The following is a 54,796-nucleotide window of genomic DNA, read 5'->3' on the forward strand; positions in this document are numbered from 1 at the left end:
AAATCCCATGCAACGCCCATGAAATCCCATCCGAATCACCCCCTTTTGAGCCCATTTTGATTCGCGGCGCAAGTTATCCACAGCCCAAACGGCGAAAAGCCGCGTGAAGTCGCCCTCACACGGCTTTTCAACCCTCAACGACTTAGTCGCTAACTTTGGAGCACCAGATGCGGCACCCCGTCAGAGCGCTTACCCACGCTCACCCCGTGACTATCCACCGTGGCATTGATGCGCTGGCGGTAAGACGAGAAGCTTTGGAACGTCACGACGTCCACGGCCTCGTCCAGATGCAGGGACATACGGAACCGCCCACCCGCAATCGCGGTCAGCGACAAGATGCGCCCAGAGCAAGGCTGGTCCAGATAGCGCCCCCGCACAAAGTCCCCCACTGCCCAAGGCGGGCGGTGATTGGACATGGCCGAGGCGTGGGCCTGTAGAGTGTTCCAGTCACGCAGCCCCATTTGCTGGGCCAAAAGCTCTAGCGACTGAGAATGAGAGACGGGCGTGTTCATAACGGCAAGCTGCGATCGCAATCGCTTGGCTTGAGCCTTCAGGTCGTCAACCGAAGGCATTGGGTCGGGAAGTGTCATTTGATCATCCATTACAAGATGACGCGAAGTCGGTTTGATGGGGCCCGCATTGCCATCACCCTGCGCGTCAGTTGCAGATGTGATCGTGGTCGATGCAGAATTTCACCAATGACAAAGCCAAGCGGGCGGCGGGCATTCTGCAGCCCTACCGCCTGTTAAGCCACCTAGAGGGCTTGGGTCAAGCCATGCCGCCTTTGACCAACCCCTCAGCCAGCTTGGCATAGGCTTGCGCCACGGGGCCATCACCGGCCGCGATAGGTGTGCCGCTGTCGCCCGCAAGGCGCACATCTATATCAAGTGGTATTTCGCCAAGGAATGGCAGGCCCAACTTCGCCGCATCTTCCTTCACGCCGCCATGTCCAAAGATATGCGCCTCATGTCCGCATTTGGGGCAGACATACATAGACATGTTCTCCACCAAACCCAGCACGGGGGTCTTCAGCGTGTTGAACATATCAATTGCCTTGCGCGCATCCAGCAGCGCCACGTCTTGTGGGGTGGACACCACGATGGCCCCTGACAGTTCGGACTTCGTGCAAAGAGTGAGCTGCACGTCACCCGTGCCCGGCGGCAGGTCAACAATCAGCACGTCCAGCTCGCCCCACTCCACCTGCCCCAGCATTTGTTGCAACGCCCCCATTAACATAGGGCCACGCCAAACGACGGCCTTGTCGGGGTCCATCATCAGGCCAATCGACATCATCGTTACCCCATGCGCCTTGAGCGGGATGATGGTTTTGCCGTCCGGTGACGCAGGGCGTTTGTTAACCCCCATCATACGTGGCTGGGAGGGGCCGTATATATCGGCGTCCAGCAGCCCCACACGGCGGCCCTGCTTAGCCAGCGCTACAGCCAGGTTCGACGATAGGGTCGACTTGCCCACACCCCCTTTACCGGAGGCCACCGCCAGAATACGGGCCACGCCTATGGGCTTGGTTGGGCCGGCTTGGGGTTCGGGGTGCTTACCTACCTTTAACGATGGGGGCTTTTTGTCGGAATGCGCCGTCAACAGTACGGAGGCGCTTTGAACGCCGTCCATGCGCTCTACTATTTGTTGCGCGGCGGCGCGCAGCGGCTCGAGGTGTTTTGCAATCTCCGGAGCGGCCTCGATCACGAAGCGCACATTGCCCCCGTCCACCGCCATGGCGCGCACCATATCCTTTGCGACGACATCTTCGCCGTCCGGCAACTTCAGTACACGAAGGGCTTCAAGTATTGCGTCGCGTGTCACAGTCATCAGAGCGTCCTAATATAGATGTGTTGTCGTTAGTCACTAAGTGAGCGTCCGCGACTGTAAGAGCAACCCCCAAGCTTTCAACAGATGAATTGTTTTAAGGCCTCAAACCGCCCCCAGAACGGCCAACCGTTACCTCGATCGAAGAAAGCTCACGAATCCGTGAGGAATTCACTGGCCTAAAGCAAACAAAACAAGAGGTTAAGCCATGCATTTTCTGCATGGCGGCATTGTTAACGTGTCTCTTGTTGCAGCGCAGCATTTAGCTAAATTGAAATCAACAGAGGCGAACAAGTCAAATAGATGACAGCACGCTCTCACAGTAACGAAGGAAAATGGACATGGCTTTTACTACTAGCATCCGCACCGCGCCGACATTCCTTGAAGGCCTGGTGGCATACAAAAACGAATTGGCTGAGCGCCGCGCAAAGAACCGCGTATTCCGCGAAACTTTGAACGAGCTGCAAGCCCTGAGCGGTCGTGAATTGGCTGACCTTGGCATGAGCCGCGGCAGCATCAAAGCAGTCGCATATGAGGCAGCTTACGGCAAATAAGTTTACGTTCTCAGCTTTCCTCCTCCCTTAAGCTGAGTTCGTTCTAGTGGCGGCACCTTCCTCCTCCCTTAGGTGCCGCCGCTGACCAGATCGGTACAGCTTCACCTCCTCCCGAGGCTGGCCCGTTACCCGGCAATGACCTACCTCCTCCCAGGTCGGCGCCACACATAAAAACGGTGATGCACCTCCTCCCGCGTCACCGTTTTTTTGTGCCTGAATGTCAGTTGAAGTTTAGGCGCGATCGTCCTTGGGGGACCCCATCACCACATATGACGTGATCGAGCTCACCGCATCTAGCGCCCCAAGAACATCCGTGTGGAACACCTTATAGGCCGCAAGGTCAGCGCATTCGACGCGCAGCAGGTATTCAATGGTGCCAGTTATGTTGTGGCATTCCACCACCTGCGGGCTTCGCGAGATCGAGCGCTCAAACGCCTCCTGCGACGCCTTGGAATGATCCGACAATCCCACCCCCACGTAAGCCGCGAAACCCGTCCCAAGCTGGGTGCGATCCAACACCGCGCGATACCCTTGGATAACACCGCGACGCTCAAGGTCTTGGACACGGCGCAAGCATGCGGAGGGCGACAAACCCACGCGGTCCGCCAAATCCAGATTACTGATCCGGCCGTCGCGGCTCAACTCGCGCAATATCTTTTCGTTTATCTGATCCATAACGCTCATTAATTGTGAATTAATCCAGCATGCAACTCAAAACGCAACTTAAATTCGCTATACAGAGACTAAATTCACCAGCATGACATATGATTTACTGACCGCCCTGATCCTATTTGCCTTTGTATCCTCCGCCACGCCGGGGCCAAACAACCTGATGCTGATGGCCTCCGGCGCCAATTTCGGCTTTCGCCGCAGCGTCCCCCACATGTTGGGCATTTCCATCGGCTTTTGCTTAATGATCTTCTTGGTCGGCATCGGGTTGATCCAAGTTTTTGACCTATACCCTGTGAGCCACCTCATCTTGAAGGTCGCCTCGATCAGCTACATGTCATGGCTTGCGTGGAAGATCGCAAATGCCGCCGCCCCGAAAGATGGCAAGGCAGACGGAACCCCGATGACGTTCACACAAGCCGCAGCTTTTCAATGGGTAAACCCAAAGGCTTGGGCTATGGCTTTAACGGCAATCACACTTTACGCACCGGACCGATCCATGTTCGCGGTTGCCATGGTCGCGTTGGTTTTCGGCCTTGTGAATGCGCCGTCGGTCTCGATCTGGACAGTGTTAGGGCAGCAATTGCGCCGGTTGTTGACCAACAACTCCCGCCTTCGCATCTTTAACTTTACGATGGCAGCCTTGCTGATTGCTTCCCTCTACCCCCTCGTCGTACAGGCCTAGAACGGCACGTCGCCAGCACTATCGGCCGAGACCAAGAATTTACCGACAACCTTCTTGTCGCCCGACTTGTCAAACGACACGTCTAGCTTGTCCCCCTCCGCGGCCATGATCTCGCCGTAGCCAAACTTTTGGTGGAACACGCGGTCACCCACGGTAAAGGACGACACCGCTTGCGCGTCAATGGTCACGCCGCCCGACGCGCCTGCGCGTGGTGTACTGCGGTTGGACTGGCGTTCCTGCAAGCGACGCCATCCCGGTGAGTTGTAAACATTAGCTTTGGCCGCCGCCTCGTGCAGATCACTGCCACCGAGCGCATCAAGCATATCGCCAGCTGACCCCGCCTGATGGCCGTAAATACCCGGAGGCGTCAGCACGTCGACGTGGCGCTCCGGCAGCTCGTCGATGAACCGCGACGGCAATGCGTTTTGCCACTGGCCATAGACACGGCGGTTGCCCGCAAAAGAGATCGTGCAAAGCTTTTCCGCCCGCGTGATGCCGACATAGGCAAGGCGGCGCTCTTCCTCCAAGCCTTTGACACCAGATTCGTCCATGGAGCGTTGCGACGGGAACAAGCCATCCTCCCACCCCGGCAAGAACACAGCGGGGAATTCCAACCCTTTGGCCCCGTGCAAAGTCATGATGGAGACCTTTTCGGTGGAATCCTCAGAATCATTATCCATGACAAGGGCGATGTGCTCCAAGAACCCTTGCAGATTCTCGAATTGCTCCAACGCTTTGACCAGTTCTTTGAGGTTATCAAGACGACCGGGTGCCTCGGGAGTTTTGTCGTTTTGCCACATGTCGGTGTAGCCGGATTCCTCCAGCGCCATTTCGGCCACCTCAATATGAGACATATCGCCGATACGCGCGGCATCCCCCCAACGGTCCAACCCTTCGACCAATTTGGCCAGCTCTTTGGCGCCTTTTCCGCCCAAGCCCTTCGCCTCGAGCAACAGCTTCGCGCCGTCAAGCAAGGACACGCCATTGCTGCGGGCCATAATTTGGATTTTCTGCACGGCTTTATCACCAAGCCCGCGTTTGGGCGTGTTCACGATTCTCTCAAAAGCAAGATCATCGCTGGGGCTGGTGATCAGGCGGAAGTAGGCCATGGCATCGCGGATTTCCAAGCGCTCGTAGAAGCGCGGACCGCCGATGACGCGGTATGGCAGCCCGATGCTTAGGAAGCGGTCCTCAAAGCTGCGCATTTGGTGGGATGCGCGCACGAGGATAGCCATTTGGTTGAGGCCGATGGGGTCCATCCCGCGTGTGCCGCTTTGCATGGATTCGATTTCATCACCGATCCAGCGCGCCTCTTCCTCACCGTCCCAATGGCCGATCAAACGCACCTTCTCGCCGCCCTTAGCCTCGGTAAACAAGGTCTTACCCAAGCGGCCCTTGTTGCCCGCGATCACGCCGGAGGCGGCCCCCAGGATATGTTCGGTTGAGCGGTAGTTTTGTTCCAATCGTACAGTTTTTGCGCCCTCGAAGTCCTTCTCAAAGCGCAAAATGTTGCCGACCTCAGCCCCGCGCCACCCGTAGATTGATTGGTCATCGTCCCCGACGCAGCAGATATTCTTATGAGACGCCGCAAGCAGACGCAGCCACATATATTGCGCGACGTTGGTATCTTGGTATTCGTCCACCAAAATATAGCGGAACCAGCGTTGGTATTGTTCCAGCACATCGGGGTGGTTTTGGAAGATGGTGACCATATGCAACAGCAAGTCGCCAAAGTCGCAGGCGTTCAGCGTGCGCAGGCGTTCTTGGTACTGGGCATAGAGCTTTGGCCCTTTGTTGTCATAGGCCCCAGCCTCCGAGGTGGGTACGGCATCGGGCGTCCATGCGCGGTTCTTCCAGCTATCAATAACGCCGGCCAGCAGACGTGCGGGCCAGCGCTTGTCGTCTACCCCTTCCGCCACGATCAACTGCTTGAGAAGGCGAATTTGATCGTCTGTGTCGAGGATAGTGAAATTCGATTTAAGCCCAACCAATTCGGCATGGCGACGCAGCTGCTTCACACAAATAGAGTGGAAGGTTCCTAGCCAAGGCACGCCCTCGACCGCCTCGCCAAGCAGCCCTGCCACGCGGTTTTTCATCTCGCGAGCGGCCTTATTTGTAAAGGTCACGGCCAGAATTTCATTGGGGCGCGCGCTGCCGGTGGTCAACAGGTGCGCAATGCGCGACGTCAGCGCCTTGGTCTTGCCAGTGCCAGCCCCCGCCAACATCAAAACGGGACCATCTAAGGTCTCCACGGCCTCGCGTTGCGCGGGGTTTAGTCCATCTAAATAGGGGGCGGCCCGTGCTCCCATTGCAGCGCCCATGGCGCGTTGGGACAAGGGAAGGCTTGCGGCCTCGAAGGCGTCTTCGTCGTTAAAACTACTCATGCCAACTAGGATAGCGTGTAGCAGCGCGCAGGGAAAGAGGTGTTCTCACTTCGTTCTGCGCGTTGCCACTTATTCGTATGCGCCTTAGGCGACTTCTGGTTTAAAGTCCAAAGCAGCGCCGTTGATGCAGTGCTTCATCCCACCAGCAACGATCACAAGGTGACCCGCGTGGCTGCCGCAGCGACGGCAGTGCAGCTCGATCAAAGCGGCATCTTCGGCCATCGCACCGTATTGCGGAACTTGACCGTCAATCGCAGTCAAAAGCGTGTCAGGCTCGGAGTGATAAAAGAACACCCAACCCTTGTCCAAAACCACCTTCTGGGTGCCTTCATAGAGCTTCAGGTCACACCCTTTACAGTGGTAGCTGCCTTTGCCAGTTTCTTCCCATAAAGGGCTGGACTTCGGTGCCTCTGTGAAACCCTCGCGCATGATGGCGTAGCTTTGCTCGCCCAACAGCTCGTACCATTCGTCTGTCGTGCGCGTAACTTCGTAAACGAAATCCGAAGCGCTGCCTGCTTCGACACTTGCGGCAGCAGGTGCCGCGATCGTTGTCAGAGCAGCAGCGCTAGTGCTTGCAAAAAAGCCACGGCGGGTGAGGCTGATATTTGTTGTATTGGACATAGGAGAGCCTTTCGTTGGGGAAAACCTAGCACCTGTGACTAACAGGGTATTAGAGGAAAAACGGGCGGGCACCGTCTCCGAAGCCCGCCCGAAAAATCTTCGTGTAAGGCGGCTTAGTTGCCTGCAGCAGCCCGTACAGTTTCGGACGCCATTTCGGCAGCGGAGTTGCTGTCGCCGAACAATTTAGCGTTCTTCAGGATGCGTTGACGACCGATGGTGTCAGCTTCGAAGAAGGTTTTACGCTCAGCAGCGCTCATGTTGCCAAGAGCCAAACGTACACGGGCAGTCGTAACATCGCCCATGGAAGTTTCGCGGATGATTGTTTCAGCAGCAGATGCGTTGCTCATTGCGAACAGTTCAGCAGCAGATGTGTCTGCGAAAGAAGGTGCGGCAAAAGCCAATGTAGCTGCGGTAGCGGCAAGGATAGTTTTCATGATCATCGTCTCCAGTTTAATCAAGTATTCGGCCCAGATCGATCTAAGCTAGAATTTTTATGTCACGCTTCGCTTGATATGTCACGTGCCCCATGAGCACTCCGATCACAAGCGTTGTCCAGAAGACATTATCGGAACAATCGCCAATATGACAATGACGGTTGTTCACCTTTCCGTGCAGGCTAATCCCCCTACGTTCAAAAGCCTGTAAGCACTTGAACCCCCAGCCTGAATCTGGCGCAAAAACGATTCATTCACAAAAACGTGAGATTGCCAGTTTGCTAAACCTACACGCGCGCTGCGGTATCCTTCGGCAAAAAGCGCAGTGCCTGTGAAACATATGTCGTTGCTGCAACCTCAATCGATCCAAGCCTACCCCGTCAGATCACAAACCAAGCGCTGCGGGCGCATCCACACAATGCCCCCCTTAACGTTGCTGAGAGCGCCAATCAGGGTGGAACCACGGCTTCGCGGTATCTTTGGCCAAGGGATCAAGCCCAAGAATATGATCCGCCGCCTTTTCCCCCACCATGATAGACGGCGCATTCAGGTTGCCGTTGGTAATGCGCGGGAAGATCGAGCTGTCCGCAAGGCGCAGGCCGTCCACTCCGATCACGCGGCACTCAGGATCCACCACGGCCATCGCATCGTTCCGGCGCCCCATGCGCGCCGTGCCGCAAGGGTGGTAGGCACTTTCTGCATGCTCCGCGATGAAGGCGTCGATCTGCTCGTCGCTGTCCACCGTATTGCCGGGTTGAATTTCGTGGCGCGAAAACTCTGCAAAGGCCTCTTGCCCAAAAATTTCACGGGTGAGGCGCACACATTTGCGGAATTCCTCCCAATCGTCGGGATGGGACATATAGTTAAATTCGATCTTGGGCGCGTCCGCAGGATCACTTGAGCGCAACGTCACCTGCCCTCGCGACTTGGAGCGCATTGGGCCGACGTGGGCTTGATACCCGTGCCCCTCTGCCGCCGCCTGCCCGTCGTAGCGAACCGCAATGGGGAGGAAGTGGAACTGGATGTCTGGGTAGCGCACCCCTGCTGCTGATCGAATGAAGCCGCCGGATTCGAACTGGTTCGACGCCCCAAGCCCCAGCTTTGCCAGCAGCCATTGCGTCCCGACCCAACCTTTGCCCGGAATGTTCCAATAGCGGTACAGGCTGACCGGCTTGGACGCGGCCATTTGCAGGTAGATTTCCAAGTGATCTTGCAAGTTCTGCCCCACGCCCGGGCGGTCCGCCACAACGTCGATCCCGTGGTCACGCAAATGCTGCGCAGGGCCAATGCCAGATAACATCAAAAGCTTGGGGCTGTTGATGGAGGACGCCGCGAGGATGACCTCCTTGCCTGCCTCAATCACCTCCGTCTTGCCTGCGCGCAGGACTTCAACCCCCGTGGCGCGACCATCCTTTATGACCACTTTTTGCGCCAAGGCCTGAACCAATGTGCAATTTTCGCGCTTCAATGCGGGGCGCAGGTAGGCGTTCGCCGCCGACCAACGTCGCCCGTTTTTGATTGTCGCATCGAAAGGCCCCACGCCCTCTTGCTGCTCGCCGTTGTAATCCGGTGTGACGTGGTAGCCCGCCTGCTGCCCTGCTTTGATAAAAGCTTTGGTGAGCGGATTTTTTCCAGGCCCACGGGTGACCGCCAATGGACCTTTGCGACCCCGCCATGAGGCATCCCCGCCGCGCCCACCAGAGCGCCAGTTTTCCATACGTTTGTAGTAGGGAAGCACATCAGCATAGGACCAACCATCCGCCCCCTGCTCCGCCCAATGGTCAAAGTCGCCAGCGTGGCCGCGCACATAGACCATGCCGTTGATCGACGACGATCCGCCCACGACCTTGCCACGCGGGGTGACCAGCTCGCGGTTTTGCAAATTCGGCTCCGGCTCGGACTTATAGCCCCAGTCGTAGCGCGACATGTTCATCGGGTAGCTCAGCGCGCCGGGCATTTGAATGAACGGCCCCCAATCGGTGCCCCCGTGCTCGATCACCAACACGGACTTCCCAGCCTCGGCCAATCGGTAGGCCATAGCGCAGCCCGCAGAGCCCGCACCAACGATGACGTAATCCGCTTTCATTTAGAACTGCGCCTCTACTGGTGTCATCGCCACATAGACGGTCTTCACTTCCGAGTAGTGGTTGATCGCTTCTTTGGAGTTCTCACGCCCAACGCCGGATGCCTTGGACCCACCGAAGGGTGCCTCTACTGGGGCAAGGTTGTAGGTATTGATGTAGCACGTTCCCGCCTCAAACCCCGCAACCACACGGTGCGCACGGGTTATGTCACTGGTGAACACGCCTGCCGCCAGACCAAATTCGGTGTCATTGGCCCGCGCCATGACCTCTTCTTCCGTCTCAAAGTCGAAGACCGCCATGACGGGGCCGAAGATTTCTTCGCGCGCGATGGTCATGTCGTCCGTGACATCCGAGAACACCGTGGGCTCAAGGAAGTATCCGTCGCGCGCCGCCTTGTTGCCACCTGCAAACAGCGTCGCGCCCTCGGTCTTGCCCTTTTCGATATAGCCCAAGACGATGTTCATCTGATCGGCGGACACCATAGGCCCGTAGTTCGTCGCCTCATCCATCGGGTCGCCCATGACGACACCTTCCAAGCGCTCGCTCAAGCGTTTCAGGAACGCCGCCTTGATGCTTTTATGCACGAACACCCGCGTGCCATTGGAACAGACCTGCCCCGAGGAATAGAAGTTGCCAAGGATCGCACCTGAGACGGCGTTGTCGATGTCGGCGTCCTCAAACACAAGGATCGGGGACTTGCCGCCCAACTCCATGGTCACATGCTTCATGCTTGCGGCGGCGGCGGCGTAGACCTTTTGACCCGTTGGCACGGATCCTGTTAGCGACACCTTCGCCACACGTGGGTCGCTCACCAAAGATGCCCCCACCGCGCCGCGACCTTGAACCACGTTATATACGCCAGCGGGAAGGCCCGCCTCATGCAGGATTTCCGCCACCTTCAAGGCGCTGAGCGGCGTCGTCTCGGACGGCTTGAACACCATCGAGTTGCCACACGCCAAAGCCGGCGCCCCTTTCCAGCACGCAATCTGTGTTGGATAGTTCCACGCCCCGATGCCAACACAGACGCCCAATGCCTCGCGGATGGTGTAGACCCAGTCTTGGCCGAGCTGGATATGCTCGCCGGTCAACGTCGCCGCCAAACCGCCGAAATATTCCAATGCATCCGCGCCGGAGGTCGCATCCGCCACCAACGTTTCTTGCAACGGCTTGCCAGTGTCCAATGTTTCCAACACCGACAGCTCACGGTTGCGATCGCGGATGATGTCGGCCGCGCGGCGCAAAATGCGGCCCCGTTCCGTTCCCGTCATCGCCGCCCAGATTTTCTGGCCCGTTTTGGCAGCCGCCAAGGCCTGATCCACGATAGCGGGCGTGGCCTCGTGAACCGTGGCGATCACCTCGCCCGTAGCGGGGTAGATGCATTCAATCGGTGCGCCGGAGGTGTCTTCGACGTATTCACCGTTGATGAAGTGGCTGGCGGTGGGTTGGGCATTTTGCATGATGTATGGCTCCGGCAGGGTGTTCTGAAAATTCGAGTTATTCGCCACGGGGAAAGCGCTGGCTTTCCTCTAGCGTGTTGAGATCCATGTGATTGCGCATGTAGCGCTCGGATGCTTTTTGCAGCGGCTGGTAGTCCCAAGGGTAGTAGCCACCCTTGCGCAATGCCTCGTAAACCACCCATCGGCCAGCTTGGCTGTGGCGCACGGCGGCGTCATAGGCGTCTAGGTCCCAACGGGCCTCGGACTTGGCGCGCAGGGAGGCGAGTGTTCCGGCCTGTGCAGGCTCGCCCGCGAGGTTGGTCAACTCATGCGGATCCGCGTCTAGATCGAACAGCTGGTCAGGGTCCAAGGCGCAGCGGTTGTATTTCCATTTGCCGTAGCGCAGGGACACAAGGGGCGCGTAGCTGGCCTCTGCGGCGTATTCCATCGCCACCGGCTCGTCGCGGCGCTGCCCCTTGCCCAAGGGCGCGATGGACTGCCCGTCCGTCCAAGGCATCACCTCCGACATATCTACCCCCGCGAGGTCACACAGCGTCGGGCAAAAGTCGATATTGGAGACCGCGTCCGTGACCAACCCCGCCTCCATATCCGGCGAGGAGACCATGAATGGCACCCGCGACGCCCCCTCAAAGAAGCTCATCTTGAACCACAAGCCCCGCTCGCCCAGCATGTCGCCGTGGTCGGACACGAACAAGATCGTGGCATCTTGGCGGGTGGCCTCCAGCGCCTCCATCACCTCCCCGATTTTATCGTCGAGGTAGGAGATATTGGCGAAGTAGGCGCGGCGTGCGCGGCGGATATCGTCGTCGGAGATGTTGAAGTTATCGCGGTCGTTGGCGTCTAAGATGCGTTGAGAATGGGCGTCTTGGTCCTCATAGGGGATCGGGCCGACCTGCGGCATCAGATGCTCGCAATCCTCATACAAATCCCAGTATTTCTTGCGCGCCACGTAGGGGTCATGGGGATGGGTGAAGCTGGCCAGCAGGCACCAAGAGCGGGCATCGCGACCACGCGCCAGATCATAAATCTTGCGGGTCGCATGAAAGGCCACCTCGTCGTCGTATTCCATCTGGTTGGAGATTTCCGCAACTCCTGCCCCAGTGACCGACCCCATGTTGTGATACCACCACTCAATGCGCTCGCCGGGTTTGCGGTAATCTGGCGTCCAGCCGAAATCGGCGGGGTATATATCTGTGGTCAGGCGGTCTTCAAACCCGTGCAGCTGGTCAGGCCCCACGAAATGCATTTTGCCCGACAGGCAGGTTTGATACCCCGCGCGGCGCAGGTGATGCGCGAAGGTTGGGATGGAGGACGCAAATTCGGCCGCGTTGTCGTAGACGCCCGTGCGTGACGGCAGTTGCCCCGTCATGAAGCTGGCCCGCCCCGGAGCGCATAGAGGCGAGGCGGTGTAGGCGTTCTGGAACCGCGTGGATTTTGCCGCCAGCTTTTTGAGGTTCGGCGCATGGAGCCAGTCGGCGGGGCCGTCGGGGAACAGCGTGCCATTGAGTTGATCCACCATGAAGATCAGGAAGTTCGGCTGGGTCACGGCTGCTCCTCCAAATGTGGGGCTGTGAAGGCAAGGATCGTGGCAGCCGGGTCGTTTGAGATTGGCGCCCCAAGGGCCGCGCGAATATACAGCCCGTCAATCAACGCGGCGATGGCGTCGGCCAATTCGTCGGGCTTAGGGGCAATCGGGCGAAGGGCATGGATCAAATTGCTGCGCAGGCGGCTTTGATACACCCGCAGCAACCGCATGGCGTCGGGGCTGGTGTGGGCCTTCACGTAGAAGTTCAGCCAAGCAGATATCACCTCAGGGTCAAAACAGGACTGCGCGAAGCTCGCCTCCACGAGGGCCTTGAGGCGTGCGCGCGGAGTGGTGGCCACATGCAAGCGGCTGCGCACCTCTACAGCGAAGCCCGCAAGGATATGGCGCATGGCGGCAAGGAATATCTGGTCTTTGTTCCCAAAGTAATGATGCGCCAGCGCCGAGGACATGCCCGCACGTTTGGAGATCGCGCTGACGGTCACATCAAGCGATCCCGCTGCCCCGATCTCAGCGATGGCGGCGGTTACAAGGGCCTCGCGGCGTATAGGTTCCATTCCAAGCTTTGGCATGGAAATACGCTTGCTGGTTTTTTATTGACTCGTCAATCAATAAAAACTTCGCGCAAAGAGAGCCTGCGCCGACAGGATCCACCGCGCCCCCAAATTCACACCTTCAGGAACGGGTATTTTGCCGTCAGTTACACGCCGGTTTGGTTATTTGGCTGTGCGGCCAATCCATTTTGACAAAGGAGCCGCCGAGACCCCGTGCAGGATAATCGACAGGAAAACGGTCATAGACACGCATGCCAGAAGCTCTTGCTCGCCGGGGAAATCGAACTCGTCCACCATGATCATGGTGAACAATATAGAGGCCAGCCCGCGCGGCCCGAACCATCCCAAAAACAACTTCTCACGCAGGGGTAAGCCGGTGCCCAGCAATGACACCCAAATGGGCAGTATTCTGACAACGGTCAGAAACAGCAGTGCCACGACTATCGCTTTCCAATTCATATGCGCCAGCGCATCGGGCAACATCAAGGCGCCGAATATTAAGAATGCGAGCATCGTTAACAGCTGGCCTACGCCTTCCATGAACTCGCCGATAAAGTGGATGTTGTTCTTGAAAGTATGTCCGAAGGTCATACCCGCGACGAAGGCTGCAATGAACCCGTTGCCACCAACAATCTCGGCGCTAATGAACGTGGCGAACGCCACCACTAAGAACGCCACACCGCCTGCGGCCTCTGCCATAAGACCGCGGTTTTGAGCGAGGTCCATCGCCTTGGCAAAGCCCCACCCGAACGCGATGCCGACCAATGGACCCAGAACTATCTGCAATATTGCGGAGGTCGCAAGGCCATCGGTCTGCGCGTCATTCATGCCAGCCGACGCTAGGATCGCGCCAAGCAAAACGAAGGGCAAAACCAACCCGTCGTTGAGGCCGCTTTCGACATTGATAGTTTGGCTCAACCTGTCGGGCACATCCGGGCTCGACACCACTGTCTGGCCTAGGGCCGCATCCGTCGGGGCCAGGACTGCGGCAGTCAGCAAAGCCATTGCAAATCCATTATGGGGGCTCATGCCATAGACCACAGCGATACCAAGAACCAAAGATAGCGGCATCCCGATGATGAGCATTCTGGTGGGAAACTGAAAGTTCCGACGCAGCTCATCCAAGCGAACGCGGCTCGCATCAGAAAACAGAACCAAAACCAATGTAATCTCTGCTATCAGGCGCTTGCCTGCATCCAACACTTCAGGTTCGGCCATTATTTCTAGCGAGTGTGAGCTGACGTACCCCACTGACATGAAGACAATCGGCAATGTTATGATCGTTTTCGCGATCGCATTCGTGAGCAGCGAGTAGACGAAAGTGCAGGCTAGGATGCCCAGCAATACAAGCTCCAAAGACCCATGCGCGTGTTCCATCTCAACCTCCCAAAACAGATATTGTCACTCGGGCCAAGTTGAGACCTATCCCAGTTCTATAGCTGCTTACGATAACCACAAACCAATTGGTTGAGAAACCTAATCTCGCCCCCTCATGAAGTTGTGAAACCACCCGGCAAGTCAGTCCGTCCAGATAACAAGCACTACACCTTGGTCTCGGGAACGGTTGGGGTGGTGGAGCGTTTCAACATCGCCTCACGCCACGTGATAAAACTGACCGAGGCCAAAATCACCAAACCCCCGAAAATCACCCAGCCATCCAGCGCCTCGTCAAAGACCAACGCGCCCAGAAGCACTGCCCAGAACAGCTGCAAAAACGTCACCGGTTGCGTCACCGTAACGGGGGCCGCTTGGAACGCCAGCGTCATGGAATAGTGCCCAGCGGTGGCAAAACACGCGAGCAGGAACATCCAGCCAATTTGCGTCAACGTCGGCGTCACCCAAACGAGTGCGGCCAACGGGGCCAAGCCGATGGTCACCATGATAGACAGCATGCCCACTACCACTGCGGGGCTGACCTCATCCGCCATGACCTTGGCCGTCAGATACGACCCCGCGAACATCACCGCCGTGATCAGCATCGCGAAATGGCCCGGCGAAAGCTCTCTGAACCCCGGCCGAAGGATAATCATCGCACCAATGAGCGCCACGACCACAGCCATGATCCGTCGAAAGGCCAGCTTCTCGCCTAGAAAGAACGCAGCCCCCAGCGTGACGTAGATCGGTGACATATAATTCATCGCCGTCACCTCAGCGATGGAGATTTGCGTCATCGCGTAGAACCACAATGTCACGCCAAGCGTGTGGACCAGCCCGCGAAACCCGAACAGCTTTAACGCGCGCGGCGTCAGTTTGGCCCTGCGAATTGGCCCGATCATGGGGATCAGGAACACCAACCCAAGAAGGTAGCGCAGGAAGGCGGATTGCGCGGCGGGCAGCTCCGAGCCGACATGTTTTACAATCGCCGTCACCGCCACGAACATAAGGCCCGTGACCAGCATCCAGACGGCGCCCGCTACGGGTCTATTTTGAGTGTTTGCCATTGCGCCACCTGACGCCCATGCGCGGGCGGGCGCAAGCCCTATCCGTTAAAGATCAGCCCAAAGGCGATCAGCCACATGGTCGCCCCAACCAGCGCGTCCAATATGCGCCACGCCTTCGGTCGCACAAAGAACGGTGCCAAAAGGTGGGCACCAAATCCAAGCAGGATGAAGAACACCAAAGAAGCAGTCGCGGCCCCCGCCCCGAAAATCACGCGATCTTCGCCAAATTGCGACGCGATGGAGCCTAGCAAGATCACCGTGTCCAAATAGACATGCGGGTTGAGCCATGTCAGCGCCAACAAGGTCGCGGCGACCTTGCGCCAATCGCTACGCGCGCGCCCCTCCACGTCCAATGCCTCCGTGCTAGTAAGTGCCGATTTGAACGACATCGCACCGTATGCCAGCAAGAAAACCGCCCCCCCGTACCGCATGATCGGCCCCAACCACGGCATCTGCTCGCTTAGAACCCCGAAGCTGGTGACGCCCAAAGCAATCAGCAGCGCATCAGACACGCCACAAATCACCACACACAGCAATACATGCTCGCGGCGGATCCCTTGGCGCAACACAAACGCGTTCTGCGCCCCGATTGCCAGGATCAAGGTAAAGCTAAGGGCAAAGCCCGAGAAAAAGATTGGCATATTCAGCGTCCCGCCTAAAGAAGTTGCACTGGTGCTAAAGGCAAGTGGGTGTGGAGTATAGCTAATCATTCTTAATCGTGATTAGCTATACTTATGCATGACTACAGCCAACTAGAAGCGCTAAGCGCCGTCATCCGAACCGGCAGCTTTGACGGAGCCGCCGCGCAATTGGGCGTGACCCAATCCGCGATCTCGCAGCGCATCAAGCAGCTAGAGGAACGCGTGGGCGCGGTGTTGGTCAAACGCGGACAACCTTGCACCGGCACTGATGCGGGCAACCGCTTGGCCACCCACACCGACCAAGTGCGCTTGATGGAAAAATCGGTGGAGTTCGCGCTTCCCGTCAGCGACGACCCCACCCCCGTTCGCATCGCGGTAAACGCAGATAGTTTGGCCACATGGCTCCTGCCCGCGTTGGCCGAGCACGACGGGTTCCTCTATGATCTTATCGTAGACGACCAGGACCACAGCGCGGATTGGTTGCGGTCCGGCGAAGTGGCCGCGGCGATTTCGGGGCATGCGGGGCCTGTACAGGGCTGCGATAGCATCGCCCTTGGGGCCATGCGGTACATCGCGACTGCCTCACCCGACTATATAAACCGCCACATGCCAAACGGCCCCACGGTTGAGGCCTTTGAGGCCGCCCCCGCCATGACCTTCAACGACAAGGACCGCCTGCAAATGGACTGGGCCGCAGGTGTCGCGGGGCAATCGGTGACCTTGCAAAAACACCGCCTCGCCTCGACCCAAGGCTTCATTGAGGCGGCTACCTTGGGGTTGGGATGGGGGATGAACCCCGAAACCCTGTGCCGATCTCACCTCGACGCGGGCACCCTTGAGGAGGTCTCACCAAACGCGCCGATGGATGTGGCGCTATATTGGCAGGTGTCGCGCCTAACCGCAGAGCCGCTGAAGCCGTTGACCAAATCCGTTGTCCGGCACGCGCGGGCCGCCCTCATCCAAACCTAATTACAAACGCGTTGGGGCGCAGCCAGTGGCCACGCCCCAACAAATAATCGCGTCGCGCCGGTAGGCGCGCCCTTTAGGTCAAAGCTGCGCCATGACCTCGTCGCTGGCCTCGAAGTTAGCGGTGACGTTTTGAATGTCATCGTCATCTTCCAGCGCGTCAATCAGCTTCATCAGCTTGGTCATGCCTTCCAAGTCCAGCTCGGTGGTCGTGGTGGGCTGCCAGATCAATTTGGTGGAATCCGACTCGCCCAACTCAGCTTCAAGCCCAGTTGAGACGGTGTTCAGGTCCGTGTCGGCGCAAATGATCACATGGCCCTCTTCGGACGAATCCACATCCTCGGCGCCCGCCTCGATTGCCGCCATCATCACAGTGTCCGCGTCGCCCACGGTCGCCGGATAGATCACTTGACCCTTGCGATCGAACATGAATCCAACGGATCCGGTTTCGCCCAAATTGCCGCCGTTCTTTGTGAACGTCGAGCGCACGGTAGACGCGGTGCGGTTTTTGTTGTCGGTCATGGTCTCGACAATCACAGCCACGCCGCCGGGGCCGTAGCCTTCATAGCGAATTTCGTCATAGCTTTCCGCGTCGCCACCCTGCGACTTCTTAATCGCGCGATCGATCACGTCCTTTGGCACCGACTGCGACTTAGCTTCCTTCACCGCAAGGCGAAGACGCGGGTTTTTGTCGGGGTCAGGCTCACCCATTTTGGCCGCCACGGTAATTTCCTTGGCAAGCTTGGAGAACAGTTTGGAGCGCAGTTTATCCTGACGACCTTTGCGGTGCTGGATGTTTGCCCATTTTGAGTGGCCGGCCATGGGTCTCTCCCCGTTTAATGCTGAGTTGTCCCGCTTTTATGCAAGCGTCCTGCAATCTGCAAGATGTAGCGCGCTTTTCCCCGCTTCCGGTGAATGCCAAAGGCCGATAGAGTTCGAATATGACACAAGAACAAATCACGCTATTCGCCCTTTTCGGAGTCGTTTTCGCCCTGCTGCTATGGGGACGTTGGCGCTATGACTTGATTGCCTTCTCGGCCCTGATGGCAGGCGTGGTGCTGGGCGTGGTGGACGCCAAGCACGCATTTGATGGCTTTGGACACCCCGCCACACTGGTTGTGGCGCTTGTTTTGGTGGTCTCGGCTGGGCTGGTGCGATCTGGCGCGGTCTTCTTAATCACCCGCACCTTGATTGACAGTGCGCGATCCCTTGGGGCGCATATCGCGTTGATGGGACTGATCGGCGGCGTTTTGTCTGCCTTTATGAACAACGTGGCGGCCTTGGCCTTACTGATGCCTGTCGACATTCAAACCGCCCGCAAAGCAGGGCGCGGGCCGGGATTGTCGCTGATGCCCTTGTCATTTTGCACAATCCTTGGCGGCATGGCGACGCTGATTGGCACCCCGCCAAACATCATCATCGCATCCATCCGCGAGGATATGCTGGGCGAACCGTTCAAGATGTTCGACTTCGCGCCCGTGGGTGGCATCACCGCCATCGTGGGCCTTCTATTTGTGGCCGTCATTGGCTGGCGGCTTATTCCCCAAGGCAGCGACGAAGGTCGCGCCGGCAACCCGATGGACGACTACGCCGACTACATCGCAGAGCTAACGATCCCTGAAAATTCAAAACTAATCGGTAAACGCATTCGCGAGTTGCAAGAAGATGCAGAGAAGGCCGATGTGGCCATCTTGGGGCTGGTTCGTGACGGCAAGCGCCGCTACGGCACCGCGCAAAACACCGACCTGCGAGCCAGCGATGCTTTGGTGCTTGAAGCCACGCCAGATGCGCTGGACGAATTCCGCACGGCCCTATCCTTGGACTTCGCCGACGAGAAGCGCGAAGAGCACCTGCGTGCCGACGGCGAAGGCGTGAAGATCATCGAGGTCGTGGTCACCGAGCAAAGCCGCATAAACGGTAAAACCGCGCAAGCAATTGGGCTACCTTGGCGCCAACGTTCCGTCCTGATGGGCATTTCGCGTAGCGGCAAAAGCATTCGCAAACAGGTACGTAAAACCGTGGTCGAGACGGGAGACATTCTGTTGCTGCTTGTCCCCCAAGACAGCGCCAACGATGTGACGGACTGGCTGGGCTGCCTACCCTTGGCCGAGCGCGGCTTGGCCGTAACCGAAGACAAGAAAACATGGCTCGCAATCGGGTTGTTTGCGGCGGCGGTGGTCGCGGCTTCCTTGGGGCTTATCTATCTGCCCGTCGCACTTGGCATTGTGGTGGTGGCCTACGTCTTGGCCCGCATTGTGCCTTTGTCGGAGCTCTACACCCACATCGAATGGCCAGTGGTCGTGCTGCTTGGCTCGATGATCCCGCTTGGCGCGGCACTTGAGGCATCGGGCGGCACCGAATTGATCGCGGGCAGCTTGGTCGCCTTGACCAATGGCATGCCGGCTTGGGCGGTTTTGACTGTTCTCATGATTGTGACGATGACCCTGTCGGACGTGTTGAACAACACCGCCACCGCGATTGTCGCGGCCCCCGTTGGCATCACGATGGCGCAAACCATGGGCGTGAACCCCGACCCGTTTCTGATGGCCGTCGCCGTCGCCGCATCCTGCGCCTTCTTGACGCCCATTGGGCACAAGAACAACACCCTGATCTTGGGGCCAGGCGGCTACAGCTTTGGTGATTACTGGCGCATGGGCCTACCGTTGGAAATTCTGGTTGTGGCAGTCTCGATCCCCGCCATTCTGACGTTCTGGCCGCTTTAGAATCCCGCGTCACTCTCGAAGCGGTACGCTTGACCGGACAGGTCGGTAATAGTCACCACTGCCAGTGGTCTGAATGGGATCTCGGTCTCGTCAATAACCAGCTCGCGCGCAGTCTCGCGCAAAGCCACTTGACCCGGAAGCGTTCCCGCTGCCAGCACAACTTCGTAGGTAAATGCGTATGGACACTCGCTCAGCGTGCCTGTCCACCCGTTGGAGCGCCCTGCCGCACCCGCGCTACCCAAACACTGAATGCCATCGTCCATCCCGACAATGACCGCATCGGACTCTAGTGCGACAACGACGGGTCGGGTGGCGCGTTCTGGCAATGGGGCCGGCACCTCGAAGGGTTCGCTGCGTCCAAAAACGCGGTCTTTCACGATTCCACATCCGGACACGGCAAGGGCCATGGTCGCAAACAGTGTGCAGGTGGTGATGCGCATATAGCCTCGCAGAAATTGTTCGCAGATAACTTACATCGCGCGTCCTCATGAGGGAAACCCCAATACAGAGCCTGCACGAATTGGCAGGCTACATCAGCGGCCAGATCATTGGGATGACGAAGGACGCCAACAGCCCGATGGACAGGTTCAGCGGGATACCCGCCCGCATGAAATCGGTGAATCGATACCCGCCGGGGCCGTAAACCAGCATGTTGGTCTGATACCCAATCGGTGTGGCAAAACTCGCCGATGCGGCCACCATCACTGCGACCACCAGCGGGCGCGCGTCCATTCCCATGGTCGAGGCCAAACCGATCGCAATTGGCGTCACCACCACGGCCACCGCGTTGTTCGACACCAGCTCTGTCAGCACGGAGGTAAGAAGATAAATCCCCCACACCACAAAGAAGGGTGGAAGGTTGACCATCCATGGGGCCAAGGCCTCCACGATCAAGGTCACAGCGCCTGAAGCCTCAAGCGCCGCCCCGATGGCGAGCATGGAAAAAATCAACACTAGCAGATGCCCATCCACATGCGAGAACGCCTCATCCGCGTCGATACATCTGGTCAAAAGCACAATCGCAACCGCAAGGATGGACAGTAGGAAGATCGGTGCCACGCCAAAGCCCGCCAAGCCCACCAACGCCAACAAGGCCGCAATAGCGATGGGCGCATGGGAGCGACGAAAGGCCCTTGCCGACGGGTGCGACACGTCCACCAGCTCCATCTCACTGGCAAGGCGCGAGATGTCTTCCATCGCCCCCTCCAACAACAATGTATCACCAACACGCACAATCAGATCGTCCAACTGGCGGCCGATATTTTGGTTTCTGCGGTGCACCGCCAAAGGGTACACACCGTAACGGCGACGCAGACGCATGGATCCAAGCGAGCGGCCCACCATTTTGCAACCCGGCGTAATCAAAACCTCGACGGTCGAGGTCTCAACGGCAGACAGCTGATCCACACGTTTGAGTTCTTTATTTCGTTGTAAGGACAACAACTCTGTCATTTCGGTGCGAAGGACCACGCGGTCACCGGTTTGCAATGTCACGCTTTGCAGGTTGCGACGCAGCGATGTATCGCCGCGCACCACATCTACGAGACGTACCCCGTCACGCTTGAACAACTGCACATCCAGAACCTCGCGCCCGATCAAGTTGCTTTCGGGCGGGATCGCGGCCTCTGTGAAGAACTTCATTTTGGAGCGGTCGGACAACATCATCGCCATGCTATCGCGCTCCGGCAGCAGTCGCGGGCTGATGAAGCGCAGATAAATCATCCCCCATACGACCAAAACGATGCCCAGTGGGGTCACCTCAAAGATTGTAAATGGCGCCATACCGTTGGCCCGCGCAACACCGTCAACCAACAGGTTTGTGGAGGTCCCGATCAACGTCAGCGTGCCCCCCAAGATGGCCGCATAGGACAGTGGGATCAGCAACTTGGAAGCCGACACCCCCAATGTGCGCGACAATTGTACAAATACAGGGATCATCACGACGACAACCGGCGTGTTGGACACGATGGCCGAGGAGATCACGACGAAAGCGAACATGCCCGCAAGCGCCAAGGCCGGATTCTTCGCAGCATTGCGATCCGCGACCTGCGTGAACCAATCCAGCGCGCCGGTGCGCACCAAAGAGCCCATGATGATAAACATCGCCGCAATGGTCCAAGGCGCAGGGTTGGATAAAACGCTCAGCGCTGCGTCATAGGGCAACACGCCAGTTGCCAGCAAAACGGACGCCCCGCCGATGGCCACCACTTCCGTCGGGTATGTCTCGCGCACGAACAGCGCGAACATCCCTATGACGACCAGAAGGGCCAAGATTGCGCGTGTATTTTGGGAAAGGTCGAGAAGTTCCATTAGGACTCCGTTAAGTCAGGCTTAGCTGGTGCCCGCGGTTGTACCAACGCCAGCCCAAACAGCAATATAGCAAAGGCAGCCCAGACCCAAAGCGAATAGCGCTCGCCCAGCAGCCAGATTGACCACACAACCCCGAATGCGGTTACAAGATAGCTCACTTGCACTGCAAACACTGGCCCCGCGCGGCCCACAAGCCAGACATAGGCCGAATACACAAAGGCGTGAATCAAGGAAGACCCGATCAAGGCCCATTCAGCTAGGCCGTAAGATATATTGGGATTGATGAACTGCCCGCGCCAAAGCGCCAGTGGCCCCGCGATCAGCGCACCAATCACGCTTGCGCCCAACAACAGCTGCAACGGATCAAGGCCCGCCGTTCCCCAGCGCGCCACGTAGTTGCCCTCCACCGCGTAAAACAACGGAGCAATCAGGGCCAACGGGATAAAGGCCACCATCGAGCGGTCCGGCAGGCTGGCCTCGGGCAAGACAATCAAAAGCACCCCGCAAAGGCCAAATGCCAAACCAGCCAAGCGCGACCATTGGAAATTTTCGTTTCCAAGCAACACCGCCACTGGAAACGCCATCATCGGCACCAGTGACAACAAAATGGCCACCAAACCCGCTGGTAAATACTCCAGCGCCGCATAGGTTCCTGCGCCGGGCAATACCGTCCCGACCAAGGCAATGATCAAACAGGCCCAAAGTTGGTTGCGGGTAAATGTGATGGGTTTGCCGCGCATCAGGCATATCGCGCCCAAAATTGCGCCAGTGATCACCACCTGCCAGAAGATCAGGCCAAACTGGCGGTGCCCGCCATCAACAGCCATTTTACCAAGCGGCTGTGTTAGCCCCCATCCTGCACCCATTACGAATAACGCAGTAAAGAGACCGTTGCGTTCATTCATAGGAACTGGCTCACGCAGGTCCGGCTTGGGCCAATCGGCCGCCTTGGCGCACCATCTCGATGCGCGTCGCCGCTCCGGTGCGATCGTCGGTTTCAACATAGAGGCCAGATAGCGTCGCCTCCTCCATCGCGGGGGTGAAGCGGCCTTTCACCATACCGGTGACGAAACGGCGCATAGGCTCCGCCTTTTCCATCCCGATGACCGAGCTGTAGTCGCCGCACATGCCCGCGTCAGACAGGTAGGCACATCCTTGCGGCATGATCATTGCATCCGCCGTCGGCACATGGGTGTGCGTGCCCACGCAAACGCTTGCGCGTCCGTCGCACCAATGGCCCATGGCCATTTTCTCGGACGTGGCTTCGCAGTGCACATCAACCAGCGAGGCTTGCACCATCCCACCACGTGGATGGGTTTTGAGAACCTGCTCCAGCTTGCCAAACGGGTCTTCAAACGGACGCTTCATAAACACCTGCCCCAAAACTTGTGTCACCAGTATCTTGCGGCCGCGCCCAGCATCATAAATGCCGTGACCACGCCCCGGCGCGTCCTTGGCGAAATTAAGGGGACGCACGATGCGCGGTTCTTTCTCGATGAATTGCAACATGTCACGCTGATCGAACGCATGGTCGCCCAAGGTCAGGCAATCCGCGCCAGCGTCCAGCAGCGCTTTAGCGTGGGCTGCGGTCAGCCCCATGCCTGAGCTGGCGTTTTCGCCGTTGACCACGACGAAATCTAACGCCCAATCGCTGCGCAGCTTGGGCAAACGCTCTACAATGGCGGCACGCCCAGCGCGCCCCATTACATCTCCGAGAAACAAAATCTTCATGACGCAGACCTAGGCTTATTGCCCGACATGCGCAACACGCCCTGATCAGTGACGACGCCATCAAGTGGTTGGTCCGTAGGCTCCAACGGCAGGTCGGACGCTTCTTGTGCTGCGAATGCATAGCCCAGCGCAGTAACTTGCCCCCGCGCGCGCAACCCTTCCAGCGTTCGGTCATAAAAGCCTCCGCCATAGCCCAAACGCCCGCCGCCTCGATCAAACGCAACGAGCGGCACGATCAAGACGTCGGGGACAACCACCTCTGCGTTCACCGGAATATATGCGCCAAACGTACCTTCGTGCATGTCGCATCCTGGCTCCCAACGGTGAAATTCCAGCGGTAGGCCTGCACCTTTGATCACCGGCACCGCCACCGGCCCCCAAGCGGCCATTGCCGCCATAACCGGCATTGGGTCAACTTCCGTGCGGATCGGCATATAGCCCGCCAAGGCCCGCCCCTTGAACGGTAGCACCGCCTCCAGCAAATGCGCGACGGCTGCAGCATCATTGCCGGTTGATTTGGCGTCCTTGCGGCGCGCGAAGGCCGCCTTACGTGCGGCGGCTTTTATCTGGGTCAGATCATCCATAACGGTGTTGTTGCCTGACGCTGCCCTCTTGGCAAGCCCCTGTATATGCCGCTACCGTGCTCCGCATGACACTCCTCAAACTAGATCACCTTGCCCTGACCTCTGAGACGCTGGAGGCAGGGCGCGCCCATGTAGAAGACGCACTTGGCGCGCCCCTGACCCCAAGGGGAGAACATCCCCTTATGGCAACGCATAACCATCTGTTGTCGCTCGGTGATGAAGAATACTTCGAAGTGATTGCTGTTGATCCCAATGGAGTCGCGCCAAACCGCCCCCGTTGGTTCAACATCGACAACTTTTCGGGGCTTCCACGGCTCACCAATTGGATAGTGTCGACCCAAAACATAGAGGCCGCCTTGGACGCCCTGCCCGACGGCTTCGGCACGCCCATAGCCTTCAAGCGCGGTGAGTTCGAGTGGTCCATGGCTGTGCCCGACGACGGTATCTTGCCGTGGGGTGGTTGGGGACCGGCGTTGATCCAATGGCATAGTGAAATGCATCCCGCGCCGATGCTGCCCGACCAGAACGTGCGACTAAGCACTGTCCTATTGCGCCACCCCCAAGCCGTCGAGATCGCCGCCGCCATCGCGCCCCTTTTGCCGCGTGACACCATCTTATTTGAGGAGGCGAACACCCCAAGCCTAAGCGCCAGTTTCGACACCCCATTGGGACCGCGATCCCTGTCATGACGCTTATTCGACCGGCACAGGCCAAGGACGCCGCTGGCATTTGTGCGATCTTGAACCCCATTATTGCGAACACAACGATTACTTTCTCTCCCGACCCAATCACGCAGGATGATGTGATCGAGGGCTTATCTAATCATGCCGCACGCGCTCATCCCTACCTTGTTGCAGAGGACGACAGTGCAGGCGGCGCAGTGGTGGGGTACGCCAAATATGGCCCCTTCCGCGCTGGCGCAGGCTATGCCCGCACAGTCGAGATAACGGTTCACCTCGCCCCCTGCGCGCGCGGGCAAGGATTGGGGCGCAAACTGGTCAAAACGCTGGAAGATCATGCACGTGCAACAAAACTTCACGCACTTGTTGCCGGCATCTCCTCGGAGAACACCTCCGCCTTGAATTTCCACACTAAACTGGGGTTTGAGACCGTAGGAACCCTTCCGCAAGTCGGCCATAAGTTCGGGCGTTTCATCGATCTTGTACTAATGCAGAAATATCTCTGACAAGCTGAACTGTATAGTTTAGTCTGTCGGCCATGTCAGTTTGGAGCCGCATATCAAACGCGCTATCGGCGCTCGCTTCGGGTGAGAGCTTGCTCGCTGTATTCGAGCATCTTCGCACGCCGCCAGAGCGGCGCGTGGGCTTTACGATTGCCGTCATTGCCCTTGGTGCAAAAATGGCCAAGGCGGACGGGCTTGTGACCCGCGACGAGGTCACCGCTTTTCGCGAAATTTTCACCATCCCGCCGGAGGACGAGGCACAAGCCGCGCAATTGTTTAACCTCGCCCGTCAGGACGTGGCTGGTTTTGACGACTATGCCCGCAAAGTCGCGGCTATGTTCGACGACAACCATTCGACCCTTTACGATCTGATGGAGGGTCTATTCCACATTGCGATGGCCGATGGCCGCTATCACCCGCTTGAGGAAAAGTTTCTCAGCGAGGTTGCACGCATCTTCAAGATCACCGAGTCGGAGTTCCGCTGCCTGCGGGCCCGCTTTGTTCCAGATGCTGCGCCCGACCCCTACTCGGTTCTGGAGGCAAGCCCAGACATGAGCCTGCAAGACATCCGCATGCGCTGGCGTAAATTGGTAAAAGAATCCCACCCCGACATCATGGCTGCGCGCGGCGTCCCCCATGAGGCCGTGAAGCTGGCGGAGCGTCGCCTTATTCGCATCAACGCTGCTTGGGAAGAAATACTATCGGATCGAGAACCCGTTTCATGAGAATTGCGACCTACAACGTCGAATGGTTCACCTACCTCTTCGATAAGAACAATGAGCTGCTTCAGGATGACAGCTGGTCCTCGCGCCATAATGTAACCAAAGCGATGCAGGTGAAAGCCCTAGGCTTGGTGTTCCAATCTATGGACGCCGATGTTGTGATGGTTATCGAGGCGCCTGACACCTCCCCCCATCGCTCTGGCACGAAGGCGTTGGAAAATTTCGCAAAACACTTTGGGCTGCGCACCTCCAAAGCCTTGATTGGCTTTGACAACAACACCCAGCAAGAAATCGCGATGTTGTACGATCCGAATGTCGTCACGGCGGTGCATGATCCACAAGAAAGCGAAGCCGCCCCGCTATTTGACCAAGCCTTCCAGATGGACTTGGACATCGACGCCAAGAAAGACGACGTCGTGTTCTCCAAACCTCCTTTGGAAGTGGCCCTAACGACCAAGGCCGGCAACACGCTGCGCCTGATCGGCGCGCATCTGAAATCCAAGGCACCGCATGGGGCGCGCAATGACGCCGACGCCATGCGCATCTCGATCGCGAACAGGCGCAAACAGCTTGCACAGTGCATTTGGTTGCGGGCGCGGGTTACGGACCACATGAATGCAGGCCAATCCATTATGGTCATGGGGGACTTCAACGACGGCCCCGGTTTGGATGGCTACGAGAAGCTGTTCGGCCGCTCAGGTGTCGAGATTGTACTAGGCGAAAGCGACGACGCGCAGCTTGCTTTGTTTGATCCCCATGCACATGCCGTTATGACCCAGCCCTTTGGCGCACGCCCCACAACGTCGCGGTTCTATGTGAGCCGTGAGAAGCGGTTTCTGAACGCCTTGCTCGACTACATCATGGTGTCCCCCGATTTGAAGGCGAAATCCCCCAAGTGGCACATCTGGCATCCCTTCGATGACCCTGAGTGCTGGGAAACGCCCGAGGTCCGTGAAGCACTGCTTATGGCGTCGGACCACTTCCCTGTGACGATTGACATCGATCTGTAGAATTTGAATTCTCGGGCCAACCGCCCCATATTCAAACCATGAAACAGCTATTTATGATCTGCGCCATCGCGCTTTCGCCAATCAGTGCCAATGCGCAAGAAACTGAGTCCCCCTTCGGGTTAAGTGACCTCGCCCCTTTGGCCGAGAACTTCAAAGAGTTATTTGAGGGATTCGCCGACGACATGTTGCCCTTGATGGAGCAGCTTTCGGGAAAAATGTCCGATCTGAACGCCTATGAGGCACCTGAGGTCCTCCCGAACGGGGATATCCTTATCCGCCGCAAACCCAAGGCCGAGACCACGCCGGACCCCGAACCCGAGGTAAATCAGGACGGCAGCATCGACTTGTAAAAGTTTTTTGCATTTGTTGTGAATTCCCTCTTGCGGCCCATGCGCACCATCGCTAAATCACGGCCTACCAGACGGCGCGGGCGTAGCTCAGGGGTAGAGCATAACCTTGCCAAGGTTAGGGTCGGGCGTTCGAATCGCCTCGCCCGCTCCATCTGGTCAAACGAAAAAGCCTCGGCGGAAGCCGGGGCTTTTCTTCGTTTATAACAAGGTAAATTTGGCCGCCTACTCCCCGATCTATGCCGCCAGAAGTTGCGCCACAGCTCCATGAACACTCACACGAGCGGCGCGGCCATAATGTCCGACGTTCGAGCGAAGTTCCGGGAACACTTCAAACAGTTCTTCACGCGCCGCATCGTCCAAACCAGGCAAGCTGTAATCGCCCGGTTGATAGCTTTCGCTCAGCGCACCGTCCGCAGTGATGATTTGGTGCGTATCGAACATCAAATGATTGTAGCTGACCAGCCCACCTCTTAATTGGCGGATGTTTCGGCCGTTGACCAAATGTGTTGCTGCGACGAGGACCTCTTCCTCACCAAAGTACATTTGTGCTCTATACCCGCGACATAACACGCGGTGCTGCGGAGAGACCCGAAGTACGTGATCATTTCCGATAGCGCCTGCGTCGAATTCAATTGGCGCATGGCGTGCGTCTGCGAGCATGTCACGGCTCCCGATCCAACGGATGGGCTGCGGGCCGTCATCACGGGTCAACACGTAGTCACCCGAACGTAATTCCTCGACCCGACGTTGCCCGCTTGGCGTGGCAATCATCACACCATCGCAGTAGCAAATAGGCGCGGCATCGAAGGTGACGAAAGCACTATCGGTGTTTCCGTCGGTGTCTTCGACGGTGTAGCTGAACGATGTCTCACCAAGGTTACCGCCAGTGTTAACAAGCGTAATCGTCCCATTGGCGTTTAGCGTCACATCTTGGCCGGTCGGCAGGGAAACAACCTGCCCCGCCACAACATTCACACCATTGATCTGGGTAATTGTTAACGCTTGGCCTGTCGGATCCGTGTCATTGGCCAGAATATCAACGGTCTTAGGGTTCACACCCCATGTCTCAATGCCCGTATCATCCGTTGCGATCGGATCAGTGTCGGTTGTATCCGGCACGTTGTTCGACGCGATAATAATCGAGCTGTCGAAGGAGGAGTCGCCAACATCAGCGATACCGATCATGAGCGTCTGCGTAACGCCGGGTGTGACGGGAATATCTAAGGACAACGTTACGGTGAAGCCATCCATTTCGGTCTCGAAACTTCCGTCAGTGTTATCGATATACAGATTGGGGTTGGCGCTATCGAACTGACCGTTTCCGGGGTTAGGATCGTTGGCCTCGGATCCGTTGGCCGGATTAGAGTTCGCCGCGTCATTGATACCGTTTACCGATATTTCGCCATCCCCAACCGAAATCGGCTGGGTAATCCCGTCGAGTTGAACCAATGCGATATCGTTGAAATTGGAGTACACATATTCATTGTACTCTTCGGAGTAGAAGCGAAACTCGATGTTGATCGACGTTTGCCCCGGTTCTGGGGTAAAGCTGATCTCTAGAAACGACGCGTCAAATGTGGATTGGCCCGCTGCAGCATTAAAGGCACTATTCCCGTCGATCCCGCCAGTGTTGGTGGTCGTGCCATTTGCGGAATTGTTCGCGCCCGTCGCATTCGCGAAGTCAGACACCACGCCCGTCGAAAAGATTACACCTGTGTCAGAAGGAAGGACATTCGGGTTAGACGTGTCCCCATCCGTGTATATCCCGGAAGAGGCATCATCGCCTGAGTAGGTCGCTGAGTTAATCGTAAACCCAGATCCCAATATCTCAGTTGCCATCGCCACTGCGCTGGCTGATGTATCCGCATTTAACTCTGTCACCGCTTCAAAACCCTTGTCACTCTTCTGTGAGCAGATCGACTAGATACGAGTGTTCGAAATATGACCTCAGCGCGGAATTTTCGCGGCGGCTGCCTACATTTAGGGTACATTAGATAGTGCGAGAAAAGCTGCCATGCGTCGCATCTGCACAAGAAGCCCCCCCTTTGTATTTTCGCGACAACCTCACCCCGTGTGTGCCGCAAGCCCTTGGCCTAGAGGCACCACCTGCGTATAACGCACACGAATTGCCCAAAGGAGAGCCCCATGCGGACCGCCAAAATCACGCGCAGCACGGCTGAGACTGATATCTCGGTAGAGATCAATCTGGACGGCACTGGCATTTATGACAACCAAACCGGCGTCGGTTTCTTTGACCACATGCTGGACCAGCTGGGCCGCCACGCGCTGATCGACATGACCATCCGCGCCAAGGGTGATTTACACATCGACGACCACCACACAGTCGAGGACACGGGCATTGCCTTGGGGCAAGCTTTGGCTAAGGCCTTGGGCGATAAGCGTGGAATTCGCCGTTATGGGGAATGTCACCTTGCGATGGATGACGCGCAAATCCGTTGCGCTTTGGACCTGTCCGCGCGCCCGTATCTGATTTGCAACCTCGACATCCCGACCCAAAAGATCGGCACCTTCGACACAGAACTGGTGCAGGAGTTCTTCCAAGCGTTGGCGACCCACGGTGGCATCACCTTGCACATCGACCGCCTGCACGGCTTCAACAGCCACCACATCGTGGAGGCCGCGTTCAAATCTGTGGCACGTGCGCTGCGCAGCGCCGTTGAAACGGATCTGCGCAAATCAGATGCGATTCCCTCCACCAAAGGTACCCTTTGATTACGCTCTAAGGCGTCATCTTTACCCTCACACTGAACGACCGGAGCCCTAACATGCTGACCGTCCTTGTCGACTACGATAGCGGCAACCTACATTCGGCTGAAAAGTCGTTCCAACGCATGTCTGCCGAAGTGGGTGGCGGCGAAATTCTTGTGTCTTCAAAACCTGAAGATGTGGCCCGCGCGGACCGTATCGTCTTGCCCGGAGATGGGGCATTCCCTGCCTGCCGAAACGCCTTAACAAGCGACCGAGAAGCCCTGTTTGAGGCCATAGTAGATGGCGTTATCAACAAGTCTCGCCCCTTCATGGGTATCTGCGTTGGCATGCAGATGATGGCCACATGGGGCCGCGAATATGAAGACACCAAGGGCTTCGATTGGATCGGCGGGGAAATTGCGAAAATCACCCCATCGGACGCCACGTTGAAAATCCCGCATATGGGGTGGAATGATTTGGAGCTTGGGGCCGCAGGATTGCAGCACCCTGTACTAAGCGGCATCGAGACCGGCGCCCACGCCTATTTCGTCCACTCTTACAGCTTTCGCGTATCAGACCCAGCCCACCGCTTGGCGCATGTGGATTACGGCGGGGACATCACGGCCGTGGTCGGACGCGACAATATGATCGGGATGCAGTTTCACCCTGAAAAGAGCCAAGCCACCGGCTTGCGAATGATCGCGAACTTCCTAAACTGGGCACCGTGACGCTTACCACGTCATCGACAAAACAGGCACGCCTTTGGCGCCACCGTCTGATAGCATTTCCATCCAACCCTCTGCGCCGGACAATGGAACTGCGACATTGATCGGGGAGCATCCCATCTCGAGCAAAGCCACGCCCACCAGTACAAGAATTACCTTCATCACGAATTCAACCTCTCAGATCATTATTGAGCCTTTCGAAACAATCTGTTTCCCGAGATAAGATTTGGTGAACCGCCGCAAAAAAGGCCGAAGAATATCTCCGGCCTTTTTCATCAAGTTAGTTAAAACTATTTCTACTTCAGGCGCGTCCAAGTTTGCTTGGAGCAAAGCAGCCCCCCAGCAATGCAGCCAGCCAGCTTCAAGCTGTTGCCGTTTAGATCAATCTTTCCGATGTAGATTTTGTCATTCGACGGGCGCCAAACTTTGCCTTCATACTGATCGCCCCCAACTGGCTTCATCGATCGCACGATCTGCTTCCCGATGTTGGGGGATTTATACTCGCCGCTCTCATTAAACGTGCGCGAGATAGCACCACAAATGGCCGCTCCACATTTGGTTATGGTGACATGCGCAAAAGCGCCATCATCGACTTGTGTTTTCCAGACACCTTCAGCTGGATCAGCCATAGCTTGACCCGCAAAAGCCAGCGCGAAAGCGGCTGCCAATTTAAGTGATTTCATGAGTTCCTCCCTATTCTGGGAACCATCGTGCGAAATCCTAGACACAAATCAAGCGTGACGTTGGGGCGTGGATGTGGAATAGACCCCGAAAATCCTGCTCAACTGAAGGCCAAACGCTATGATCCTCTACCCCGCAATCGATCTCAAAGACGGCAACTGCGTGCGCTTGTACAAAGGTGAGATGGAGCAAGCCACCGTCTTCAACGACAACCCCGCCGCCCAAGCCATGGCGTTTATAGAGGCTGGTTGCGAATGGTTGCATCTGGTTGACCTGAACGGCGCATTCGCGGGCGAGCCGGTAAACGGTGCGGCAGTCGATGCCATTCTAGAGCAAACCAAGGTGCCCGCCCAACTGGGCGGCGGCATTCGCGACATGGCAACAATTGAACGCTGGTTGAATAAAGGCTTGGCCCGCGTGATCCTTGGAACCGTCGCGGTAGAGAACCCCGATCTTGTGCGCGAAGCCGCTCGTGCGTTTCCAGGCCAAGTGGCCATCGGGTTGGACGCACGCAACGGCATGGTCGCCACCCGTGGCTGGGCGGAAGAAACTGATGTCGAGGTCACCGATTTGGCCCGCCAGTTTGAGGACGCAGGCGTCGCCGCCTTGATCTACACCGACATCAACCGCGACGGCGCGATGCAAGGCCCCAATGTGGAGGCCACAGCAGCACTCGCAAATGCAGTGTCCATTCCGGTCATTGCCTCGGGCGGCGTGTCCTCTCTGGACGATCTGCGTGCCCTCAAAGCATCGGGCGCGCCGCTTGACGGCGCAATTTCAGGCCGCGCGCTTTATGATGGGGCGATTGATCTAAAAGAAGCTTTGGATCTTCTGAAGGGCTAATGGGCTGCGCGCAGATAGCGCAGTTTAATCGAGGCTAAAGCCTGTATTATCTCGGCCATACCGCAGCCTTATTGGGCTGAACAACGAGGTAATACAGATGTTTAAAGACGTCAAAGCCATCGAACTTCCAACAGACAGCAAACTTCAGGGTTTTGTTAAGCACGGTGATTTTCTCGATTGCTACGCGACGCACAGCCCGATGCCCGCTCGCCAGGCCGCCGAGATTATCACCGATTTTCCACAGTGGGCACAATCCTTGCTGCTCTTGCGCAAAGTTGTCACCTCACCTTTTGGGTTGTCCCAAGACGGCCCCGACGCTGATGATAAAATCGGGCCCTTTCCGGTCGAGCATAGCAGCGACGAAGAGGTCATCGCGGGCTTCAACGATAAGCATCTGAACTTTCGCGTGTCCGTGATCGCCAAGGACGGGAAAGTATCACTCGCGACTTGGGTGCATCCACATAACATAGGCGGCAAGTTTTACCTCGCCGCCATTATGCCGTTTCATATTCTCATCTCACGCAATGCACTGGCCCGAGTGGCGAACACACGGGACAGCGCGACGGCTTAATTCGCGGCTTTGCCCGTCAACTTACCCAAGGCACCCTGCATCGTTTTCACGAAGGGGGCGTCTTGCGGGATGTCGAGGTCGGCAAACATAGACGCGGGATCTTCATAGATCAGGACCGAGCCGCCATCGGCCTCATGCACCGCCACCTTCAACGGCAAATAAAGCGAGGCGGCGATATCCGCGTTCATTGCCGGCGTTCCAAGCTTAGGATTGCCAAAAATCAGCACCTGCGCGGCTGGCATCTGCAAGTCAACGCTAGCTGCCCCTGCTTGGTGATCTACACGGGCAAAGACGGTCGCGCCTGCACCGCCTACGGCGGCCTCTAGGGCGTCCATGGCCTCAGCCACAGGCTTGCTGGATTTTACGGTAATTAGTTCGGCGGCGGCTGGCATGGCGGTACTCGCAATTAGGATTGCAGACATAATTATCTGACGCATGTTGGGTCTCCTTATAAATAATAGACGAACAACACAGCAGGTTCGAGCAAAAGACCAGTCACTTCACTGGCATCAGCAAGATTTTGGCGTTAAACCACCGATGAAATTCGGAGATCCAGCCATGTTGAAAACCCGCATCATCCCCTGCCTCGACGTCAAAGACGGCCGTGTCGTCAAGGGCGTGAACTTCGTAGACCTGATCGACGCGGGCGACCCTGTTGAGGCCGCAAAGGCCTATGACGCCGCTGGCGCGGATGAGTTGTGCTTCTTGGACATCAACGCCACCCACGAGAATCGCGGCACCATGTTTGACGTGGTCACCCGCACGGCCGAGGCCTGCTACATCCCGCTCACAGTGGGCGGCGGCGTGCGCACCCATGAGGACGTGCGCAAGCTGCTGTTAGCAGGAGCGGACAAAGTCAGCTTCAACTCGGCGGCTGTGGCCAACCCCGATGTGGTGGCCGAGGCCGCAGACCGCTTTGGCTCGCAGTGCATTGTGGTGGCCCTTGACGCCAAAACCGTATCCCCAGGAAAATGGGAGATATTCACCCATGGAGGACGCAAGCCAACGGGGATCGATGCCGTAGAATTTGCCAAAACCGTGGTCGCTAAGGGCGCGGGAGAAATCCTGCTCACCTCAATGGACCGCGACGGCACGCGAGCGGGCTTCAACCTGCCGCTGACCCGCGCCATTGCGGATGCCGTCACCGTTCCCGTGATCGCATCAGGGGGCGTCGGGACGTTGGATCACTTGGTGGAAGGCGTCACCGAAGGCCACGCAGATGCGGTGCTTGCCGCATCTATCTTCCACTTCGGCGATTACACCATCGCCCAAGCAAAGGTCCATATGGCCAACGCTGGGCTAAACATGAGGTTGGGCGCATGACCCTCGAAGATCTAGAAGCCATCATCGCTGCGCGCAAAACCGCAGCACCTGACAGTTCTTGGACGGCGAAGCTACTCGCCAAAGGTCCGGAGAAATGCGCTGAGAAATTCGGTGAAGAAGCCATCGAGGCCATTATTGCGGCTGCAAAAGACGACCGCGAGAACCTGACCGATGAGGCCGCGGACGTGCTGTACCACTTGCTGGTTATGCTGGCGGCCCGTGATGTGCCGCTCAGCGACGTTATGGCCGTGCTAGAAGCACGCACCGGACAATCGGGCATCGCAGAAAAAGCGTCACGCGGCTAAGGCCTCAGCGCAGCCACAGTTTTGCGCGTTTGATCTGGTTGCGAATGGCCTGCTCGCGGCGTGGCAGGTTATTTCGGTCAAACATCTCGCGCACCTTGTGGCCCTTGCGCTGCAACACGATGCGGCGGATAGGCTCGTACTGCTTAAGCACTTTCTTGATCTTGTTGGGGGCCACGACCTCTTCCAAAATCCGCACGGCTTCGTCATTCTCTCGCGCATAAAGCAGCGACAACACGCGGTAGTGGCAGGTCACCTCGTTGTCCAACATGTCAGAGACCTCTGGCACACGCCCCCCGCCGAATGAATGGATCGTCAGCGGCAACGCCACCTGATCCAACCATGGCTTCATTTCTTGGCAGACCAATTCTTCTGGCGGCTCGTCACGGATGAGGCGCGCATATTCCAAGAAGCGGTCGCCAAATTCCTTGGGGCAACGAAAGTAGAAAAAGCCCGCGTTGAAATACAGGTAACGGCGCCAGTATTCATCTGGGTAGCTGGTGTCGAGTGAGCTTTCAAAATCCAGCCCGAACTTGTCATAAAGCGAGCCCCAGATTTGGTTGTACCCTGGGCCGTATAGTTCTTGCTGCGGCCAAGTGTTCTCGCGCTTCATCGAGGCCGTTGGACGGTCAAAATCAAACGGGACCTTGCTGAGATCCCCCGTAATCAATGTATCAGTGTCGAGGAACAAGAAAGGCTCCCCTTCGGGCATAACCTGCAACGCCTCGATTTTGTTGCCATACGGATAACCACAGCCAAAGACTTGATTTTCAAAGGGGATAACCTCGGCCCCCAAGACCTCAAGCATGGCGATTACATCGCTATTGGCCATGCGCGGGTCACTGTCCCAACGATGATTCATCTGCGGTTCGGCCACGATCACACGGCCTTTGAAATCAGGGTTTGTTTGGCGCAATGACGCCACAAGCAACAAGGCCTCAAACTGCAAACGGCCACCCTGTCCAACCATCAGGATATTAAAGGGCTGCTGCTTCAATGATTTAGCGGCTTTTGATTTGGCGGCGCTTTTCTTGGTGTTTGCTTTGCTACTCTTGGCCATGTCGTCTCTTCTTTTGATTACAGGCAGCATAGGGTGAAACACGGCGCACCGGAAGCCATATGGGTGCTCATGCGGGAATTGTTTGCCACCGCTGGTCTTCTCGGGCGATAGTTCCCGCAACACCAACACGGAGTGTCCAACATGCGCGCCTTCCTGACCGCCCTAATTCTTGCCCTGCCCCTGCCTGTTGTGGCGCAGGATTTCACGACCTCTGTTGGGGTTAAGCCGGTGTTGGAGCTGATCCGACCGCAATGGATCGCTATCCGACCATATGACGGCCAAGACCTGCTATATATGACCACGCTATTGACCTACCGCTGCGGAATTCAACAAATCAGATTTTCCTTCAACGGTGGTGAATTGCAAAATTGGGAGGGTGAGCCTTGCTATCGCAGCGAGGCCTCCCCAATGGCGCTAAAGATGGAAACCCACCTGCCCTATGCGGTTGCACCGTTGGATAGCCTGCAGACTGTGACGATAGAGTTGCAGTTTGACGACGGGACGACGTTTGAGCACAGCTACGAACGCAAAGATGTGCAGATAAACTGAGAGGTTCGACTAAACGTCGTATTCAGCCACTTCCCCAACAACGCGCATGCGCTCGCCTTGATACAGGGTTGGCGCACGCCATTTGAACTTCTCACTGCTCGCTGTTTCGGGATAGCTGGGTGAAAGATACCCAAAGATGCCGCCAAATTGTTCGGCATAAGCTCCAAGCCCTTCGGGTGACTTCCCTAATGGGGGCACACCTAACGCCATTCCGCCGTCTGTCAAGAAAGCGATGATGAAGGTTCGTGAGACATTGTTCTTCAGGTAGACAATATACTCATGTTTTTCAGACTCGCTTTTAGCTGCAGCCAATAGGAAGCCAAGTAATTTACCTACTTCGGTAAATCGCCGTTCCGGATGGTTCGCATTCATCGGGAATTCATATTCCGCACAACTACCAAAAAGCCCTTCATCTTTGACAAAACGCCAGACCGTTTCGGCATCTCGGTCGATAAGAAAGTAGAACATCATGTCTTCGTACATTCTTCCACCCTTCTCCAAAACGCATAACGAAATTCTCCCAATGGCGACCACGCGATGAGATGTATATAAATCAGTGATGTAAGGTAAGTGGTGGGCGACCCTGGAATCGAACCAGGCGTGCGTCTCCGCGAGGGAGTTACAGTCCCCTGCCACACCTTGCGGCCTGTCGCCCACTGGCGGCTGAGATATAAGCCATCCACTGCCTCGTCAACACGAAAACACACCACCGCTTGCGCTTTTCTTCCTCAGATGATCTAGACCCCCTTATGAAGCAGAAAAAACCCACATGGGTCATCCAAAAAGAGCGCGACCGCCGCGCTGCCGCCGCCGAGACCGTTTGGCTCTTTGGCATCCATGCTGTGCGCGATGCGCTGTCCAACCCTATGCGCGAACGACTACGCCTTATTGTGACCAAGAACGCCGCCGACCGCTTGGCTGAAGACATCGCCAAGTCAGGCATGGAGCCCGAGATCAGCGATCCGCGCAAATTCGCGGCTCCCATTGATCCGCAGTCGGTCCACCAAGGTGCCGCCCTTGAAGTGAAGCCACTGGATTGGGGCAACCTGACCGACCTTTGTGCCCCGCGTGGCAAAAACGCCCGCGTGATTCTTCTGGACCGTGTCACCGATCCGCATAACGTCGGCGCGATCCTGCGGTCCGCCGAAGTCTTCGGTGCGCGCGCAGTCATCGCCCCGCACCGCCACTCCGCACCAGAAACGGGCGCTTTGGCGAAAACCGCTTCGGGCGCTTTGGAACGCCAGCCGTATTTGCGTATCAAGAACCTCGCCACGACGATGGAGGCTCTGCGCGAAATGGGTTACTTGCTCGTTGGTTTGGATGCGACCGGCGACACATCCCTTGAGGAAATCAAGCAAGACCAACCAGTGGCTTTGGTCCTTGGGGCCGAAGGTCCGGGCCTGCGCGAAAAGACCAAAGAAACATGCGATACTTTGGCCAGAATCGACCCTGCGGGCGAATTTGGCTCACTCAACGTCTCGAATGCGGCGGCGGTGTCCCTATATGCTGTGGGTAAGCCAAGCTAAGAGGCCCCAATGCGCCCGAACGTCAAAATCGCCACCTGCTGCTATTGCGGCACCCGCACCATGCTCAAGCCCACCGCTCGCGATGGGCATGAGTTGGCCTGCGGCAGTTGCGGCGCACCTTTGCATGACATGAAATGGTTGAAGACGCCGCAACCTTCCCCATCAAAGAGTAAACAGCCCGCTCGCGCAACTTCGCTCAAGAAAGCGCCAACCCAGCGTAAGCGCAAGCAACGAAAGCCGTTTTGGCATCGTGCGATAGAAGAAGTTTGGGACGAGATCGAAGATATCTTCGACTAGTTCACGTTTCTGTAAATGGCCTCGCAATCTGCGAAACGCATCCCCACCTCTAATGCATGGGCGCAGCACCGGAACTGCGCGCCCCAATTTACTGTCCCTCGTTCCGTAACTGCGTCCGTGGCACCCCCAGCCATGGGCGCCTTTTTATGGCTTGATCGTTAAAGGCTTCGCTTCCATACATTTCGGATGACCTATTCAGATGCGCACCTCAGGCAGATATTGAAGACCACGAAAGTGGTTGCATGCGTTGGGGTATCCACAAATCCGGTGCGCCCCAGCTACTACGTGGCACGCTACCTGACCCTAAAGGGCTACACCGTTATCGGCGTAAACCCCGGCCATGCGGGGAAAACTCTGTTTGGCCAGACCATCGCCGCGAGCCTGTCGGACATCCCGAAAGACGCAGGGGTAGATATGGTGGATATTTTCCGCAGACCAGACGCGGTACCTGCCATTGTGGACGAGGCCCTAAACGTCCTCCCAAGCCTGCGCACAATATGGATGCAAATCGGCGTCATTCATGAAGCCGCCACAGCGACGGCAGAAGCGGCGGGCAAAACCGTCATTCAAGACCGCTGCCCCAAGATCGAATATCAACGCTTGTTTGGCGAGTTGCGCATGGGCGGCTTCAACACTGGCGTCATTTCGTCAAAGCTGTAGTTAACTGGCGAAAACCCCAGACAGGTCGCGAAAGCCCTTGATCTCGATCGGGTTGCCCGACGGGTCGCGGAAGAACATCGTCCACTGCTCCCCTGCCTCCCCCTCAAACCGGACCGAAGGTGCCAAGACCCAATCGGTCCCCGCATCTTGCAAGCGGTCCGCCAAAGATCGCCAGTCATCATACCCCAAAACCAGCCCCAGATGTGGCATTGGCACCATGTGGTCGCCGACCTTACCCGTGAGGTCATTTGCAAAAGGCGTGCCCAAATGCAGCGAAAGCTGATGCCCGAAGAAGTCGAAATCAACCCAAGTGTCGGTTGAACGACCTTCTTTGCAGCCCAGAATCCCTCCGTAAAATGCACGCGCGGCGTCCAGATCGGTGATGTGATAGGCAAGATGAAATGGTGTCAACATGACTATGACTTACATACCATTGCCGCGTCGTTGCCAAGACTCTAGTCTGCATTTAAACAAAAAAACCGAGGGAGAACGAAATGTCTGAACCAACGAGCTACGGCTTTGATACACTGCAAATTCACGCAGGTGCACGCCCCGATCCGGCGACAGGTGCGCGCCAAACGCCCATTTACCAATCCACCGCCTATGTATTCCGAGACGCCGAGCACGCCGCAGCCTTGTTCAACCTACAAGAGGTTGGCTATATTTACTCGCGCCTGACGAACCCCACGGTCGCCGTATTGCAGGAACGCATCGCGACGCTTGAAGGTGGTGTCGGCGCAGTGTGCTGCTCCTCCGGTCATGCGGCGCAAATCATGGCGCTGTTCCCCTTGATGCAACCCGGGTGCAACATCATTGCCTCCACACGCTTATATGGGGGGACGGTCACGCAATTTTCCCAAACAATCAAGCGCTTCGGCTGGGAAGCTAAGTTCGTTGATATGGATGATTTGGATGCGGTGGAAGCTGCCGTAGACGAGAACACACGCGCCATTTTCGGCGAGGCTATCGCAAACCCGGGCGGTCACGTAATGGATGTGCGCGCCGTCGCGGACATCGCCGACAAATCCGGCATCCCGCTGATCATCGACAACACCACGGCGACCCCCTACCTGTGCAACCCAATCGCGTTGGGCGCCACGTTGGTTGTCCACTCCACCACCAAATACCTAACCGGCAACGGCACGGTCACTGGTGGCTGCGTCGTTGATAGCGGCAAGTTCGACTGGACAGCATCGGATAAATTCCCGTCCCTCTCCGCTCCGGAGCCAGCCTACCACGGCCTCAAATTTGCGGAGACATTCGGCCCCCTCGCCTTCACCTTCCACGGCATCGCCATCGGGTTGCGCGACTTGGGCATGACAATGAACCCGCAGGCGGCGCATTACACATTGATGGGGATCGAGACGTTATCATTGCGTATGGAGCGCCACGTCTCCAACGCCGAGGCAATCGCCGAATGGTTGGAGAAAGACCCACGCATCGACGCGGTCACCTATGCGGGCCTCAAGTCTTCCCCCTACAACAAGGTCGCGAAAAAGGTATGCCCCAAAGGCGCCAGCGGCTTGTTCACCTTCGCAGTAAAGGGCGGGTATGACGCTTGCGTAAAGCTTGTGGACAGCTTGGAGATTTTCTCTCACGTGGCGAACTTGGGCGACACACGGTCGTTGATTATCCACTCTGCCTCCACCACACACCGCCAATTGACGGCGGAGCAGCAAGAAGCCGCAGGGGCGGGGCCAAATATGGTCCGCGTCTCTATCGGGATCGAAAACGTGGAAGATCTGATCGCTGATTTGGATCAAGCGTTGTCAAAAACCACAGCCTAACAGCTTTTCGCCTCCGGCAGCCTTGTTGGAGGCGGTTTAACTTTCTTCCGCGTCAAATGTAATATAACCTATGCGCATCAGAGGCTTTGCCGCTGATGTTGCAGGAAACACATCACATGGCTCGCCCCGCATGACACCAAATTTTGCCCTCAATCTATCCGAGGACGGCATCGTTCTTTTGCACCGGCACCCATCTGGCGCTGGTTGGGTAGAGATTGCTGACGCAAAATTGGATAGCGCAGACCTTGGTGCTGATCTTGTAGCCCTGCGTGACAAGGCCGAGGCCATCGAAGGCCCCGACTTCACAACCAAGCTGATCTTGCCCCCCTCGCAATTGCTATACGCAACGATAGAGACACAGGGCAATGTCAGAGCCGACGTCGAACAAGCATTAGAAGAGCGCACGCCCTACACTCCGGCGCAATTGAGCTATGACATCTCAGGCGACGGGCCCACGGTTCAGGTGGTCGCGGTTGCACGCGAAACGCTTGAGGAGGCCGAAGGCTTCCTTGGCCCGTACCGGTTCAACCCTGTCGGGTTCACCGCGCTCCCTGACTCCGCGCATTTTGACGGCTCGCCAAATCTTGGCCCCCTCCCCTCCATCGGCGGCCACGGTGTAACAGACGCTGGCGCATTCATTGTATTGTCTGCTGAAGACGTCGCTAAGATTGAAGCTCCAGAGCCGCCACAGATCGAAGATCCCGCGCCAGAAGAGCCCAGCGAGCCAGAAGAAATCATCACTAAGTTTGACGACGATGAACCCGTCGTAGCGGCCAGCGATGTGGACATGGAGAACACCGTGGAGGATGTGGTTGAAGAACCCGATCTTCCCGTCACCCCCCCAGCCGCCTTCTCATCACGTCGCAAGCCAAGCCTTGGCCCAGCGACGGACCCAGCTGGCACGAAAGTCTCGTCGCGCGCACCGCGCATTGCCATTCCAACGAGTGAGGTTAAGGCTCCGGAGCCTAAAACCCGCCGCGCTGAACCTCGCATAAAAACCGAGAAAGCACCGCCCGCGATTGTCCCTGCCCCAACGGCAAAACCTGCGGAGCCGTCGGCGCCCTCAGGTCCATCGCGCCTTGAAAACGGGATGGCGACCCTCCGCGAAACTGCGCGCAAAGCTAAAGAACGCCGCGCCAGCAAAAAAGAAGAAGACGCGCTGGCTGCCGCAACACTTGAGGCCGATCCTATCGCCGAGTTGGCCGCACGTCAGGCCGCCGGAAAACCTCGTTTTCTGGGGCTAATCCTTACTGGTTTGTTAATCTTGGCCTTGCTGCTTTTCGCGGCGCTTTCGTCCTATTTTCTACCAGAAGATTCTGCATTCAGGTTCTTTGGAGATGAAACGCCAGAGACTGAAGTTGTTGAAATCGCGCCGACACAAGAGACCATCCCAGCCGAGGATGACGAACGCCTCGCCTCACTGCCAGAGCAATCCATAGAAGAGCAATTCACGGCACCGGCCATCGAAGAGACCGCCGAAATTGAGCCCCCTGCGCAAGAAATTACGCCGCTCCTGCCGATGACCCAAACCGAGGCAGAAACCGCCTATGCAACGTCAGGCGCTTGGCAACTTGCCCCTAATTTGCGTGCGACACCTCTCTCGCAGAACTTGAATGACCTGTATCAAAGCTCACTAGATCCTAAGATAACTGTTGAAGATGCCCCTGCCCTATCAAGCCTCGATGCAGCGGCACAAGCGCTTGAATTCACAACACCTTCTGCCCCGCCAGCCGCATCAATCTTGCGCAGTCTGGACTCGCGCGGCTTGGTTCAACCATCAGTTGAAGGGGCCGAAAACCCCGACGGCGTTTTGGTCTTTTCAGGCCGCCCCCCTGTCGCGCCTGTGCGTCGCCCCGAAGGATTGGTGCCTGAGGCAGATGCCACCCTAGAAGAGCCCGAAGTGGACGTAGACGTCGCTGAAGAAGAAACCGTGGACGCGCCCGTTGCCGATCAACGGTTGGCGGGCTTCAAACCAACCGTGCGCCCATCCGACCTGCAAGAGCAATTTGAACGCGTCAATCAAGCAGGCCGCTCCACCGCTGAGCTGGCGCGAATTCGCCCTCAACTGCGCCCAGAGTCAGCCCAAGCCAAAGCACGCGAAGACGCAATTGCACGCGCGTTGGCCGAAGCGGAAGCCGATGCCGCAGAAGAATTAGCCGAAGAAGCCCGCGCCGCAGCTGAAGCAGCAGCCCAAGCTGAAATCGATAAACCCACTGCGCAAGCCGTGGCGAGGTCTGTTCGCCCCGGCGGCCGTCCGCGTAACTTTGAGCGGGTGGTCGCACGCGCACGCAGGGCTGAACCGGCTGAACGCAACCAAGCTGCAGCGGCCTCTACCGCAGCTGTTGGCCGTGCCACTGGTCCAGCCGTTGCACGTGCAAGCCGCGCTGCCCCCACTGGCGCAGTCAGTGCCACCGTGGCGCGTGCCGCGACTGACAACAACGCAATTGCCTTAGGGAAAGTGGCGTTGGTCGGTGTGGTTGGGACGTCCTCGAACCGAAGTGCATTGGTGCGTATGCCAAACGGGCGCATCAAAAAAGTAGGTGTTGGTGATCGCGTGGATGGTGGGAACATTGCCGCCATTGGCGAAAGTCAGTTGAAATACACAAAAGGCGGACGGACCCTAACGCTGCAAATGCCGCAAGGCTAAACCAGCAGCATCGCCGCCAAGCCGAGGAAGGCAAAGAAGCCGACCACATCGGTTACCGTTGTCACAAACGCTCCTGACGCCAGCGCGGGGTCAATGCCAAGCTTTTCCAATCCGGTCGGGATCAAGATACCCGCCAAGGCGGCGACGACCATATTCACAACCATCGCCACCGCAATCACCACCGCCAGCATCGGGGTGCCGAACCAGATCACACCGACAACTCCCATCACCACCGCGAATATCAAACCGTTGAGCAAGCCCGCCAACGCTTCACGCCGCACAACACGCCAAAGGTTGGATCCTGTAAGGTCTTTGGTTGCTATGGCGCGCACTGCCACGGTCAAGGATTGCGTCCCCGCGTTGCCCCCCATGGAGGCTACGATGGGCATCAGCACGGCCAAGGCCACCATCTGCGCCAATATTGCCTCGAACTGCGCGATCACGACGCTTGCGAGAATGGCCGTAACCAAGTTCACGCCCAGCCATGGCAGTCGTTGCCGCACGGTTTCCAACGTTCTATCCGACAGGCTCTCCTCGCCGCTAACCCCCGCAAGACGCAGGATGTCTTCTTCGGCTTCGTCATCCAAAACGACCATGGCGTCATCAATGGTGATGATGCCGACCAGCCGCTCGTCCTCGTCCACAACTGGGGCGGAAATCAGGTGGTACTGGTTGAACGCATAGGCCACATCTTCTTCAGGCTGGTTCACGGGGATGGTGCGAAAGCTGTCCTCGACGATCTTCGACATGAGAACGCTGCGTGGGCTGCCCAGAAGCTTGCCTAAGGTGACATATCCGGTTGGGTGGTAGGCGGGGTCGACCAAAATGACGTGGTAGAATTGCTCAGGCAGGTCATCGTCTTGGCGTAGAAAGTCAATGGTCTGCCCTACGTCCCAATGCTCGGGCGCCACGACCAATTCGCGCTGCATCAAGCGACCCGCGGAATATTCAGGATAGCTCAGGGCCTGCTCAACTGCGACCCTATCCACCTCTTTCAAGGCGCCAAGGATCATCTCCTGCTGGTCGTCTTCTAGGTCTTCGACAAGATCGACAACGTCATCCGATTCCATCTCGCGAACGGCTTCGGACAGCACCCCCTTGGGTAGGTAACCAATGACTTCTTCGCGCAGGTTCTCATCAAGCTCGGACAGGACTTCGCCGTCGATCCCCATCGACCACAAACCCAACAAGGCGCGCCGCTCGTTCGGGCTGATTTGCTCTATAAGGTCGGCGATGTCGGCGGGGTGCAGTGGCTCAAGTGCCGCGTCAATTGCTGCAGTGTCCATCTCGCTCAAAGCTGCGGTCACTGTGGCGGTTAAAGACCGCTCTAGCATGTAGTCGGCTTCAACTGCGTCAGGCAATTCCGTCAAATCATCGGCCATGAGGTGAAAGCTCCCGAGGCTAGAGGTGCAACTCCCCTATGTCATAGCGAAGGCCGCGCATGAGCAACAGCCGCAATATTCAATTCACATTGCCAATTCCGCGCTGTACCAACAAATCCATGAAAACAGAAACATACATTCTGCTGGGCCAAACCCTCAGCTATTCCGCCGACCCCTTTGAGGTTCCTTTCGAGGATGCGGTGTCGGTTCAACGTCGCGGCGCGGTGATCGTGCGCGACGGCAAGGTCATCTCGGTGGGGCCTGCGGATAGCGTGGACACTCCTGAAGACGCGACCGTTATCGACTATGGTGACGCGCTCATCATGGCCGGATTTGTCGACGCGCATTTGCACTACCCGCAAACCGGAATTGTCGCCAGCTGGGGCAAACGCCTGATCGACTGGCTGAACAGCTACACCTTCCCCGAGGAGACGCGCCTAAACGACCCCGATTATGCCGCCGAGATTGCCAAGCGGTATTTCGATCTCGCCTTGTCCAATGGCACCACAACCTCGCTGAGCTATGCCACCATCCATCCCGCCAGCGTCGACGCCTATTTCACCGAGGCCCGCTCGCGTGGTTTGCGGGCACTGACAGGCAAGACCTGCATGGACCGCAACGCGCCAGATACCCTGCGCGACACGGCTCAATCTGCCTATGACGACAGCAAGGCCCTGTTGGAGAAATGGCACGGCGTGGACCGTCTAGAGTACGTCATCACCCCGCGTTTTTCCCCGACCTCGACGCCAGAGCAACTGTCTGCCCTCGGCGCTCTTTGGGCGGAGCATCCAGACTGCTTGATGCAAACCCACATCTCCGAGCAGCATGAGGAAATCGCTTGGGTCAAAGACCTGTTTCCCGATGCCCGCGACTACCTCGACACCTATGAGACCCACGGCCTGTTAGGCTCACGCGCCGTATTCGGCCACGCCATCCACCTGACCGAACGCGAAGAAGCCCGCCTTCGCGACGTTGGCGCAGGCTTGGTGCATTGCCCCACCTCGAACACGTTCATTGGGTCCGGCATCTTCGAGATGGCCCGCATGAAGGCCCAAGGCCAAAGGGTAGGCTTGGCGACAGACACGGGCGGCGGGTCGTCGTTCTCTATGCTGCGCACCATGGCCGCCGCATACGAGTTGAGCCAGTTGAAAGGTACCCCGCTTCACCCTGCGCAATTGATGTGGCTGGCGACATGCGGCTCGGCCGAGGTTCTGCATCTGGGCGAGAAAATCGGCAATTTGGCCGCAGGAATGGAGGCTGACTTGCTGGTCCTAGACCTTGCCTCTACCCCCGCAATTGAGCAACGCAGCAAACGCGCAGGCGACATTTGGGAGGCCGTCTTCCCCACCATCATGATGGGCGATGATCGCGCAACCAAGGCCGTTTGGGTCGGCGGCCAACCAGCTAAAATTTAATCTTCAGCAGCCCGAGCGGCCAAACACCAGAACCCAATAGTCCCCATCTGCGCGGGCCGCGCCATATTCAGCGGCATTTGTAGATAGGTTGTTTCTGCGGTGGCCCGGGCTGTTCATCCAGCCTTGCATGACCTGTTCCGCCGTTTGTTGACCTTGCGCGATATTCTCTGCCACGAAGCAGAAGTTGTACCCTTGCGCGCGCACTCTGTCCGATACCGAAGAGCCGTTTGATCCACCATGACTAAAGAACCCAACCAGCGCCATGTCTTGGGCATGGGCGCGGGCAGCGGCGGCCAATTGCGGGTTAGCGCGCAAAGGCGACAGGCCGTTGTCGGCGCGCGCAGCATTTAAGAAAGCACCCACATCCGCACGCGTCACCGCCGTAGCACTAGCAGTGATAGGTCCCGCAACTGGCGGTGGCGAATTGGCCGGCTCGTCCGGCGTGCACGCGGTTAGTGCCCCGACGACCGCCCCGATTGCACAGAATTGACGCATCATACTCTTAACCTTCTATTCTAAATTCGCTCCGCCAGCTTTTTGGCCAACTTGTTTTGTCTCGCAATCGTAGCAGCAAGATCAAACCGCGCAAACTCGCCATCGCGAATGATCTCTTGCCCTTCAACGATCAAGTCCCTGACCCGTGTAGGGCCTGCCAACAGCAAAGCTGCGGGGTCCCATGAGCCAGCGCTCTCAACGCCGCCCACATCCCAAATCGCAATGTCGGCGCGGTAGCCTTCGCGCAATTGTCCGCACTCACCGCCGCGCCCAAGAACCTGTGCGCCGCCACGCGTCGCAATCTCAAGCGCCTCGCGTGCAGACATCGCATCCGCCCCACGCGCCACGCGCTGCAACAACATCGTCTGACGCGCCTCGCCGATAAGGTTGCCCACGTCGTTGGAGGCGGAGCCATCCACACCCAAGCCCACCGGCACGCCCGCGTCACGCATCGCACGCACCGGTGCGATACCCGAGCCAAGGCGGCAGTTGGAGCAAGGGCAATGCGCCACGCCTGTGCGGGTCCGCGCAAATAAATCTATCTCTTCCCCGTCAAGTTTCACGCAATGGGCGTGCCAGACATCTTCCCCAACCCAGCCAAGGTCTTCGGCGTATTGGCCGGGGCGGCAGCCGAACTTCTCAAGGCTGTAGGCGACGTCTTCATCGTTCTCCGCCAAATGGGTGTGCAGCATCACGCCCTTGTCACGCGCAAGAACCGCCGCGTCGCGCATCAACTCTCGGCTCACCGAGAATGGCGAGCATGGCGCGATGCCCACACGCACCATCGCCTCTGGCCGCGTGTCGTGGAACCTATCCACCACACGGATGCTGTCGTTGAGAATATCGCGCTCCGCCTCGACCAAGCTGTCAGGTGGCAACCCACCATCGCTTTCACCAATGCTCATCGCGCCGCGCGTCGGGTGAAAGCGCAGCCCCACATCCCCCGCCGCCGCGATTGTGTCATCTAAGGTGGAGCCGTTGGGAAACAGGTACAAATGGTCGGATGTCATGGTGCAACCCGACAGCGCCAATTCAGCCAAGCCAACCTGCGCGGAGGTGTACATCTCCTCCGGCCCGAAGTGCGACCAAATCGGGTAGAGCGTTTGCAGCCACCCAAACAGCAAGGCGTCCTGCCCGCCGGGGACCGCGCGGGTTAGACTTTGGTAGAGGTGGTGATGTGTGTTCACCAAGCCCGGTGTTACAACGCAGCCTTTTGCGCCGATCACGCGCCCCGTCGTTTGCAGCCCCTCGCCTATCTGAACAATCGCCCCGTCGCGGATCAAGATATCGGCGCCGGACAGCTCGCGGCGCTGATCGTCCATCGTGAGAATGGATTGAGCGGATTGAATGAGAAGCTCAGACATGAGTGGACAATATAGCCAGCGCTTGGGCGTGCAACTCAGGCGTGGCGGCGGCTAAGGCCCGCCCACCTTGATCCGCAGGACCACCGGTCCAATCGGTAACAATGCCACCCGCTGCCTCGATCACCCCGATGGGGCCTTGGATGTCATAGGGCTGCAATCCAGCTTCGATCACCAAATCAATCTGCCCCGCCGCCAGCAACGCGTAGGCGTAGCAATCCATGCCGAACCTTGTCAACTGGCATTTGCTGGCGACCGCCCCAAAGGCCTTTGCATCTGCCAATGTTCCCACTTCTGGATAGGTCGAGAACACTTTTGCCTCAGACAGATTTTCTACGCGGGAGGTCGCAAGCACATTGCCACCGTGCGGCCCCGTAAATGTCGCTTGCCCAAACCCACCTATGAAACGTTCGCCAATGTAGGGTTGGTCAATCATACCCATGATCACCTCCGCCCCATCATGCAGTGCAATCAGCGTCCCCCACGTCGGGGTGCCGGAGATATAGCCGCGCGTACCATCGATCGGGTCTAGAACCCATGTCAGACCAGAAGTACTTGCCTTGTTGCCAAGCTCCTCGCCCAAAATGCCGTCATCAGGGCGCTCCGCCTCGATCAGATCACGCATCACACGCTCTGCGGCGCGGTCTGCAACCGTGACAGGGTCGAACCCGTCCTCCAGCTTGTTAGATGTCTCCAACCCACCGCCACGAAAGTAGCGCAACGTCTCTTGTCGCGCGGTATCGGCTAACCGGTGTGCCAGCTTGAGCAATTCGTCTTGTCGTGATTTGTCCATGAAGGCCCCATGCAGCGTGGTTTTGCGTTACCACCCTTGTTGCGTGCTGGCGCGTTGGGATCAAGGGGACACCGCATCAGGAACGGCACTCTGGGACACCACACCGCGCAGGCGCTGCCGTTCCACATCCGGCATGGAGCGATAGAACCGAATGAGTGTGTTTGCCTCAATATTCGCCTTCGAGGCGTCTTCATGCCCCTGTTCCAGCCCGCCATCCAAGCCATGAAAGAAGTACCCCACAGGAAGATCAAGCACCTGCGCTATATCCCAAAGGCGGGACGCAGACACACGGTTTGAACCGGATTCGTACTTTTGGATTTGCTGAAACCGTATCCCAAGCGCGCCAGCCAATTCGCCTTGGGTCATACCCACCATCCACCGTCGATGCCGTAACCGCTTGCCGATATGAATATCAACCTCATGCGCCATCTGCGCCTCCCGATCTGCAATCCCAAGGAGCTTTCACGCCATAGTACAAATAATTCATTAATCGCTTCGCCGAAAAGAGCTCGCCAATTTCGCGTTGGCCTCGGCGCTTAGGTGTCGTTAGGCTCAAGTTAACGACAAACAGGAGATCCCGATGCGCGCCCTTCAGGTTACCGAACTTGGTCAGCCCCCAGTTGTAAATGACATCCCCACGCCGGAACCCCAACACGGCGAAGTCTTGGTGAAAATCGAAGCTTGTGGCCTAAATTTCGGTGATTTGCTGATGATCAAAGGCAGCTATCAAGAGCGCCCCGCCTTGCCCTTCACTCTGGGAATGGAGGTCTCCGGCACCATTGCAGCCCACGGCGACGGCGTAACTTCCCCTGAAATTGGGACCCGAGTGGCCGTGTTTGGCGGATATGGCGGGTTGGCTGAATTCGGCACCTTCAAGGCCTCCCTGTGCGTCCCCCTGCCCGATGCTATGGGCTTTGAGGACGCCGCAGCGTTTCAGGTGGCCTACTCCACGTCGCATGTCGCACTTGATTACCGTGCGCAGCTTAAAGCCGGTGATACATTGCTGGTGTTGGGTGCTGCGGGCGGTGTTGGCTTAACTGCGGTGGAGTTGGGCAAACTCATGGGGGCTACGGTCATCGCAGCCGCTCGAGGGGCCGACAAGCTGGAGATTTGCCGCAAGGCCGGTGCCGACCACGTGATTGATACAGATGGCGACGATGACCTGCGTGAGGTCGTGAAATCCTTGGGAGGTGCGGATGTGGTGTATGACCCTGTGGGCGGTGATCTGTTCACCGCCGCGCTAAGGGCCTGCAATCCAGAGGCGCGGGTGCTGACGATTGGCTTCGCGTCCGGCGCAGTCCCCCAAATCGCCGCCAACCATTTGTTGGTCAAGAACATCAACGTCATCGGCTTTTACTGGGGCGGCTACCTGCGCTTCAAGCCGCAGGTTTTGACCGACAGCTTAACTCAGCTGTCAAAGTGGTATGAGGCTGGCAAACTCCACCCCCATATCAGCCACACCCTACCGCTTGATCAGGCCAACGAGGGCTTTGAGCTGCTGCGCACGCGTCGCTCAACCGGCAAGGTTGTGATTACGCCGTAAGCTGAACCGCATCTTGAGGTGACCATTCTGACAGATAGGTGTTGCGGATCATATCGCGCAGCGTTGTCAAAACGGGGTCGTCTTTCGCCTGCATGTACAAGACAATGCGCGACTGGCCCGGATCAGGCAAAGCGCCATCATGTTCAATCGGTCCGGTTTGACGCGGGTACACGCCCTTGATGGCCGCGTGGATGGCCAGATCGGCGCTCACCACGGCCTCAACCGCGTTGTCCAAATCTGAATCCACGACCATATCCCAGTCACTATTGCTATCATCAAGGCGCTTCAAAACCCCTGACCTGAAAATGCAGTTCTTGCAAAACGCCACAGGCAGCGGCTTTTGCTTCCACGCGGTGCCGTCAATTGCGCCAATCCAAACAAGCGGCAAGGTCACCAAGGCCTCGCCCCCCGGCCCGGGGTGCTCCTCAGTGGTTAGGATCACATCGCACTCACCCCTGCCAAACATTTCGCGCAGGCGTTTGGTTGGCGCTGAGACCAAGCGCATCTGGACACGGGGGAAATCTGCGGCAAACTCCCGCAAGATCGGTGGAATATAGGGGTAGATAATGTCATGCGGCACGCCTAGCACGATCTCGCCCTCATACTCCTTTGCAGTCAGGCGGGTGTAGACCTCATCGTTCAATGCCAACATCCGGCGTGCATAGCTAAGCAGTTGTTCGCCCTGCGCAGTAAGGGACACGGATCGGTTGGAGCGATCCAGAAGGGGGACATCCAATGCCTCCTCCAACCGCTTTAACTGCATAGACACAGCCGATTGCGTCAAATGTAGATAGCCCGCCGCCTTGGTGACGCCCCCACTGTCAGCAACAGCGACAAAAGAGCGAAGCGAAGTGATGTCTAAATTTCGGGCCATATCAATTCCTGTGATGCATTGCGTCAAAACCATTCATTTCTCATATGAAGCACAGCATGACATATAGATCAACATAAATGATCCAAAAGTGGATTTACATCACAGAAACGAAAGATGAGCCAATGACCGATTTCGCATCCTCCATCGCATGTTCCCGCCCATCAACACCTAGAACCGGGCTTATGGGCTACATTGACCTGTATCGCCAGCGCCGCGCCTTGGCAGCCCTAGACGACACACGCTTGGCCGATCTCGGCCTCACCCGCCATGAGGCGCAGGTCGAAGCCAACCGCCCCGTATGGGATGCGCCAGTTCATTGGAAATAAGCGTTTAGGCGCAGGCGCGCAGGTGCTCTACTTGCGCGCCATTTTTCGTCACAACGCTCAATGCATCGCACTCAAACGCGCGCCAATCAGGCTCGCCCGCTTCTAAAGGTTCTGACGCCAGCACCGTGCCCGTCGCACCCTCTTTGTAATACAGCGTCGGCGCGCGGCCATCGCTTGCATGACGCAACGCGTATATTTTCTCACCATCCGACATCACACAAGTGATCCGGTCTGGCTTGTCACCGGACACACGCTCGGCGCGAATTCGGTCGAGCACACGCAGCACGGCCCCATTGGGATCACGCTCCAACCCCTCATTCACCATCATCAAAAACAACAACTCTGAATCAGTACTCCCGCGCCGCCGCTCATAAAGCGCGTCCGAAAGGCTGGCCTCCAGCTTGCGCCGCATACGCGAGAAGCCACCGATTTGACCGTTGTGCATGAAGGACCACCGCCCATAGCTGAACGGATGACAGTTCAGCCTAGATGTCTCCGCCCCTGTGGACGCGCGCACATGGGCCAGAAACACCTTTGAGCGGATCATCCTGCACAGGCTCGGCAGGTTTCCGTCAGACCAAGCAGGTAAGACATCGCGGTACAAACCCGGCTGCGCCTCCCCATCTTGGTACCACGCGATACCAAACCCATCGCCGTTCACCGACAGCTTGGCCTCGGCCGCGTCCTGACTTTGGGTCAGAAGCGAATGCGTGGGATCAATGACAATTTTCTCAAGCGGCGCGGGTGCCCCAATCCATGCAGCCAATCGGCACATATCAATGCCTGTCAACGATCATGGCGTTTAACCGCTTGATCATGTCACCTGCGGTGGTCTCAAACAGGGCTGGCAAGATCGCATGAACCAATGCGGCGCCACCTGCGGCGAACAGCAAACCCGAGAACCGCAACGCAAAGCGCATATGGCCAAAGTAAGTCTCACCAACTGAGGCAGGATGGGCGCGCATAGCGGTGAAGAAACCCTCGGTTCTGGATGTATGAATGTTGTCTGACATTGCTCTCTCCTAACTTGATTTCCTCAAGTATCGCCTCAAGGGGATGGTAAAATCATCTCAAATAGAACTGTCAATTTGACAAACTTTGGGATATTATCCCAATCATGACGGAAATTACAGACAAAACAGATCTCTCAATCCTTGAATTGCTCCAACGGGATGCCACTTTGAGCATTGATGCACTTGCCGCAGAGGTACATCTGTCGCGAAACGCCTGCTGGCGGCGCGTCAAACGACTAGAGGAAAGCGGCGTTCTTATAGGGCGTGTCGCCTTGGTCGATGCCGCAAAGCTGGGGAAAGGCTTGATGGTTTTCGTTATGATGCGCGCAGCCGACCATACGCCTGAATGGATCGCGGCCCTCGATAAAGCCGTGAAATCCTTGCCTGAGATAACGGGCGCGCACCGTATGAGTGGGGATTTGGATTATATTCTGCGCGTTCAGGTTGCCGACGTCCCTGATTATGACCGGTTTTACAAACGGCTGCTCGCCCTCGTGCCAGTGCGAGATATCTCAGCCAGCTTCGTCATGGAGAACATCAAGGACTCAACTGCTGTACCGATTTAAACAAACCTTAGCGATATATGACAAATTCGCTCCAGAATAACTTGAAAAACGCCGCGCGCTGCCCCATTTTGGGTGCATAACACGCTTGGTGTCCGCCAAGCACTGTATCAACCTGCCTGAATGGGAGAGTTTTCATGGCTGATTATGAAACAATGGGGTCTGTTGGCGCGGGTAGCCGCTCCGCCGCCACCATTGACGCGGGTCTTAAAGCCCACATGAGCAAAATTTACGGCCTGATGTCGATCGCAATGCTGATCACCGGCGGCGTGGCATTTGCCGTTGGCTCCAATGAAGCAATGCTGGCCGCGATCTTCGGCACGCCACTGCGTTGGGTTGTGATGTTCGCACCTTTGGTCGTTGTGTTCGGCATGGGCGCAATGATTAACCGTCTGTCCGCTGGCGCAGCACAACTGGTGTTCTGGGGCTTTGCTGCTCTGATGGGGCTGTCGATCAGCTACATCTTCGCAGTCTACACTGGAGTTTCCATCGCACAGACCTTCTTGGTCACAGCTATCTCCTTCGCTGGGCTTAGCATTTGGGGCTACACCACCAAGAAAGACATCTCCGGTTGGGGGTCCTTTCTGATCATGGGCGTCATCGGCTTGGCTGTCGCGATGATTGTGAACATCTTTTTGCAGTCCTCTGCGGTTCAATTCGCGATCTCCGCGCTTGGCTTGCTGATCTTCGCGGGCCTCACAGCCTACGACACGCAGCGTTTGAAGAACGAATACATCCAGATGGCCAGCCACGGCGCGAGCGAATGGCTTGCTAAGTCCGCCATCATGGGCGCGCTGAGCTTGTATCTGAACTTCTTGAACATGTTCATGTTCCTGTTGCAGTTCATGGGTGGCCGCGAGTAATCGCCGCCTACATCACAAACAAAAAAGGGCCAGCAATTAGCTGGCCCTTTTTTGCTTTCACTGAGGAGCTAGCCGCAGTTTAAAGCGTAAACCATATGTGTGTTTGACCGCCCATTTGGCCCGACCTTGAATGGCCCCGCAACACTTTGGCATCCTGTCAGCGACGGCAATGCCGCTGCAAGGCTTGGGCCTTTAGCACTGTCGATGGTGACATCCCCGCTCAACGCCGGCTTACGGAATACCGCATAGGACGTGTCCCCTACATCGATGTGGAAGACCCTCAATGACGTATCCGCGATATTCACGCGCTTGCCACCCTTGGTTGCCGACTTAGCTGCAACCAACGCGTTTGCACGAAATGGGCTGTTGCGCGTGGCAGTACCGCGTTTGGCCGAGCCACCTCGGCTCCCAACGGCAGCGCCGGTCTCAGTCCGACCAGGCCCAGTGAATTGGCCCGTACGCGAAGATGCCGTACCTTGGCGAATGGTTCCATCAGATGCGGCAGCCCCTGATGCGATGCGTTGTTGTTCAGTGAAAATCGAGTACCCGCTTGGTGCAGGAAACACGCCAGGCTCGCCACGTGCGGCACGCGCATGATATTCTGAAGCCGAACTTGGTGCAAAATGCGCACCTTCCACCCAATCCTCATGAACTCCGCGCGATTCTGTGCAGGCAGCAAGACCCAGTACTGACAATAGTAATAGTTTATTCACGTCAAATACCCCCAATATGTTGTAGGCACGGTAATGGCGCGCCCTGAGTCCATCAAGGGATAATCCCTTAAATTTCGCATCTCATTCGATTTACACGAATGTTTCTGCTCAGGTTTCACCGATGACCAAACCTCGCCCCCATCCAAACCCCGAATCCCAACCTCCAAAAAGCAAAAAACCGCGCTCAATGGCGCGGCTTTTTGTGTCTCTTCAAAGGTCAGCAGATCTTACTTGATCTTGCCTTCTTTGTATTCAACGTGCTTGCGCGCTACGGGATCGTATTTGCGCACCACCATCTTCTCGGT

62 protein-coding genes and 2 tRNA genes (1 of these 64 cut by a window edge) are annotated in these 54,796 nt (G+C 57.3%); 27 read left to right on the forward strand and 37 right to left on the reverse strand.

The features are described from left to right. Positions 1-149: 149 nt before the first annotated feature. Positions 150-590 (reverse strand): glyoxalase superfamily protein, encoded by a 441-nt coding sequence (locus ABJN86_RS12155; protein WP_348367450.1) that lies wholly within the window; start codon positions 588-590, stop codon positions 150-152. A 178-nt stretch (positions 591-768) separates the two neighbouring features. After that, a complete protein-coding gene (locus ABJN86_RS12160) occupies positions 769-1,827 on the reverse strand; it encodes an Mrp/NBP35 family ATP-binding protein (RefSeq protein ID WP_348367451.1) in 1,059 nt (352 codons plus the stop codon). Positions 1,828-2,165: 338 nt separating this feature from the next. On the opposite strand from ABJN86_RS12160, the gene ABJN86_RS12165 reads away from it, so the two are divergent. Beyond that, on the forward strand, positions 2,166-2,378 hold the full coding sequence (locus ABJN86_RS12165) for a DUF1127 domain-containing protein (RefSeq protein WP_348367453.1): 213 nt from the start codon (positions 2,166-2,168) through the stop codon (positions 2,376-2,378). Positions 2,379-2,609: 231 nt separating this feature from the next. Here ABJN86_RS12165 and ABJN86_RS12170 read toward each other — a convergent pair whose 3' ends face one another. Further along, positions 2,610-3,062, reverse strand: a complete 453-nt coding sequence (locus tag ABJN86_RS12170; RefSeq protein WP_348367455.1) for an Lrp/AsnC family transcriptional regulator — start codon at positions 3,060-3,062, stop codon at positions 2,610-2,612. Positions 3,063-3,135: 73 nt separating this feature from the next. On the opposite strand from ABJN86_RS12170, the gene ABJN86_RS12175 reads away from it, so the two are divergent. Beyond that, positions 3,136-3,732, forward strand: coding sequence for a LysE family translocator (locus tag ABJN86_RS12175; protein WP_348367457.1), 597 nt, complete (start codon positions 3,136-3,138; stop codon positions 3,730-3,732). On the opposite strand, the gene ABJN86_RS12180 is transcribed toward ABJN86_RS12175, so the two are convergent. The 10 genes from ABJN86_RS12180 to ABJN86_RS12225 all read right to left on the reverse strand — a co-directional run bounded on the left by ABJN86_RS12180 (position 3,729) and on the right by ABJN86_RS12225 (position 15,891). Then, complete coding sequence (locus ABJN86_RS12180) at positions 3,729-6,116, reverse strand: UvrD-helicase domain-containing protein (protein WP_348367458.1); 2,388 nt, start codon at positions 6,114-6,116, stop codon at positions 3,729-3,731. The two genes, ABJN86_RS12175 and ABJN86_RS12180, sit on opposite strands and share 4 nt — an antisense overlap. Positions 6,117-6,200: 84 nt before the next feature. Beyond that, positions 6,201-6,737: a peptide-methionine (R)-S-oxide reductase gene (locus ABJN86_RS12185; protein WP_348367459.1), complete on the reverse strand. Its 537-nt coding sequence runs from the start codon at positions 6,735-6,737 to the stop codon at positions 6,201-6,203. A gap of 113 nt (positions 6,738-6,850) precedes the next feature. Next, entirely contained in the window at positions 6,851-7,171 is a 321-nt protein-coding gene (locus tag ABJN86_RS12190) for a hypothetical protein (protein ID WP_348367461.1), read from the reverse strand. Between the two features lie 427 nt (positions 7,172-7,598). Further along, positions 7,599-9,257 carry a choline dehydrogenase gene (betA, locus tag ABJN86_RS12195; RefSeq protein ID WP_348367462.1) on the reverse strand — a complete coding sequence of 553 codons (1,659 nt, stop codon included), beginning with the start codon at positions 9,255-9,257 and terminating at the stop codon, positions 7,599-7,601. Next, the gene (betB, locus tag ABJN86_RS12200) at positions 9,258-10,715 is read right to left on the reverse strand and encodes a betaine-aldehyde dehydrogenase (RefSeq protein WP_348367676.1); all 1,458 of its coding nucleotides are present in this window, start codon (positions 10,713-10,715) and stop codon (positions 9,258-9,260) included. Positions 10,716-10,749: 34 nt separating this feature from the next. Continuing rightward, the gene (gene betC, locus ABJN86_RS12205) at positions 10,750-12,258 is read right to left on the reverse strand and encodes a choline-sulfatase (protein ID WP_348367464.1); all 1,509 of its coding nucleotides are present in this window, start codon (positions 12,256-12,258) and stop codon (positions 10,750-10,752) included. Next, on the reverse strand, positions 12,255-12,827 hold the full coding sequence (gene betI / locus ABJN86_RS12210; RefSeq protein ID WP_348367466.1) for a transcriptional regulator BetI: 573 nt from the start codon (positions 12,825-12,827) through the stop codon (positions 12,255-12,257). The genes betC and betI overlap by 4 nt, the downstream gene beginning before the upstream one ends. 144 nt (positions 12,828-12,971) lie before the next feature. Then, on the reverse strand, positions 12,972-14,186 hold the full coding sequence (locus ABJN86_RS12215; RefSeq protein ID WP_348367468.1) for a cation:proton antiporter: 1,215 nt from the start codon (positions 14,184-14,186) through the stop codon (positions 12,972-12,974). 164 nt (positions 14,187-14,350) lie between these two features. Continuing rightward, a complete protein-coding gene (locus tag ABJN86_RS12220) occupies positions 14,351-15,250 on the reverse strand; it encodes a DMT family transporter (RefSeq protein ID WP_348367470.1) in 900 nt (299 codons plus the stop codon). A gap of 38 nt (positions 15,251-15,288) precedes the next feature. Beyond that, complete coding sequence (locus tag ABJN86_RS12225; protein WP_348367471.1) at positions 15,289-15,891, reverse strand: LysE/ArgO family amino acid transporter; 603 nt, start codon at positions 15,889-15,891, stop codon at positions 15,289-15,291. Between the two features lie 93 nt (positions 15,892-15,984). On the opposite strand from ABJN86_RS12225, the gene ABJN86_RS12230 reads away from it, so the two are divergent. Then, a complete protein-coding gene (locus ABJN86_RS12230) occupies positions 15,985-16,860 on the forward strand; it encodes a LysR family transcriptional regulator ArgP (protein WP_348367473.1) in 876 nt (291 codons plus the stop codon). Between the two features lie 78 nt (positions 16,861-16,938). On the opposite strand, the gene ABJN86_RS12235 is transcribed toward ABJN86_RS12230, so the two are convergent. Beyond that, positions 16,939-17,679, reverse strand: coding sequence for a YebC/PmpR family DNA-binding transcriptional regulator (locus tag ABJN86_RS12235; RefSeq protein WP_348367475.1), 741 nt, complete (start codon positions 17,677-17,679; stop codon positions 16,939-16,941). A 119-nt stretch (positions 17,680-17,798) separates the two neighbouring features. Here ABJN86_RS12235 and ABJN86_RS12240 point away from each other — a divergent pair, with 119 nt between their 5' ends. After that, positions 17,799-19,580 (forward strand): SLC13 family permease, encoded by a 1,782-nt coding sequence (locus ABJN86_RS12240; RefSeq protein WP_348367477.1) that lies wholly within the window; start codon positions 17,799-17,801, stop codon positions 19,578-19,580. Here ABJN86_RS12240 and ABJN86_RS12245 read toward each other — a convergent pair. The 5 genes from ABJN86_RS12245 to ABJN86_RS12265 form a co-directional block, all read right to left on the reverse strand. Continuing rightward, the gene (locus ABJN86_RS12245; RefSeq protein WP_348367478.1) at positions 19,577-20,020 is read right to left on the reverse strand and encodes a hypothetical protein; all 444 of its coding nucleotides are present in this window, start codon (positions 20,018-20,020) and stop codon (positions 19,577-19,579) included. The two genes, ABJN86_RS12240 and ABJN86_RS12245, sit on opposite strands and share 4 nt — an antisense overlap. Positions 20,021-20,108: 88 nt before the next feature. Beyond that, positions 20,109-21,890 (reverse strand): SLC13 family permease, encoded by a 1,782-nt coding sequence (locus ABJN86_RS12250; RefSeq protein WP_348367480.1) that lies wholly within the window; start codon positions 21,888-21,890, stop codon positions 20,109-20,111. Next, on the reverse strand, positions 21,890-22,795 hold the full coding sequence (locus tag ABJN86_RS12255) for a DMT family transporter (protein ID WP_348367482.1): 906 nt from the start codon (positions 22,793-22,795) through the stop codon (positions 21,890-21,892). The genes ABJN86_RS12250 and ABJN86_RS12255 overlap by 1 nt, the downstream gene beginning before the upstream one ends. Before the next feature lie 10 nt (positions 22,796-22,805). Next, positions 22,806-23,621, reverse strand: a complete 816-nt coding sequence (locus ABJN86_RS12260; protein WP_348367484.1) for a TIGR00282 family metallophosphoesterase — start codon at positions 23,619-23,621, stop codon at positions 22,806-22,808. Then, complete coding sequence (locus ABJN86_RS12265; RefSeq protein ID WP_348367485.1) at positions 23,618-24,205, reverse strand: 5-formyltetrahydrofolate cyclo-ligase; 588 nt, start codon at positions 24,203-24,205, stop codon at positions 23,618-23,620. The genes ABJN86_RS12260 and ABJN86_RS12265 overlap by 4 nt, the downstream gene beginning before the upstream one ends. Positions 24,206-24,270: 65 nt before the next feature. Between ABJN86_RS12265 and ABJN86_RS12270 the strand changes: the two genes are divergently transcribed. The 6 genes from ABJN86_RS12270 (at position 24,271) to ABJN86_RS12295 (ending at position 27,621) form a co-directional block, all read left to right on the forward strand. Beyond that, positions 24,271-24,894, forward strand: a complete 624-nt coding sequence (locus ABJN86_RS12270) for a VOC family protein (RefSeq protein WP_348367486.1) — start codon at positions 24,271-24,273, stop codon at positions 24,892-24,894. After that, the gene (locus tag ABJN86_RS12275; RefSeq protein ID WP_348367487.1) at positions 24,891-25,391 is read left to right on the forward strand and encodes an N-acetyltransferase family protein; all 501 of its coding nucleotides are present in this window, start codon (positions 24,891-24,893) and stop codon (positions 25,389-25,391) included. Before ABJN86_RS12270 ends, ABJN86_RS12275 begins: the two co-directional genes overlap by 4 nt. 32 nt (positions 25,392-25,423) lie before the next feature. Then, the gene (locus tag ABJN86_RS12280) at positions 25,424-26,113 is read left to right on the forward strand and encodes a molecular chaperone DjiA (RefSeq protein ID WP_348367488.1); all 690 of its coding nucleotides are present in this window, start codon (positions 25,424-25,426) and stop codon (positions 26,111-26,113) included. Continuing rightward, positions 26,110-27,120: an endonuclease/exonuclease/phosphatase family protein gene (locus ABJN86_RS12285; RefSeq protein WP_348367490.1), complete on the forward strand. Its 1,011-nt coding sequence runs from the start codon at positions 26,110-26,112 to the stop codon at positions 27,118-27,120. Before ABJN86_RS12280 ends, ABJN86_RS12285 begins: the two co-directional genes overlap by 4 nt. A gap of 38 nt (positions 27,121-27,158) precedes the next feature. Continuing rightward, complete coding sequence (locus ABJN86_RS12290; protein ID WP_348367491.1) at positions 27,159-27,470, forward strand: hypothetical protein; 312 nt, start codon at positions 27,159-27,161, stop codon at positions 27,468-27,470. Positions 27,471-27,546: 76 nt separating this feature from the next. Then, positions 27,547-27,621, forward strand: a tRNA-Gly gene (locus ABJN86_RS12295). A gap of 83 nt (positions 27,622-27,704) precedes the next feature. On the opposite strand, the gene ABJN86_RS12300 is transcribed toward ABJN86_RS12295, so the two are convergent. After that, positions 27,705-29,351 (reverse strand): Hint domain-containing protein, encoded by a 1,647-nt coding sequence (locus ABJN86_RS12300; protein WP_348367493.1) that lies wholly within the window; start codon positions 29,349-29,351, stop codon positions 27,705-27,707. 264 nt (positions 29,352-29,615) lie between these two features. On the opposite strand from ABJN86_RS12300, the gene hisB reads away from it, so the two are divergent. Further along, positions 29,616-30,203 (forward strand): imidazoleglycerol-phosphate dehydratase HisB, encoded by a 588-nt coding sequence (hisB, locus tag ABJN86_RS12305; protein ID WP_348367494.1) that lies wholly within the window; start codon positions 29,616-29,618, stop codon positions 30,201-30,203. Between the two features lie 53 nt (positions 30,204-30,256). Further along, positions 30,257-30,907 carry an imidazole glycerol phosphate synthase subunit HisH gene (gene hisH / locus ABJN86_RS12310; protein ID WP_348367496.1) on the forward strand — a complete coding sequence of 217 codons (651 nt, stop codon included), beginning with the start codon at positions 30,257-30,259 and terminating at the stop codon, positions 30,905-30,907. A 3-nt stretch (positions 30,908-30,910) separates the two neighbouring features. Here the strand turns inward: hisH and ABJN86_RS12315 are convergent, their stop codons facing one another. Together ABJN86_RS12315 and ABJN86_RS12320 are read right to left on the reverse strand one after the other, a co-directional pair. Beyond that, entirely contained in the window at positions 30,911-31,066 is a 156-nt protein-coding gene (locus ABJN86_RS12315; protein WP_348367497.1) for a hypothetical protein, read from the reverse strand. Between the two features lie 134 nt (positions 31,067-31,200). Next, positions 31,201-31,587, reverse strand: a complete 387-nt coding sequence (locus ABJN86_RS12320) for a DUF2147 domain-containing protein (protein ID WP_348367499.1) — start codon at positions 31,585-31,587, stop codon at positions 31,201-31,203. 118 nt (positions 31,588-31,705) lie between these two features. Here ABJN86_RS12320 and hisA point away from each other — a divergent pair, with 118 nt between their 5' ends. Beyond that, entirely contained in the window at positions 31,706-32,428 is a 723-nt protein-coding gene (hisA, locus tag ABJN86_RS12325) for a 1-(5-phosphoribosyl)-5-[(5-phosphoribosylamino)methylideneamino]imidazole-4-carboxamide isomerase (protein WP_348367500.1), read from the forward strand. A gap of 97 nt (positions 32,429-32,525) precedes the next feature. Continuing rightward, the gene (locus ABJN86_RS12330; protein WP_348367501.1) at positions 32,526-32,999 is read left to right on the forward strand and encodes a DUF2867 domain-containing protein; all 474 of its coding nucleotides are present in this window, start codon (positions 32,526-32,528) and stop codon (positions 32,997-32,999) included. Here ABJN86_RS12330 and ABJN86_RS12335 read toward each other — a convergent pair. Continuing rightward, a complete protein-coding gene (locus ABJN86_RS12335) occupies positions 32,996-33,436 on the reverse strand; it encodes a DUF302 domain-containing protein (protein WP_348367503.1) in 441 nt (146 codons plus the stop codon). The two genes, ABJN86_RS12330 and ABJN86_RS12335, sit on opposite strands and share 4 nt — an antisense overlap. A gap of 121 nt (positions 33,437-33,557) precedes the next feature. On the opposite strand from ABJN86_RS12335, the gene hisF reads away from it, so the two are divergent. Beyond that, positions 33,558-34,322 (forward strand): imidazole glycerol phosphate synthase subunit HisF, encoded by a 765-nt coding sequence (hisF, locus tag ABJN86_RS12340; protein ID WP_348367504.1) that lies wholly within the window; start codon positions 33,558-33,560, stop codon positions 34,320-34,322. Beyond that, a complete protein-coding gene (locus ABJN86_RS12345; protein ID WP_348367505.1) occupies positions 34,319-34,627 on the forward strand; it encodes a phosphoribosyl-ATP diphosphatase in 309 nt (102 codons plus the stop codon). The genes hisF and ABJN86_RS12345 overlap by 4 nt, the downstream gene beginning before the upstream one ends. A gap of 4 nt (positions 34,628-34,631) precedes the next feature. Here ABJN86_RS12345 and ABJN86_RS12350 read toward each other — a convergent pair whose 3' ends face one another. After that, on the reverse strand, positions 34,632-35,684 hold the full coding sequence (locus ABJN86_RS12350; RefSeq protein ID WP_348367507.1) for a hypothetical protein: 1,053 nt from the start codon (positions 35,682-35,684) through the stop codon (positions 34,632-34,634). 141 nt (positions 35,685-35,825) lie between these two features. Here ABJN86_RS12350 and ABJN86_RS12355 point away from each other — a divergent pair, with 141 nt between their 5' ends. Continuing rightward, on the forward strand, positions 35,826-36,233 hold the full coding sequence (locus ABJN86_RS12355; protein ID WP_348367508.1) for a hypothetical protein: 408 nt from the start codon (positions 35,826-35,828) through the stop codon (positions 36,231-36,233). Positions 36,234-36,242: 9 nt separating this feature from the next. On the opposite strand, the gene ABJN86_RS12360 is transcribed toward ABJN86_RS12355, so the two are convergent. Together ABJN86_RS12360 and ABJN86_RS12365 are read right to left on the reverse strand one after the other, a co-directional pair. Further along, positions 36,243-36,716, reverse strand: a complete 474-nt coding sequence (locus ABJN86_RS12360) for a hypothetical protein (RefSeq protein WP_348367510.1) — start codon at positions 36,714-36,716, stop codon at positions 36,243-36,245. 88 nt (positions 36,717-36,804) lie between these two features. Next, a tRNA-Tyr gene (locus ABJN86_RS12365) sits at positions 36,805-36,888 on the reverse strand. Positions 36,889-36,982: 94 nt separating this feature from the next. Between ABJN86_RS12365 and rlmB the strand changes: the two genes are divergently transcribed. From rlmB to ABJN86_RS12380, 3 genes are all read left to right on the forward strand, one after another. Further along, positions 36,983-37,759 (forward strand): 23S rRNA (guanosine(2251)-2'-O)-methyltransferase RlmB, encoded by a 777-nt coding sequence (gene rlmB / locus ABJN86_RS12370; protein WP_348367512.1) that lies wholly within the window; start codon positions 36,983-36,985, stop codon positions 37,757-37,759. Positions 37,760-37,768: 9 nt separating this feature from the next. Further along, positions 37,769-38,056 (forward strand): hypothetical protein, encoded by a 288-nt coding sequence (locus tag ABJN86_RS12375; protein WP_348367513.1) that lies wholly within the window; start codon positions 37,769-37,771, stop codon positions 38,054-38,056. A gap of 186 nt (positions 38,057-38,242) precedes the next feature. Continuing rightward, on the forward strand, positions 38,243-38,716 hold the full coding sequence (locus ABJN86_RS12380) for a CoA-binding protein (RefSeq protein WP_348367515.1): 474 nt from the start codon (positions 38,243-38,245) through the stop codon (positions 38,714-38,716). On the opposite strand, the gene ABJN86_RS12385 is transcribed toward ABJN86_RS12380, so the two are convergent. Beyond that, positions 38,717-39,130 (reverse strand): VOC family protein, encoded by a 414-nt coding sequence (locus tag ABJN86_RS12385; RefSeq protein WP_348367517.1) that lies wholly within the window; start codon positions 39,128-39,130, stop codon positions 38,717-38,719. Between the two features lie 80 nt (positions 39,131-39,210). Between ABJN86_RS12385 and ABJN86_RS12390 the strand changes: the two genes are divergently transcribed. Further along, a complete protein-coding gene (locus tag ABJN86_RS12390; RefSeq protein ID WP_348367518.1) occupies positions 39,211-40,503 on the forward strand; it encodes an O-acetylhomoserine aminocarboxypropyltransferase/cysteine synthase family protein in 1,293 nt (430 codons plus the stop codon). Positions 40,504-40,633: 130 nt separating this feature from the next. Next, positions 40,634-43,150, forward strand: coding sequence for a hypothetical protein (locus ABJN86_RS12395; RefSeq protein ID WP_348367520.1), 2,517 nt, complete (start codon positions 40,634-40,636; stop codon positions 43,148-43,150). Here the strand turns inward: ABJN86_RS12395 and mgtE are convergent. Next, a complete protein-coding gene (gene mgtE, locus ABJN86_RS12400; RefSeq protein WP_348367521.1) occupies positions 43,147-44,532 on the reverse strand; it encodes a magnesium transporter in 1,386 nt (461 codons plus the stop codon). The two genes, ABJN86_RS12395 and mgtE, sit on opposite strands and share 4 nt — an antisense overlap. A gap of 119 nt (positions 44,533-44,651) precedes the next feature. Here mgtE and guaD point away from each other — a divergent pair, with 119 nt between their 5' ends. Beyond that, entirely contained in the window at positions 44,652-45,947 is a 1,296-nt protein-coding gene (gene guaD / locus ABJN86_RS12405; RefSeq protein WP_348367677.1) for a guanine deaminase, read from the forward strand. A gap of 3 nt (positions 45,948-45,950) precedes the next feature. Here guaD and ABJN86_RS12410 read toward each other — a convergent pair whose 3' ends face one another. The 4 genes from ABJN86_RS12410 to ABJN86_RS12425 are packed head-to-tail and all read right to left on the reverse strand — an operon-like array spanning position 45,951 to position 49,025. After that, positions 45,951-46,445 (reverse strand): CAP domain-containing protein, encoded by a 495-nt coding sequence (locus ABJN86_RS12410; protein WP_348367523.1) that lies wholly within the window; start codon positions 46,443-46,445, stop codon positions 45,951-45,953. Positions 46,446-46,462: 17 nt separating this feature from the next. Then, a complete protein-coding gene (locus ABJN86_RS12415) occupies positions 46,463-47,806 on the reverse strand; it encodes an 8-oxoguanine deaminase (protein ID WP_348367524.1) in 1,344 nt (447 codons plus the stop codon). After that, on the reverse strand, positions 47,799-48,596 hold the full coding sequence (gene hisN, locus ABJN86_RS12420) for a histidinol-phosphatase (protein WP_348367525.1): 798 nt from the start codon (positions 48,594-48,596) through the stop codon (positions 47,799-47,801). Before hisN ends, ABJN86_RS12415 begins: the two co-directional genes overlap by 8 nt. Positions 48,597-48,656: 60 nt before the next feature. After that, positions 48,657-49,025, reverse strand: coding sequence for a helix-turn-helix transcriptional regulator (locus ABJN86_RS12425; protein ID WP_348367527.1), 369 nt, complete (start codon positions 49,023-49,025; stop codon positions 48,657-48,659). Positions 49,026-49,176: 151 nt separating this feature from the next. On the opposite strand from ABJN86_RS12425, the gene ABJN86_RS12430 reads away from it, so the two are divergent. After that, entirely contained in the window at positions 49,177-50,139 is a 963-nt protein-coding gene (locus ABJN86_RS12430) for an NADPH:quinone oxidoreductase family protein (protein ID WP_348367528.1), read from the forward strand. Here ABJN86_RS12430 and ABJN86_RS12435 read toward each other — a convergent pair. Continuing rightward, positions 50,129-51,013 carry a LysR family transcriptional regulator gene (locus ABJN86_RS12435; protein WP_348367530.1) on the reverse strand — a complete coding sequence of 295 codons (885 nt, stop codon included), beginning with the start codon at positions 51,011-51,013 and terminating at the stop codon, positions 50,129-50,131. The two genes, ABJN86_RS12430 and ABJN86_RS12435, sit on opposite strands and share 11 nt — an antisense overlap. Positions 51,014-51,135: 122 nt before the next feature. Here ABJN86_RS12435 and ABJN86_RS12440 point away from each other — a divergent pair, with 122 nt between their 5' ends. Continuing rightward, entirely contained in the window at positions 51,136-51,339 is a 204-nt protein-coding gene (locus tag ABJN86_RS12440) for a DUF1127 domain-containing protein (protein WP_348367531.1), read from the forward strand. A gap of 4 nt (positions 51,340-51,343) precedes the next feature. Here ABJN86_RS12440 and ABJN86_RS12445 read toward each other — a convergent pair whose 3' ends face one another. Beyond that, positions 51,344-52,114, reverse strand: coding sequence for a class II glutamine amidotransferase (locus ABJN86_RS12445; RefSeq protein ID WP_348367533.1), 771 nt, complete (start codon positions 52,112-52,114; stop codon positions 51,344-51,346). A 1-nt stretch (position 52,115) separates the two neighbouring features. After that, positions 52,116-52,352 carry a DUF6356 family protein gene (locus ABJN86_RS12450; protein WP_348367534.1) on the reverse strand — a complete coding sequence of 79 codons (237 nt, stop codon included), beginning with the start codon at positions 52,350-52,352 and terminating at the stop codon, positions 52,116-52,118. 104 nt (positions 52,353-52,456) lie between these two features. Between ABJN86_RS12450 and ABJN86_RS12455 the strand changes: the two genes are divergently transcribed. Together ABJN86_RS12455 and ABJN86_RS12460 are read left to right on the forward strand one after the other, a co-directional pair. Beyond that, positions 52,457-52,918, forward strand: coding sequence for an Lrp/AsnC family transcriptional regulator (locus tag ABJN86_RS12455; protein ID WP_348367535.1), 462 nt, complete (start codon positions 52,457-52,459; stop codon positions 52,916-52,918). 134 nt (positions 52,919-53,052) lie between these two features. Beyond that, complete coding sequence (locus ABJN86_RS12460; RefSeq protein WP_348367537.1) at positions 53,053-53,778, forward strand: Bax inhibitor-1/YccA family protein; 726 nt, start codon at positions 53,053-53,055, stop codon at positions 53,776-53,778. Positions 53,779-53,846: 68 nt separating this feature from the next. Here ABJN86_RS12460 and ABJN86_RS12465 read toward each other — a convergent pair whose 3' ends face one another. Together ABJN86_RS12465 and rpmG are read right to left on the reverse strand one after the other, a co-directional pair. Then, positions 53,847-54,491 (reverse strand): hypothetical protein, encoded by a 645-nt coding sequence (locus tag ABJN86_RS12465; protein ID WP_348367538.1) that lies wholly within the window; start codon positions 54,489-54,491, stop codon positions 53,847-53,849. Between the two features lie 227 nt (positions 54,492-54,718). Continuing rightward, on the reverse strand, positions 54,719-54,796 hold the end of the coding sequence (rpmG, locus tag ABJN86_RS12470; protein ID WP_011454349.1) for a 50S ribosomal protein L33. Its footprint extends 90 nt past the window's final position; the window shows 78 of its 168 coding nt (coding positions 91-168); the start codon falls outside the window, past its right edge; the stop codon is at positions 54,719-54,721.

The organism is Litoreibacter sp., from assembly GCF_039974535.1.
In the GTDB taxonomy this organism is placed as follows: domain Bacteria; phylum Pseudomonadota; class Alphaproteobacteria; order Rhodobacterales; family Rhodobacteraceae; genus Litoreibacter.

Coding starts and splice junctions, on each gene's coding strand:
- ABJN86_RS12155 (WP_348367450.1), bottom strand. CDS start 590: ATGACACTTCCCGACCCAATGCCTTCGGTTGACGACCTGAAGGCTCAA.
- ABJN86_RS12160 (WP_348367451.1), bottom strand. CDS start 1,827: ATGACTGTGACACGCGACGCAATACTTGAAGCCCTTCGTGTACTGAAG.
- ABJN86_RS12165 (WP_348367453.1), top strand. CDS start 2,166: ATGGCTTTTACTACTAGCATCCGCACCGCGCCGACATTCCTTGAAGGC.
- ABJN86_RS12170 (WP_348367455.1), bottom strand. CDS start 3,062: ATGAGCGTTATGGATCAGATAAACGAAAAGATATTGCGCGAGTTGAGC.
- ABJN86_RS12175 (WP_348367457.1), top strand. CDS start 3,136: ATGACATATGATTTACTGACCGCCCTGATCCTATTTGCCTTTGTATCC.
- ABJN86_RS12180 (WP_348367458.1), bottom strand. CDS start 6,116: ATGAGTAGTTTTAACGACGAAGACGCCTTCGAGGCCGCAAGCCTTCCC.
- ABJN86_RS12185 (WP_348367459.1), bottom strand. CDS start 6,737: ATGTCCAATACAACAAATATCAGCCTCACCCGCCGTGGCTTTTTTGCA.
- ABJN86_RS12190 (WP_348367461.1), bottom strand. CDS start 7,171: ATGAAAACTATCCTTGCCGCTACCGCAGCTACATTGGCTTTTGCCGCA.
- betA (WP_348367462.1), bottom strand. CDS start 9,257: ATGAAAGCGGATTACGTCATCGTTGGTGCGGGCTCTGCGGGCTGCGCT.
- betI (WP_348367466.1), bottom strand. CDS start 12,827: ATGCCAAAGCTTGGAATGGAACCTATACGCCGCGAGGCCCTTGTAACC.
- ABJN86_RS12215 (WP_348367468.1), bottom strand. CDS start 14,186: ATGGAACACGCGCATGGGTCTTTGGAGCTTGTATTGCTGGGCATCCTA.
- ABJN86_RS12220 (WP_348367470.1), bottom strand. CDS start 15,250: ATGGCAAACACTCAAAATAGACCCGTAGCGGGCGCCGTCTGGATGCTG.
- ABJN86_RS12225 (WP_348367471.1), bottom strand. CDS start 15,891: ATGCCAATCTTTTTCTCGGGCTTTGCCCTTAGCTTTACCTTGATCCTG.
- ABJN86_RS12230 (WP_348367473.1), top strand. CDS start 15,985: ATGCATGACTACAGCCAACTAGAAGCGCTAAGCGCCGTCATCCGAACC.
- ABJN86_RS12235 (WP_348367475.1), bottom strand. CDS start 17,679: ATGGCCGGCCACTCAAAATGGGCAAACATCCAGCACCGCAAAGGTCGT.
- ABJN86_RS12240 (WP_348367477.1), top strand. CDS start 17,799: ATGACACAAGAACAAATCACGCTATTCGCCCTTTTCGGAGTCGTTTTC.
- ABJN86_RS12245 (WP_348367478.1), bottom strand. CDS start 20,020: ATGCGCATCACCACCTGCACACTGTTTGCGACCATGGCCCTTGCCGTG.
- ABJN86_RS12250 (WP_348367480.1), bottom strand. CDS start 21,890: ATGGAACTTCTCGACCTTTCCCAAAATACACGCGCAATCTTGGCCCTT.
- ABJN86_RS12255 (WP_348367482.1), bottom strand. CDS start 22,795: ATGAATGAACGCAACGGTCTCTTTACTGCGTTATTCGTAATGGGTGCA.
- ABJN86_RS12260 (WP_348367484.1), bottom strand. CDS start 23,621: ATGAAGATTTTGTTTCTCGGAGATGTAATGGGGCGCGCTGGGCGTGCC.
- ABJN86_RS12265 (WP_348367485.1), bottom strand. CDS start 24,205: ATGGATGATCTGACCCAGATAAAAGCCGCCGCACGTAAGGCGGCCTTC.
- ABJN86_RS12270 (WP_348367486.1), top strand. CDS start 24,271: ATGACACTCCTCAAACTAGATCACCTTGCCCTGACCTCTGAGACGCTG.
- ABJN86_RS12275 (WP_348367487.1), top strand. CDS start 24,891: ATGACGCTTATTCGACCGGCACAGGCCAAGGACGCCGCTGGCATTTGT.
- ABJN86_RS12280 (WP_348367488.1), top strand. CDS start 25,424: ATGTCAGTTTGGAGCCGCATATCAAACGCGCTATCGGCGCTCGCTTCG.
- ABJN86_RS12285 (WP_348367490.1), top strand. CDS start 26,110: ATGAGAATTGCGACCTACAACGTCGAATGGTTCACCTACCTCTTCGAT.
- ABJN86_RS12290 (WP_348367491.1), top strand. CDS start 27,159: ATGAAACAGCTATTTATGATCTGCGCCATCGCGCTTTCGCCAATCAGT.
- hisB (WP_348367494.1), top strand. CDS start 29,616: ATGCGGACCGCCAAAATCACGCGCAGCACGGCTGAGACTGATATCTCG.
- hisH (WP_348367496.1), top strand. CDS start 30,257: ATGCTGACCGTCCTTGTCGACTACGATAGCGGCAACCTACATTCGGCT.
- ABJN86_RS12315 (WP_348367497.1), bottom strand. CDS start 31,066: ATGAAGGTAATTCTTGTACTGGTGGGCGTGGCTTTGCTCGAGATGGGA.
- ABJN86_RS12320 (WP_348367499.1), bottom strand. CDS start 31,587: ATGAAATCACTTAAATTGGCAGCCGCTTTCGCGCTGGCTTTTGCGGGT.
- hisA (WP_348367500.1), top strand. CDS start 31,706: ATGATCCTCTACCCCGCAATCGATCTCAAAGACGGCAACTGCGTGCGC.
- ABJN86_RS12330 (WP_348367501.1), top strand. CDS start 32,526: ATGTTTAAAGACGTCAAAGCCATCGAACTTCCAACAGACAGCAAACTT.
- ABJN86_RS12335 (WP_348367503.1), bottom strand. CDS start 33,436: ATGCGTCAGATAATTATGTCTGCAATCCTAATTGCGAGTACCGCCATG.
- hisF (WP_348367504.1), top strand. CDS start 33,558: ATGTTGAAAACCCGCATCATCCCCTGCCTCGACGTCAAAGACGGCCGT.
- ABJN86_RS12345 (WP_348367505.1), top strand. CDS start 34,319: ATGACCCTCGAAGATCTAGAAGCCATCATCGCTGCGCGCAAAACCGCA.
- ABJN86_RS12350 (WP_348367507.1), bottom strand. CDS start 35,684: ATGGCCAAGAGTAGCAAAGCAAACACCAAGAAAAGCGCCGCCAAATCA.
- ABJN86_RS12355 (WP_348367508.1), top strand. CDS start 35,826: ATGCGCGCCTTCCTGACCGCCCTAATTCTTGCCCTGCCCCTGCCTGTT.
- ABJN86_RS12360 (WP_348367510.1), bottom strand. CDS start 36,716: ATGTACGAAGACATGATGTTCTACTTTCTTATCGACCGAGATGCCGAA.
- rlmB (WP_348367512.1), top strand. CDS start 36,983: ATGAAGCAGAAAAAACCCACATGGGTCATCCAAAAAGAGCGCGACCGC.
- ABJN86_RS12375 (WP_348367513.1), top strand. CDS start 37,769: ATGCGCCCGAACGTCAAAATCGCCACCTGCTGCTATTGCGGCACCCGC.
- ABJN86_RS12380 (WP_348367515.1), top strand. CDS start 38,243: ATGACCTATTCAGATGCGCACCTCAGGCAGATATTGAAGACCACGAAA.
- ABJN86_RS12385 (WP_348367517.1), bottom strand. CDS start 39,130: ATGTTGACACCATTTCATCTTGCCTATCACATCACCGATCTGGACGCC.
- ABJN86_RS12390 (WP_348367518.1), top strand. CDS start 39,211: ATGTCTGAACCAACGAGCTACGGCTTTGATACACTGCAAATTCACGCA.
- ABJN86_RS12395 (WP_348367520.1), top strand. CDS start 40,634: ATGACACCAAATTTTGCCCTCAATCTATCCGAGGACGGCATCGTTCTT.
- mgtE (WP_348367521.1), bottom strand. CDS start 44,532: ATGGCCGATGATTTGACGGAATTGCCTGACGCAGTTGAAGCCGACTAC.
- guaD (WP_348367677.1), top strand. CDS start 44,652: ATGAAAACAGAAACATACATTCTGCTGGGCCAAACCCTCAGCTATTCC.
- ABJN86_RS12410 (WP_348367523.1), bottom strand. CDS start 46,445: ATGATGCGTCAATTCTGTGCAATCGGGGCGGTCGTCGGGGCACTAACC.
- ABJN86_RS12415 (WP_348367524.1), bottom strand. CDS start 47,806: ATGTCTGAGCTTCTCATTCAATCCGCTCAATCCATTCTCACGATGGAC.
- hisN (WP_348367525.1), bottom strand. CDS start 48,596: ATGGACAAATCACGACAAGACGAATTGCTCAAGCTGGCACACCGGTTA.
- ABJN86_RS12425 (WP_348367527.1), bottom strand. CDS start 49,025: ATGGCGCATGAGGTTGATATTCATATCGGCAAGCGGTTACGGCATCGA.
- ABJN86_RS12430 (WP_348367528.1), top strand. CDS start 49,177: ATGCGCGCCCTTCAGGTTACCGAACTTGGTCAGCCCCCAGTTGTAAAT.
- ABJN86_RS12435 (WP_348367530.1), bottom strand. CDS start 51,013: ATGGCCCGAAATTTAGACATCACTTCGCTTCGCTCTTTTGTCGCTGTT.
- ABJN86_RS12440 (WP_348367531.1), top strand. CDS start 51,136: ATGACCGATTTCGCATCCTCCATCGCATGTTCCCGCCCATCAACACCT.
- ABJN86_RS12445 (WP_348367533.1), bottom strand. CDS start 52,114: ATGTGCCGATTGGCTGCATGGATTGGGGCACCCGCGCCGCTTGAGAAA.
- ABJN86_RS12450 (WP_348367534.1), bottom strand. CDS start 52,352: ATGTCAGACAACATTCATACATCCAGAACCGAGGGTTTCTTCACCGCT.
- ABJN86_RS12455 (WP_348367535.1), top strand. CDS start 52,457: ATGACGGAAATTACAGACAAAACAGATCTCTCAATCCTTGAATTGCTC.
- ABJN86_RS12460 (WP_348367537.1), top strand. CDS start 53,053: ATGGCTGATTATGAAACAATGGGGTCTGTTGGCGCGGGTAGCCGCTCC.